A 57,671-nucleotide genomic window follows, 5' to 3' on the forward strand; every position below is an offset into this window, starting at 1 on the left:
TTTTCTATTTCACTAAAATATTTTTCACCTGCATCAGCAACGACACCAAGGGACTTATCCATAAAATTAGTGACTGCAGCTATGGTACTAAAATGTTGATTAAAGAAATTCGCTTCACCAGAGTTAAGATCGGCCAGAGCACCGTTGACTTTCTTTTTAGCGAGCTGTAATTGCATAAGCTGCACAGAATTATTACTTCCCGGCGGATCAAGAATCAACATCTGCCCAGGTTTTGACCACTGCGCATCACTATTAACCTGCATGAAATAACGTGCAGCATCACTATTTGGATCGTTGAATAAAAGCCTTGCCTGGAAATCCAGGGTTCCGGGCTGCTGAACAATACAATATCCCGGATTAACTAATGATTGACTAGCCATATTCATTCCCATTGATTTTTACAAAAACGCTCACAAATAAGCATACACATTTAAATAAAAACGGAGTTGAATTAGTATCCAAAGGTTGACACTTTCTTAAAAACATCAACATTTGAAAACGCTCCTATTCTATTCTGGCTAGCGATAATTCGCCTCTAGAATTTACACTGAGAATAAAGCGAGCCGCATATCGAACAAATGAATTAATCATAATGACCGGGGAAAACTCCCCGGTCACATACGCAGTTACGCTTCTTTGTTTTCTTTGATGTTCCAGCCAGCGCTGCTTTCAGCACCTTTACCACCAGACGTGGTCTGCTCCCAGTACTGCTGTTTCACTTTCGCAGCCTGGAATGCATAGGTCACACCAACGGTATCGCCGTTGTCTGCACCGGTGTACTGAACAGAGGTGACCAGCACATCTTCCAGCGTGATGCGGGAGTATTCCACCTGCTGGCCGCCGGCTTTACAGACGGACAGCTCAACTTTGGTCAGGTGTTTACCGCTGGCGCAGTGTTTCAGGATAGCGGTGGTGGATTTGTCGATCAGCGCGTTAACGTGCAGGTCGTTAAAGTTAACTTTACCGGCACCGCCGCCACCGCCAACGCTCATATTACCTGGCTGGGAAGCACCCCAGGAGAAGGAGGTAATATCAGTCCAGCCGGTGTGGTTAGAATCTTTAGATTCGCCCGTAACACCCTCGACCTTCAGAAACATATCAATAGCCATAATATCTACTCTTCGTGGATGAACAATATTGCTTTCGAAAAAGCACTTATATGGCAAACAGGAAAGCATGGGGCTGAATAAAACCGTCCATATTTTACCTCTGCCTCATATCAAATGACCCGTGTCATTTGACAGTCTTACATTCCCCCTGAATGAACGGAAAGAATGTGAAGCCTTTACTACCGGGCGTTATTCTGGAATCGAATAAGCCCGGCATTACCGGGGATTAATTTTTGAATTCTTACGGACAGTGATGTTTGGGGAAAACTGGATAACCACCGCAGCGGTATTTTCCCCCTCCCCCCACCCTCTCCCTCAGGGGAGAGGGGGCGTCCATGTCTTCATCACGCGTCTTTCGTCTTCAGCGACGGCAGTTTAGATACCAGACGCAGGGAAACGGTCAGACCTTCCAGCTGGTAGTGAGGACGCAGGAAGAACTTCGCGGCGTAGTAGCCCGGGTTGTCTTCAATCTCCTGCACCTGCACTTCCGCAGCGGCCAGCGGTTTACGGGACTTGGTCTCCTGAGAGGAGTTCGCCGGGTCACCGTCGACGTAGTTCATGACCCAGTCGTTCAGCCAGCGCTCCATCTCTTCGCGCTCGCGGAAGGAGCCGATTTTGTCGCGCACGATGCACTTCAGATAGTGTGCAAAGCGGCAGCAGGCGAACAGGTACGGCAGACGAGAGGCCAGACGCGCGTTGGCGGTGGCATCCGGGTCGTGGTACTCGGCCGGTTTTTGCAGCGACTGCGCGCCGATGAAGGCGGCAAAGTCGGAGTTTTTGCGGTGAACCAGCGGCATAAAGCCGTTTTTCGCCAGCTCGGCTTCACGACGATCGCTGATGGCGATCTCGGTCGGACACTTCATGTCCACGCCGCCGTCATCGCTCGGGAAGGTGTGGCACGGCAGGTTTTCCACCGCCCCGCCGGACTCCACGCCGCGAATCGAGGTGCACCAGCCGTACTCTTTGAAGGAGCGGTTGATGTTGGCGGCCATCGCGTACGCGGCGTTCGCCCAGGAGTAGCTGTTGTGGTTCGCGCCGTCGGTCTGCTCCTCAAAGTCAAAGCTGTCGACCGGGTTGGTGCGAATGCCGTACGGCAGGCGTGACAGGAAGCGCGGCATCACCAGGCCCAGATAGCGGGCATCTTCGGATTCACGCAATGAACGCCAGGCGGCGTATTCGGTGTTCTGGAAGATCTTGGTCAGGTCGCGCGGGTTAGCCAGCTCCTGCCAGGACTCCATCTGCATCACGCCCGGTGCGGTACCGGTGATAAACGGACAGTGCGCCGCCGAGCCGATGCGCGCCATTTCGCCCAGCAGCTCAACGTCCTGCGGGCTGTGGTCGAAGTAGTAGTCGCCCACGATGCAGCCAAACGGCTCGCCGCCGAACTGACCGTACTCCTGCTCGTAGATTTTCTTGAAGATCGGGCTCTGGTCCCAGCCCACGCCCTTGAAGCGCTTCAGGGTGCGGCCCAGCTCCTGCTTGGAGATGCTCATAAAGCGGATCTTCAGCATCTCGTCAGTTTCAGTGTTGTTCACCAGATAGCTCAGACCGCGCCAGGCGCTCTCCAGCTTCTGAAACTCGTCGTGGTGAATGATCTGGTTTACCTGCTGCGACAGCTGCTCGTCGATACCGGCGATCAGGTTCTGAATGGTGCGGTAGGTGTCGTTCGAGAAGGTGACGGTATTTTCCAGCGCCTGCTGCGCCAGGGTTTTGACCGCGCTTTCTACGGCTGAACGGGCCTGATCGGTTTTCGGGCGGAACTCTTTGTTCAGCAGCGCGCTGAACTCATCCTGGCTGAACGCCTGACCCGCCTGCTGCTCGTGTTGTTGAGTCTGGTTGCTCATCGATTATTCCTCGCTACCTTTTGCGCTTTCGTCATTTTTCGGCAACTGGCTCAGGGATTTGAGCAGCGTCGGATCCTGCAGAATTTTAGCGATCAGCTCTTCCGCACCGTTTTTGCCGTCCATATAGGTCAGCAGGTTGGAGAGCTGGGTACGCGCTTCGAGCAGCTTGTTCAGCGGCTCAACCTTGCGGGCCACCGCGTCCGGCAGGAAGTCGTCCATGCTGTCAAAGGTCAGATCCACGTTGAGCTTACCTTCGCCGGTCAGGGTGTTATCCACCTGGAACGCCACGCGCGGCTTCAGCGCCTTCATGCGTTCGTCAAAGTTGTCGATGTCGATTTCGAGGAATTTACGCTCGTCGACGGCCGGCAGGTTTTCCACCGGTTTGCCGACCAGATCGGCCATAACGCCCATCACAAACGGCAGCTGAATTTTACGTTCTGCACCGTAGATCTCTACGTCGTACTCGATCTGCACGCGGGGGGCACGGTTACGTGCGATGAATTTCTGCCCACTGTTACTCATTGCCATGATGTTCTCCATCAAAGATGCGCGGTGAAGGTAAAACGACAGGCTCCATGCCTGACGTCATAATGCCTGGACGCGCTATTCGCGGCGCCCAAAGATGTTTTCCAGTTGGTTAACGCCGTCTGGCGCCAGGTCGCGAATAATGTCCATAAAGTTAAGTTCTGACAGCCGCTGCACCCGTTCAATCATCAGCGGTGCGGGGTGGCTCGGTTCGTACTGCGCAAAATACTGCTTCGCTTTTTCCAGCATCAGCTGCGCGTCGGCGCGGCTGGTGACCTGAACGCTGCGCCAGTCGGTGACCGGCTGAGCGGGCTGCGCTGCCGCCGACTGCTGCTCGGCCAGGGGTTCAGCCTGCGCCTCACGGTTCGGCAGCAGCTTGCTGATGTCGGTTACCTGACACGCGCTGGCGACCAGTCCGACGGTTTTCAGCAGCTGCTCCATCTCGGGCACGCCGCTTTCACCGAGATGCCCGGTAAGCAGCTCGCGAATCGCCAGCAGACGTTCGTTAATGACGATAACCGCTTCAGTTCCCGGCTGGTCGCCGCGGGCCAGCTCGTCAATCAGCCGTGGACGGCCGCCGGGATAGTCCGGGCATTCCGTCTTGCTGCCGTCCAGCAGGGCCTGAGCATCCCGGAGCGAAATTTCATCGCCGTTTGAACGCAGAAGCGAGGCGTTTCGCACGGCGACGGTGAGGTCGGATTTATCGCTCAGCCCCGCCAGGGCATTAATGCGATAGAACGGATCGGTTTCGCCATACTCTTCCAGCAGCGGATAGAGCGTCTCCCAGTAACGGGCGATCGCCTCCTGCACCAGCAATAATCCGTCCGCGTAGCCCGCCAGCCCGCGGCGGCGCGTCCAGGCATGGGTTAACGCCAGCAGTACGCGAAGATCTTTGGTGCGGGTCAGCAGGCTGGTGGCGTATTTTTCCACCGTGTTCCAGTCAGCGGGCTCTGCCGGGATAATGGTGTCGCCAAACTGCTGTTCCGCCTTCCCAAGACTTGCCTGATTCATCGCCTGGAAGTCGGCGTCGTACTCCAGGTTTTCGCCGCAGGGTTTTTCGGGACTGATTGGCGCGAGAAATTCTTCGATATTCATGAGATCCCTGCTTATTCAAACATGGGCGGATAGAGACCGTGACGCCCCGGACGGGCGCCCCCTGCCGGGTCGAACAGCAGGGTGAAAAGCTGCCCGGTAAAGTTACCGCTGTGCACGTGGGTGTACAGCGGGTAGCCGTCGCAGCGGTTGGTCCACCAGTAGCTGGTCTGACGCAGCGGATCAAAACACTCGGCCGCCTGAGGCCAGCCCAGCGTGCTCTGGCCGTCCTCGTCATAACCAATCACATCAAGGATGTCGGATCGCTTTTGCGGCTCGACGGGCTGCGGCGCCGGGATGGTCATCAGCATCTCATCAAGCTGCGAGGCGGAAAAACTGTTGCGCACCGCGTGCAGCCCCAGGCGCCCAATCTGCTGGTACCAGCTTTCGGCCTGGCTGAGCAGGCTGGTCGACCACTCTGACGGAGCGAAGCTCAGCTGAAGGCAAACCGGGTACTGGCGGCCAACGCTGTCGCGGCCGGGCAGCAGACAGCCCATCTGGATCATCTGGCTGCCCAGCATGGGCGGTACCACAAAATTCCAGACTGGCGCTTTGTGAAACTGGCGCTCGCCGCTGCGCTGCTCTTCCTGCTGCCAGGCCAGCAGACCGACCTGGAACCAGTGTGACCACTGGCGCTGTAAAGTGTCAGGAAAGCGACGCTGCAAAAAATCTCCGGCGCTGGGTAATTTGCCATACCAGCTGTAGCGGTTCATCGCAGGGGTATTCGTCATACGGCTGTCCTTGCGGTTATGGGCATGAGAAACGGGGAAGCTGGAACGGGTTACGAATGCTGTTTGGCGCAAACTCCAGCGTGACCTGATGTCCGTCGACGCTGAAGGTGGCCTGACGGCTCAGGCTACCCGCGCCCGGGCTGGTGCTCGCTTTATCAAAGAAGCGGTTGAGCGCCCAGGCACCGTTGGTGACCAGCGTCGCCGTGCTGCCGTTCGCCAGCCCCAGCTGCATGCGTACCTGGTTGGTGCCGCCCGGCCCCGGCCAGTTCATGATCTGTACGGCCTGCGGACCGTGGCTGTAGCGCAGCAGCTGGCCGTCAACGTCCAGCGTCAGGTTCAGAATGCTGTTATCCATTCGCACGGTGCGAACCGTCACCTTGAAGGACGGCGTCGTGGCGCCATTAGCAAAGAAGGCGTCGCGAATCGACTGGGCCTGCTGGAACGGTCTCAGCAGCCCTTCGCTTCCCGGCAGCGTTTTCCCGTCGATGCCCGGCATAAAGCGCCAGTTTGCCTGCGTGGTATCCACTTTATTGGTCAGATTGTCGCGGAAGAAAGCGTCCATCAGCCCGGTTCCCGGCGCAAACATGCGCGCGAGATCGTCAGGCGTAACCTCGGTGCTGGCGCTGCGCACCAGCGGGTAACGGCCGGCGATTGCCTGACGGCAGAAACCGCCCACCTCAACGTTAATCCGCTTCCGCACGTTTTCGAGGTCGCGGCGCTGGGTATCGCTGCTGGCGCCCACCGCCATATTGCTGAACATGGTTTGCAGCCCGCCCGGCAGACGACCGGCGCTGGCCTGCAGGCGGCTGATCGCCTCGCCGCCCGGTGCCGGCATGCCGCTGTTGGCCGCGTCCTGGACGGCGGTCAGGTAGCGATAAAGCTCATCCACCTGCTTGAGAAAATCATCAAACACGATGGTCTTCCCGCCCTTCTCCAGCGGCTGCGCCAGCTCAATCATCGGCGCGTAGTGGTCGGTCACCAGCTGCTCTGGCGCCTGGGTGACCACGGCGGCCTGCGTCGGCGCTGCGTCGTTGTTGCTGAACAGGGCTTCCAGCGTGCGGGTGGCGCGGTTGCTCTGATCCTGCGCTTTGCCCGCATCTTCCGGCGCTGGCGCGTTGCGCGACAGCGTCAGGACCTGGCTCAGGTTCTGCACCAGACGGCGCAGAGGCGAGTTTGCGCCGGAGAGCAGGCGCGCGGTGTTTATGCGCTGGGAGAGATCGGCGCTGTTATTGAGCTGAATGTCGGCGAGAAAGCTATCCCAGTTAGCGATAAAGTCGCGCATGTAGAGCTGGCGCACGGCGTTATCGATCTGCTGTTTATCTTCCTGCGCCGTCGCGGCCCCCAGCACCCAGGCGTCGTCCTCGTGCAGGGCGGTGGTTACGCTGTCAATCTGGCCGTTAAAGCTTTTCCAGTAACCGTCCGGCGTATACAGACCCGGTACGCCTTCGCTTACCGGCTTGCCGCTTTTGCGTGAAAACACCAGCTCGCTCTGCGGTCCGCCCAGGTCGGAAAGGGAGACCGGCTTCAGGTTCTCATCATGTTCCAGCAGGCGTTTGAGGCGGCCATAGACGCGCGTGGAGAGCGGCTGCTGGCCGATCATCGCTCTTTCGCGGGCAACCAGAGATTCATCCTGCGCGTACGGCGAGGCCTGAATTTTCGGTTCCAGCAGCTGCGTCAGGTGCCATTCAAGCTGCTGTAGTTGCGCCTTCGTAACGTTCTGCGGCAGATTTCGCTGCAGGTTGAGCATCACCCACGAATGCAGGAATTTGCCGTCGTAGTGCTTCGGCTGATACAGCATCTGATAGGCTTTCAGCGCTTCATAGCTGTATTCCACATCGCTGCCGTTGTCGTTGCGAAGCCAGGTGGTGATGTGCATGGCGACGGCAGGCAAAAGCATCTGATCCAGCGCTTTCTGGTACAGCGACTGCGAGGCGTCGCTGACGTCATCTCCGCGGTAGAGCCCCATACGGCGGGACACGGGCGGATCGTTCACATCAAACGCGTCGCTTTTCGGCAGGTCCACCAGACCGTTCAGCAGCGGCAGCAGATCGAACAGGTCACGCTGGGTCTGGTTCTGCAGCGCCTTGCTCTGCTGGTCCAGCAGCGGCACCTTCGCATCCACCTCTTCCAGATAGGCCTTATTTTTGGCATAGCTGGTCAGCCACAAACCGCCGAGGATGACCAGCAGGGCCAGCAGCGCCGCGTAGCCGGACCAGATCACCGCCCGGTTGCGCAGCTCCCACCAGCGGTTTTCGCCCGCGATCCCGGCTTCCTGGAAGATGACGTTTTGCAGGAGGTTCTTAATGAAGAAACTCTGGCCTTTTGCCCCCGGGATCGGCGCTTCTTTGCTGACCGAATCCCAGTTATCCGCCTCACCCCCTTCCGGCAGCGACAGCGCGCGGTTCAGTTCGCCCATCACGCGGTCGAACGGCATGCCTTCCTGCGTCCCGCTGGCGAAGTAGATCCCGCGCGGAGAGAACTCGGTTTCGAAGTTGGAGCGGGCGAAGACCGTGCTCAGGTAGTCCGCCAGCAGCGGGCGCAGCGCGGCGAACTCCTGCGGGAAGAGATACGCTTCGGCGCGGGTTTTCGCGTCGTGCTCTTTCAGCATGGTTTCCGGCAGCCCGGCATCGAGGCGCTGCTGCAGCAGAGAAAACTCCTGCTGGAAGTTGCCCATCAGGTCGTAATCGGCGTGTTTGGTTTGCTCCCACGGCAGGGTAAAGCCCCAGATCTGGTCGCGCTGCGCTTTGTCGTAGTCGGCAAACCAGGCGCGGAAGCCTTTAAGCAGGTCGGCCTTGGTCACCATCACGTAGACCGGGAAGCGAATACCCAGCTGTTCATGCAGCTCGGACAGACGCTGGCGCAGGTTCACCGCCTGCTGGCGGGACGCCTCGGCGGACTGGGTGAGCAGGTCAGAAATGCTGATGGTGATGATAACGCCGTTAATCGGCTGGCGGCGGCGATACTTACGCAGCAGGTTGATGAACTCCAGCCATTCGCCGGCGTCCTGCACCTGCTCGCTCTCCTGGGTGGTATAGCGGCCCGCCGTGTCCAGCAGGACCGCCTCATTGGTGAACCACCAGTCGCAGTTACGCGTGCCGCCAATGCCCCGCAGCGCGGTCTTACCGAAGCGATCGGCCAGCGGGAACTGTAGCCCGGAGTTGACCAGCGCCGTGGTTTTACCGGATCCCGGCGCGCCGATAATGACGTACCACGGCAGCTGATAGAGATATTGCGTGCTGAAGCGCTGCGTCCACTGGGCGCCCTGGCCCGCCTTGCTGAAGTGCGCTTTTTTCAGCATCTGCGCGGCTTCATCAAAGCGGCTGGCGAGGATCTGCTCCTCGCTGTTCAGTCGCTTCTGCGGATCGGCGGCTTCCGGGCTGGCGGTATTCTCTTTGAGCTTGTCCATCAGCTTGCGGTTCAGCCAGGCGTTGTACAGGCGCGGCAGAATGTGGCCCTGCGCCCAGAGCAGATAGACCACGGCAATGCTGATAATACGGTTCTGTTCAGACTCAAGCGGTCGGGTGTCCACGATGGACAACAGGGGACCAATCATCCAGATCACCGCCGCAAGCGCCGTTACGCCGAGGAAGCTCCACAGAATGCGGTTGGTCAAAATGGAAAGAAGTGTAGTCAGCATCCTTAGTTTCCTTGCGGCAATCCGTTCAGCTCAGCCTGAGTGTTTTCAGGCGACACCAGCAGAGTAATTTCCACACGGCGGTTACGGGCGCGATTTTCAGGCGTCGTGTTCGGCGCCACCGGGTTAATCTCGCCCCGCCCTTCCGCTTTCACGCGGCCAGGCTGAGAGAGGCTTCCCTGCAGCATTTTCTGTACCGAGCGGGCGCGTTCCAGAGAGAGTTCATAGTTAGAAGCAAAGCGCGCGCTACGGATCGGCACGTTGTCGCTGTAGCCCACCACCAGAATTTTGCCGCTGACGTTATTCATCGCCTGCGCAATACGGTTGATGACCGGTTCATAGCGGTCACGCACAACGGTTGAGGCAGAGGCAAACAGCCCGTCGCCCTTCAGGATCACGACGCTGCGATCCGCTTCGTCCTTCACCGCGACCAGGCCAGCCTCGATTTCAGGCTTCAGGAAGCCGCGCAGGTTCAGCACCGCCGGAAGCTGACGGGCCGGCTGCTGGATAGTGGTTTCCGGCAGCTGGGACTGGTAAATCTTCGCCAGCACCGGGTTGGTGTTATCGCCAAGGCGCCAGTTAAGCACGATATAAAACAGACAGGCGATAAACCCGGCTAGCGCCACGCAGGCCCACAGGGGAACCATCGGCCGCCAGAGCTTGCGCAGCACCGGACGATCTTCCGGATGGGGAGAAAGCGGCGGCGGATAGCTGCCGCGCACGCCGCGGATCATCTGCCACAGCCGCTGCTTGATGGTTTCAAGCTGCGTGCGGCCATTATCCAGCACCCGATAGCGTCCTTCGAAGCCCAGCAGCAGGCAGTAGTTGATCATCTCCAGCAGCAGGATATGCTCGCGCGGGTTCTGCGACAGGCGCGCCAGCAGCTGGAAGAACTTCTCGCCGCCCCAGGTTTCGTTGTGGAACGTCACCAGCAGACCATTGCTTGACCAGACGCCGCTGCTGCCCCAGGGGGTAAGCGCGGCAGCCTCATCGAGCGCCGTACACAGGCAGTAGCGTGCCCCGACGATCACTTCGTAGGGCAGCCCCGCCTGCTGGCAGCGGACTTCGAAACGGCGAATTTCATCGATCAGGCGCTGGCGTAGCGCCACCTGATCGTCATGGGAGACCGAATGACGGATCTGCGGAATCGCATTGAGCAGCGGATTGGCGGCCGCCACCAGCTGATTGTTGCTACTGGCCCCGGTAAACGCGGCATCGCTGCCGGTGTCCTGTCGTTCCTGCATATTAAGCGCTCGCTTTATTATTCTGTCGGGCTACGGATGGCCCAAAACTCCATATCCAGCCCCGGGAACTCCCCTGCAAGGTGCAGGGCGAATGCGCCGGACTTATCCATCTCGTGCCACAGCTCGCTGCCCTTCTCCAGTTCAAAGTAGCTGTAGCCGGCATGCCACGGGATCTGCGGCGGCGCGACCGGCATGGCGCGCAGCATAATGCCCGGCAGCTGAAGCTGAACCAGATCGCGGATTTTCGAGACCGGCGCGACCTTCATCTGTGCCGGGAAATGGGTTTGCAGGTGTTCGCCTGGCACATTGGCTTTTACCGCCAGCACGAAGCCGAACTCGCGCACCATGCTGGTTTCAGGCACCGTGGCGATGTTCAGGCCGTGGGAGCGTTCGTTAAGCGGCAGCTGAATCGCGTGGTCTTCCATCACCAGCGACAGTCCCTGACGCAGCATCAGCATCAGCTTGCTGAAGCAGTTAGCCAGATCGTCATGATCGTAAATCGGCAGCACGCTTTCGGCGGTACGCTGGGACGTCCAGGTGGCGAGCTCGGTCGAAAACGGCAGCCAGCTGCGCCAGAGCGTTTCCGGATGCAGCAGCGGGAGGGTTTTTAAATGAGAAACCTCGCCCAGATGACGGTTAACCAGCGACAGCAGCGTGAACTCAATCAGTTCGGAGGTGTTAAAGCGGCCAGGCTGGCGTAAACGACCGCCAATCTGCTGGCTGCGCTGGACCAGCAGGCCGTGCAGATCGTTGATCATGCTGTAGATCTGCGGGCTGTTGTTGGCGTTGAGCATCGGCGGGATGTAGCTGTTATCGAGCCGCACGTGGTTGTCGTTACGTTTCTCCGTCACAAACGCCACGCCGATGGCGGTCCATTCCGCCGTGAGGTCTTTTTCCAGCATCAGGGTCAGACGCAGACGGCCAAACTGGACGGTGGCATCCCCCACCGACATGGCGTTGTCGTCTTCCACCTCTTGCTCGAAAGCGATGAAGCGCGCCAGCGAGGCCGGCTCTTCGCTAAAAATCACCTCTTCTCTCTCGCCACGACGAACCGGCAGCGCGAGCACCACCTTTTCGTTGGTGAGATTGTCCGGAATTTTCAGCGGTACAGGACCGTTGCGCCCGTTACGGACCTGGAAAAAGGTGCCGTCCGGCAGCAGGCCACTGCAGTAGCTCAGGGCAACGCATCCCTGACGCAGCATCGCTTCATCCAGTTCAACGTCAAGAAAGCCCCAGAGATACGACCGCTGCAGCGCGCCCCATTCACGAACATGGTTGAGCAGATAGCTTTCAGTCCGCTGAAAATGGTGTGGACGCAGGAACATGCCTTCGGTCCAGACGACCTTTTCTGCTTTCGTCATGATGATGTGTTTCCTGTGTTGAAGCGCGTTACTGGCTGATGACCCGAATGCCGTTCACGTCGAGAAAAACGTTGGCCTGAAGTTCATCCGCGGACCATTTCCAGAACTGGTAGATATGATTTTCGCCAGGCACGGGCAGAGGGAGTGAAACGCGCCATTTTTTGCCATCCAGCACCTGATACTCCGCCATCACGCCGATGTAGCGGGCCTCCGGAGAGCTTTGTCCGCTGAGGGTTTTGGACAGCTGTCCCGGCATCAGGAAGAACACGTCGCTGTTCAGCAGATTCGCGCCAAGCGTGGCTGACGCGTTGTTCTGCAGGGAGTAGAAGTCGCTGGACATGAAATCCGCATCGGATTTCAGCAACAACACCCGGACCTTAAGCGGCGCAGATTCATTGATTTGTGGATGAGCCTGAAACTGCAGATTGTAGCGGGAGGGGTCGCTGTGTGAAGACGACGTACAGCCACTGACCAGGGCAAAAATCACCGCGTAAAAGAATAACCACAGCTTATGAAAATTTTTATTATTCATAAAAATGCGCTCATGCAAGCCGTTTAGTTCAGGATCCAGGTACCGTTAGCGCTGTCTTTGCAGGCTTTGCTGTTGCCGTCGACGTCGACACAGGTCGCTTTTTTACGCGCCTTCGGACGAATAGCCTGTTTACGCACGGCGGCGTCGTACAGGTCGGCCTTGATCACGGCGCGCATCGGGACGTAACCAATCAGCTGATCGTTACCTTCATCGGCAAGCGCCATCCAGTAGTGTTCAACCTGCCCCAGCACCACGTAGGTTTTTCCGGTCTCGAGATTACGGATAACTTTGCCGCCGAAGTCAGGACGGCTCATCAGGGAGGCCGGATACATGGCGCGATACGGTTCGTTGACCGGGTTGAACTCCGCCGGCGGCGTGACAGCGTGACGGTGGGTTAAGGTTACGCCGTTGACCTGGCTGGTCTCGATCGTATCGTCGTTGATCACAGGTTTCTGCGGCGCTTTACAGCCCGCCACCGCCATTACAAACAGAAGTGAAAACAGTACGCGCATTTTCATATGCTTTTCCGTAGCGATATTTTGATGATGAAGATAAGGGAGTGAAGTTTGACTTAAGTGCTATTGTTAAAATAGCCAGGATATTTTCGGGGCGTTACTATTTTAAGGGCATAGCTACCGCACGAGCCCTTCAGAATAAGGCCCAGTGTCTTCCTGACATATTTTGACAAACGGTAAACAAGTTTACATGAGCTTCGCCTCAATTCAATATTTACCGCTACGTAACTGTTGGTAAATGAAGCAGTCGGAAAATTATAGGATTAATCCTATGAAAAAAAGCCGATACGACCTACACGCTGTTATTTTTCCACCACATTACCACGCAACCTAATGTTTTATAAAGAAAAAGAACAAAAGAGAACCACTTTCATTAACGCAATACTGCTATTATCGCCACTACCATAATTAGTAGAATTCGCGTATTGGTGAGGTCAGCAGAATATATGAACCATGAATTATTTGTTGCACTAACAGGGTATCTTTAATATTGAATGCACCCGACAACGTGAATGTGGCTATTTCACTTATGTTGCACGACGTTAATTTTACGCCTCAAAATAACTTTATATTTCGCGTTGTGATAATTACCCTGTCAGGCATAAATTATATCCATTAATCATTAAGCCTGAGTTAACCATCCTGACATTATCGCAGCCAAAAATGCTCGCAATAGCCCGCCAGCTGCGACCCGTGTTTATTGCTGCCGCCCACAGCCTTCATTCGAAATTTTATTGCTGCTACATCCTCTCCTGCTCGCTCTATCTATCTTGCCTACCGGGCGATAGATAAGATTTATTATTAAAATGATAAAAAATCGTTATAATTTCTTTAAATATTTAAGCATCAGATCCGATAAGACGCTGTAATAAAACGAATTTAAGATAAAGCATTTTTCCGCACCGCATGCGCGTAGCCATCCGGTGGTCATTGCTTTCGCTTATTGGCTTGTACAGCGCTTTTATGGGTTCAGACGTTGTGTGACCGAACAGATCAGGAGTGGGTATGAATAAGAAAAGACGCTCGGTGCCGGGTATCAGACACTATGACGGTCCTGCCGGAGGCTGGGGTGCGTTAAAAGCGACGGCCATCGCGGTACGTACCCAAATGGATACCCTTGATGCTCCCGCCACGCTGCTGCGCACCAACCAGCCTGACGGTTTTGACTGCCCTGGCTGCGCGTGGCCTGATAAGGAACATAAATCGACGTTCCAGTTCTGCGAGAACGGCGCGAAGGCGGTGACCTGGGAAGCCACCAGCAAACGCGTTACCCCCGCGTTTCTGGCCGAAAACAGCGTCTCCTCGCTGCTGGCTAAATCGGACTTTGAGCTGGAAGGCTACGGTCGACTGACGCATCCCCTGCGCTATGACCGGGCGAGCGATACCTTCCGGCCCGTCGACTGGGAAGAGGCGTTTGAACGCATCGGCGAAGTACTGCGCGGGCTCGAACCGGACCAGGTCGAGTTCTATACCTCCGGACGCGCCTCTAACGAAGCGGCGTATCTGTTCCAGCTCTTCGCTCGCGAATACGGCACCAATAACTTCCCCGACTGCTCGAATATGTGCCACGAGGCCACCAGCGTCGGTTTGCCGCGTTCGATTGGCATCGGGAAAGGCACCGTCTCGCTGGACGACTTCGATAAGACCGAGCTGGTGATCTCCATCGGCCACAACCCCGGCACCAACCATCCGCGTATGATGGGGACCCTCCACGAGCTGGCCCGTCGCAACGTGCCGATTATCGTCTTTAACCCGCTGCGCGAGCGCGCCCTCGAACGCTTTGCCGATCCGCAAAGCGTGATTGAAATGGCGACCTACGGCTCCACGGATATCGCTTCGACCTATTTCCAGGTGAAGGCCGGGGGCGATGCCGCCGCGCTGAAAGGCATAGCCAAACATCTACTGGAAATGGAGGCCGAACGCGGTGACGTGCTGGATCACGCATTTATTGCCGAACACACCCAGGGCATTGAGGACTTCGCCGCCGATATCGCGCAAACCCGCTGGGACGAGATCGAGCGCGAGTCGGGCCTGAGCCAGGCGGCGCTCAAAAAGGTGGCCGACGCCTATGCGAAATCAAATGCCACCATCATTACCTACGGGATGGGGATTACCCAGCACAATAAAGGTACGGCAAACGTTCGCCTGATCGCCGACCTGCTGCTGCTGCGCGGGAATATCGGCAAGCCCGGCGCGGGTATCTGCCCCCTGCGCGGCCACTCTAACGTTCAGGGGAACCGCACCGTCGGGATTAGCGAGAAACCTACCCCGGCCTTCCTGAACCGCCTGAAGGACGTTTTCGGCTTTGAGCCACCCTCTCACCACGGACACGATGCGGTGCAGGCCACGCAGGCGATGATCGACGGCCGCGCGAAGGCGCTCATCTGCCTTGGGGGTAATTTTGCAGTGGCGATGCCCGATCACGAGCGGGGTTTTCCGGCGATGGGTAACCTGGATTTGAGCGTGCACGTCGGGACCAAGCTCAACCGTACCCATCTGCTGGTGGGCAAAGAGACCTTTATCTTTCCGTGCCTCGGCCGCACCGAGCTGGATCTCCAGGCCACCGGTCGTCAGTCCATTACCGTCGAAGACTCCATGTCGATGGTGCATGCCTCGTCCGGCAAGCTGAAGCCCGCCTCACCGTTACTCCTCTCGGAACCGGCTATCGTCGCCGGCATGGCGAAAGCCACGCTGCCGGAAACCCGCGTGGACTGGCTGACGCTGGTTGAGGATTACGACCGGATCCGCGATCTGATCGAGCAGACCATTCCGGGCTTTGAGAACTACAACGCGCGGATCCGCGTTCCCGGCGGCTTCCGCATGCCGCTGCCGCCAACGCAGCGTATCTGGCCAACGGCGACGGGAAAAGCGATGTTCTCGGTGTTCGACGGCGTTCACGAGAACGCCAGCGGCGAAGGTGAGCACGTTCTGCGCCTTATCACGCTGCGCAGCCACGACCAGTACAACACCACCATTTACGCGCTGGACGACCGCTACCGCGGCGTGTTTGGCCGCCGCGACGTGCTGTTTATGAACGAAGACGATATGGCGCAGTCAGGCCTGGAGCACGGCGACCGCATCGATATCGAAACCGCCCTCCCCGGCAGCGTTCAGCGTCTGAAGGACATTACCGTGGTGGCGTACAACATCGCGCCGGGCACCGTCGGCGCCTATTACCCGGAGGCCAACGTGCTGGTGCCGCTGGATTATCTGGATAAGGACAGCGGTACGCCGTCGTATAAATCCGTTCCGGTTCGCATCACCCTGCGCTCGAAAGAGATCCGCATGCTGTAAGGCTGTTCGCGCAGAGAGAATGATGGATATTAAACAGTTAAAATATTTAATCGCACTCGACGAGACCCGCCACTTTGGTAAAGCGGCCTCGCAGTGCAACGTCACCCAGCCGACCCTCTCCATGCGCATACGCAGCCTGGAAGAGGAGCTGGGGCTGGTGCTGATTGTGCGCGGGCAGCGCTTTGAAGGGTTTACGCCGGAGGGTGAACGCATCCTCGCGTGGGCCCGCGCCCTGCTGGCGGCGCATGACGGGTTACAGGCGGAAGCCGCGCTGTGTAAAGGCCAGGTGGTGGGCGAACTCCGTCTGGGGATGGTGCCGCTGGCGAGCGTGGATCCGATGATCTTTATTCGCCAGCTAACGCAAAAATACCCGGAGCTGACCTACAGCCTCTATTCCATGTCCTCCGCGCAGATTGCCGATGGCGTCAGCCGCAATCAGCTTGAGCTGGGAATTTGCTACCTCAACAGCATCGACACCAGCCTGTTTGACATTATCCAGCTGCCAAAAACGAAGATGGGCCTGCTGCACGACGTCCGCCATTTTCAGCTCGGCCAGGCAACGCTGACGTGGCACGACCTGACGGATTTTCCGCTGGGGTTCCTGACCAAAGGGATGCATTACCGGGCGCATATGGAGGCCAGCTTTAAGTCTGCAGGCATCGAACCGACGTCCGTTTTCGAGAGTGACTCGACGTTTCAGATCATCCAGGCGGTTCAGAGCGGCGTGTGCTGCGCCGTGATGCCGCTGAACAACGGGCTGGAAACACTCAACAGCAACTTCAGGATTGTCCCCATCGCCGACGCGAACATTGAGGCTCCCGTCGGCCTGATTATGCGCAGACAGAAGCCCGTCTCCTCGCTGGCGCTGCGCTGTTTTACCGACGCGCAGGCGATTTATCACGCCAACAATGAGGCGTAGGCCTGGCGCGTCACCACGCTAAAACCGTCAATCAGCACCGCGCCGCACACGGCCCGGTATTCCGGCGCATCCACCAGCTCGTGAAGCGCATCGCGAATGGCGTTAAGCGTTTCAGGCGAGGTGTTAGGCGAGGTAATCAGCGGCAGTCCCGGCGTCAGCGGGGTGCGGTCAATGACCGCCAGCCCCGCAAGCCGTTCCGGCTCATGGCGCTGCAGCAGTGCCCAGGTCACGCAGTCGATGGCCGCAATATCCCCCGCCCCGCGTTTCACATCAGTCAGCGACTGCCGATGGCTCCCGCTGAAGGACGTTTGCGCGAAAAAGGGACTGCCGCTCGCCAGGGGAGCCACTATTTTTCGCAGCGCATTGTAGCCGGACTGGGAATCCGGGGAATTACAGACCGCCCGGCGTCCGCGAAAATCCGCCAGCGTCAGGTGCCGATCCTCCTCGCGCACCGCCAGAAAGCTGCGGTACTGGATCCCTTCGCAGCCCGGCGCCGCGTAGTGAAAACAGCCGACCACCTGCACGTCCGGGAGCTGCGTGACCAGCGGATAACCGCAGGTCTGGCTGAGGATAAGCGCAGTCTGTTGCCAGTGGATCAGCAGATCGGATTCCGGCCAGCCGGGGTCACGATCGACGGACACACCGCGCGCGGCCAGCAGCCCCTTTACCGCCAGCCAGAGCGCGCGGGTATCGGCGCGATCCACGGCATACATGGGAAACGCCAGCAGGTTACTCATACCCTTCCCCCTGTTGTTTTGCAGGATGAACGGTGACGTCGACGGGTCTCACCCAGAACCGGCGCAGCCATTCACCATAGCCTCTGACGAGAAAACCGTGGTTTCGCTCACGGTACGCCTCCCGGTTTTGCTGGTAGATCGCCTTCAGCCCGTACCAGGGAACGCCCGGCAGATCGTGATGTACTGAATGGTAGTTGAGATTCAAAAACAGTACCCGCCAGAATAACCCGGCCTCGTTAATGACGGAGCGCGCCAGCGGATCGTCCGCCGCGCGATGTTCGAAAAACGATCGGACCTTGGTCAGCGCCAGCGCCGGATAGCTGACGGCCAGAACGAACCAGACGGGTGAAAAACCGACGTGCGCCATCCAGGAGAAGAGTGTCGCAAGCAGCGTGATGTGAACCAGCCACATCGTCATCGCCCGCAGATGAAGGTGACGAAACGCCGCCAGGGCGCTGCCCAGCGTCTGCAGGATATCCAGCAGCGGCGCCAGCAGAAGCCGCCCGGCGAAGGTATTTCGGGCCCGGATCAGGCGCTTCTGCCAGAGGGAAAAGCGCGCCCAGCTCGCCTCGGTAAAATAGTACGACTCCGGGTCATCCACCGGATGGGTCAGGCTATCGTACCGATGGTGGGCCAGATGGGAATCCCGGTAGAGGCCATAGGGATACCAGACCGCCAGCGGGAGCGTGCCGAACAGCTGGTTAAGCCAGGCGAAACGCGTGGGGTGCCCGTGGATCAGCTCATGCTGCAGCGACATGTACCAGGCGGTAAACCCGATGAGCAGCAGCGTGGCGGGCAGCAGGCCGAGCGTTTGCCAGAACGCCAGCGCGCCAAACCAGCCCGCATAAATCGTGAACATTACCAGCCAGGTAGGCAGTTCGCTTCGCCATATAAAACCCGATGCGAGATGGCGGATTTGTTCGCGTTGTTGCGGATGTAAATAGAGGGAGCTTCTTTGACTCATTCCTTCAGACGCCGTTTCGCCAGAGATAATTCTCTGACGATCGGGGATAACGCCTGAAATAACAAAGAACTTAAATCGCTTTGCTTTGCCAGAAACGTGGGGGTCATGCGTTTCTTGACTTATTCTGTAATAAATGTACTTTTCAGGACATGAAAAAGATTCTGATTATTGTTCCCGACGGCGGCATGCTGTTTGAAGCCGCCGGTATCGCCGATATTCTGATGCAGGCCAACCGGCTGCATCCGGAAGGGCTTGCGCAGCCGCGCTACCGGATTATCATCGCCACCACGCAGCCTCACCAGGTGATCCACGGCCAGTCCGGCATGAATTTGCTGGCGGACTATCGTCTGCCGGAGCTGGATCCGCGTGAACCGCTGGACACCATTATCATCACCGGACGCGGCATGAACGAGCAGGAGAGCACGGCGGTGGTGGACTGGCTACACCTCGCTGCGCCGCACGCCCGGCGGGTAGCCTCTATCTGCGGCGGCGCGATGCTGCTGGCCCAGACCGGCCTGCTGGACGGTCGCCGCGCGACCACCCACTGGCGGCTGCTGGAGACGATGCAAGCCCAGTATCCGTCAATCCAGGTCGAAGGCGGCCCGCTGTACATTCAGGATGGCCCCATCTGGACCTCCGGCGGCGTGAGCTCCGGGTTCGATCTGACCCTGGCGCTGGTGGAGGACGACTACGGATTTACCCTCGCCCGCGACGTGGCGCAGGATATGGTGATGTATCTGCGCCGTCCCGGCGGCCAGCTGCAGTTCAGCCGTTACAGCCTGCAGCCGCCCGGTGCATCGGGCCCGATAAGCGAACTGCAAGCCTGGATCCTGCAGAACCTCACCGCCGACCTGTGCGTGGAAAATCTGGCCGAGAAAGCGGCAATGAGCCCGCGTAATTTCACCCGCGTGTTTACCCGCGACGCGGGCGTCTCTCCGGCCCGCTATGTGACCGAAGCGCGTCTGGCCGCGGCCCGCCAGCTGCTTGAGCAGACCCATGACTCCCTTGAGCGCGTTGCCGAGCAGAGCGGGTTTGGCACCAGCATTAATTTGCGCCGCATCTTTGAGAAACAGCTTCACCTCACGCCCGGCGAGTACCGCCAGCGCTTTCACTGCCGCAAGATGGCGTAATCTGATCCTTTTTTGTCGTTTACGCCAACCGGCCCGACGCCTACAGTGACTCCAGACAACAGAGATAAGGAGTGCACCATGGTTAAGGTCGGTATTAACGGTTTCGGCCGTATCGGACGTAATTTCCTGCGCGCGGCGCTGGGCAACCCGGATCTGCAGATTGTGGCCATTAACGATCTGACGGACAGTAAAACCCTCGCCCATCTGCTGAAACATGATTCCCTTCTGGGCAAACTTCCCGCCCCGGTGGAAGCGGCAGACGGCGCGCTGCAGGTCGACGGGCAGCGAATCGCCGTATTTAGCGAACGCGATCCGGCGAATATCCCGTGGCGTGATGCCGGGGTAGACGTGGTGATTGAGGCCACCGGCTTCTTTACCGAGCGGGAAAAAGCGGCGGTGCATATTACCCACGGCGGCGCTAAGCGCGTCATCATTTCCGCTCCCGGGAAGAACGACGACCTGACGATTGTGATGGGGGTCAACCATGACCAGTACGATCCCGCCCGACACGCGGTGGTGAGCAACGGGAGTTGCACCACAAACGGTCTGGCGCCGGCCGCTCAGGTGCTGCATCAGCAGTTCGGGATTGAGCATGGCCTGATGAATACCACGCATGCCTACACCAACAGCCAGGCGCTGCATGACCAGCCGGAGAAAGATCTGCGCGGCGCACGCGCGGCGGCGCTGTCGATTGTGCCTTACTCAAGCGGCGCGGCAAAAGCGCTGGGGAAAGTGATCCCTTCCCTTGACGGCAAGCTGACCGGGTACTCCCTGCGCGTGCCGGTGCCGGTGGTGTCGATTGTGGATTTAACGGTAACGCTGAGCCGTAACGTAACCGCCGAAGAGGTGAATGACGCGTTCCGCAACGCGGCCGCCAGCGGGCCGCTGAAAGGCATTCTCGGATACAGCGATGAACCGCTGGTCTCCAGCGATTACCAGGGCGACCCACGCTCCTCAATTATCGACGGGCTTTCCACGCTGGTGATTGGCGGGAACATGGTGAAGATCCTGGCGTGGTATGACAACGAGTGGGGCTTCTCTAACCGCCTGGTGGATCTGGCGGTGTGGATGGATAAGAAAGGGCTGTAAGCCCGTAGCCGGGTGGCGTTCGCGCTCACCCGGCAATAATTCACTCTGCTTTCACTTTCACGCCCATAAACACAATCACCATCGCCGTTACCAGCAAAAGACCGCTGCCCGCGAATACCCCGCTGGCGCCGTTGAGATCAAATACCGCGCCGCCCCCGGCCGCACCGGCACTGATTGCCAGCTGAATTGAGGCCACCAGCAGCCCGCCTGCACTTTCGGCTTCATCCGGAACGGTGGTAGCAAGCCAGGTTGACCAGCCCACCGGAACCAGGCCAAATGCAAAGCCCCACAGCGCGACCAGGAACCCGTCCAGCATCGCCAGATGACCAAAGGCGACCATCATGAGCGCGAGAACGCCCATCGCGAACGGCACCAGCGCCAGCGTCAGGCGCAGATTACGTGCCAGCAGATGCCCTGCAACGGATGTGCCGACAAAGTTGGCGAGCCCAAAGCCCAGCAGGATCAGCGAAATGGTCTCCACGCTCGCCTGCCCCACCGTTTCCAGGAACGGGCGCAGGTAGGTAAAGAAGGCGAAATGGCCGCTGAAGATCAGGATGGTCGCCAGCATGCCGCCGATCATCCCCGGACGACGCAGCACGCGGAACAGCGTACTCAGGCTGCCGCTGCTCTCCGGCTTCATGGACGGCAGCACCCAGAGCTGCCACAGCAGCGCCAGCATGCTCGGCAGAATGCAGAGCACAAAGACGTTGCGCCAGCCGATCAGGCTGCCCAGATAGCTGCCCAGCGGCGCCGCGACCACCGTGGCAATTGATACGCTGGAGAAGATCACCGCCAGCGCCTTCGGCACTTTATCCGCCGGAACCAGACGCATCGTTGTGGCCGTCGACATCGCCCAGAATCCCCCGATGGCTACCCCCAGCAGCAGGCGCCCCATGAGCAGGACGTGCAGGTTGGGCGCAAAGGCCACCAGCAGGCTGGAGATAATTTGCAGCACCGAGAAAAACATCAGCACCCAGCGGCGGTCGATACTTTTGGTCGCCGGGGTGATCAGCAACCCGGTGAACAGCGCCACCAGCGCGGTGGCGGTGACGGCCTGTCCGGCCATTCCCTCGGTCACGCCCAGGCTCGCGGCCATGGGCGTTAACAAACTCGCCGGCAGAAATTCTGCCGTAATCAAACCAAACACCCCCAGCCCCAGTGAATAGACGGCCCGCCAGGCGGGTTTTGCAGGCGCTACCGCCTCGCTCGCCGCGACACATGAACTCATCTGTTGATCTCCCGTTATAAAAATGTGACTACTGTCGCAAAAGAATAGAAGGTTCACCCTGGACGATCTATGACATATAATCTCCACTTATTGATTATTCGTCCGGAGTTGCGCCATGACCGTCCAGTCACCCGATCTGATCAGCGAACTTTTACGCGGCATGCGCCTGTCAGGCGTGAAATACCGGCGGATTGAAGCCAGCGCGCCGTTTGGCGTCGCGTTTCATCAGGCGCCCGGCCGGGCGCAGTTTCATTTTGTGAGCCACGGTAGCGCTATGCTGCGCATGGAGAGCGGTGCAACGTTCGAACTGAGCGGTGGCGACGCCCTCTTTATTCCCGGCGGGAATTCTCATGCTTTGCTCTCTGACGAGCAGGCCACCATTACGCCCATCAACGCCTTCCCGAGCGAGCCTATCTGCAGCTCGGTGTGTGCTATCACCTGCGAGCCCTGCCCGGAAAGCGAGAACACCCTCATCTTTAGCGGGTGCATGGATTTTGAGCTGGGCGGGATGCAGCCGCTGATCAAGGCGATGCCGGAAGTGATGATGGTCAGCCGGCTAATGTCCACCTGGCCGGAAATTCATCCGCTGCTGGCGGCGATGGAGCGGGAATCCGCGGCGCGTCAGGCAGGGTATGCCGGGATCCTTGCGCGCCTTGCCGACGTGGTGGCGGCATTAATCGTGCGCGGCTGGGTTGAAGGCGGCTGCGGTAAAGCCACCGGCTGGGTGCAGGTTCTGCGCGACCCGCGCCTGAGCCGGGCCATTTACGCCATGCACCAGCAGCCCGGCCTGAACTGGAGCGTGGCGGATCTGGCAAAAGAAGCGGGCACGTCCCGCTCCGTGTTCGCCGAACGGTTTCTGGCCGCGACGGGAACCACTCCGGCAAAATATCTCAGCGAGCTGAGGATGCGGCTGGCGATTCAGTACATTCGGCATGAAAGTCAACCCATTGAAACCGTCGCGCTGCGGCTGGGATACGGCTCTCTGGCGGCCTTCAGCCGGGCATTCAAGCGCATCATCGGACATGCGCCAGGCACGCTGCGGGAAGCCAGCCAGACGCCGGAAGAGGTCTGACGGGCAAGCAATTATTAACGCGAAGCGGGCAATATTCGTCTAAGGTTTTCAGGTGATTGACAACAGCGGTCACGCTGTTTAGTGAAGACAGGAGACGAACTAATGATAAGACCTCGTACACTACGCCCCGCGTTTTTGCCCCTTGCGTTAGGCGGCGCGCTGCTCGGCGTAACGACATTCGGTTATGCCGACGATACCCCCGCAGCCCAGACAACCTCACCCGATATTTTGCTGGGCCCTCTGTTTAACGATGTGCAAAGCGCCAAACTGTTTCCCGATCAGAAAACCTTTGCTGATGCCGTCCCCAAAAGCGACCCGCTGATGATTCTGGCGGATTACCGGATGCAGCACACGCAGTCCAGCTTTGACTTACGCCACTTTGTCGAGATGAACTTTACGCTCCCTGCGGAAGGGGAAAAATATGTTCCGCCTGCTGGACAAAGTTTACGTGAGCACATTGACGATCTCTGGCCCGTACTGACGCGCACCACGGATAAAGCCAGCAACAAATGGGATTCCCTGCTGCCGTTACCCAAACCTTACGTTGTGCCCGGCGGACGTTTCCGCGAGGTCTACTACTGGGACAGCTATTTCACCATGCTGGGCCTGGCAGAGAGCGATCACTGGGACAAAATCAGCGACATGGTGGATAACTTTGCGTATGAGATTGATACCTTCGGCCACATTCCCAACGGCAACCGCAGCTATTACCTGAGCCGCTCCCAGCCACCGTTTTTCTCAATGATGGTTGAACTGCTGGCAACCCACGACAGCGATGCGCTGAAGAAGTACCGTCCGCAGATGGAGAAAGAGTATGCCTACTGGATGGACGGCGTCGACGCCCTTCAGCCAGGGCAGGCTAACAAACGCGTGGTGAAACTGGATGACGGCGCGATCCTCAACCGCTACTGGGACGACCGCGACACCCCGCGCCCGGAGTCCTGGCTTGACGATGTGAATACCGCGAAAAGTAACCCTAACCGGCCTGCGACCGAGATCTACCGCGATTTGCGTTCCGCCGCGGCCTCGGGCTGGGACTTTAGCTCCCGCTGGATGGACGATCCGCAAAAGCTCGGCACCATCCGGACCACCAGCATTGTCCCCGTGGACCTGAACGCCCTGATGTTCAAGATGGAAAAACTGCTGGCCCGGGCAAGCCAGGAGAGTGGCGACGCCGCCAGCGCAAGCAAATACGAGGCGCTGGCAACGGCCCGTCAGAAAGCCATCGAGAGCCACCTGTGGAATGATAAAGAGGGCTGGTACGCGGATTACGATCTGAAGAGCAAGAAGGTACGCAATCAGCTCACGGCGGCCGCCCTCTTCCCGCTTTACGTGAAGGCGGCGGCGCAGGATCGGGCCGATAAAGTCGCCGCGGCAACCTCGTCGCGCCTGCTGAAGCCGGGCGGTATTGCGACCACCACCGTCAATAGCGGCCAGCAGTGGGATGCGCCAAACGGCTGGGCCCCGCTGCAGTGGGTGGCGGCGGAAGGGTTGCAGAATTACGGACAGGAGAAGGTCTCGACGGATGTGACCTGGCGCTTCCTGAAGAACGTTCAGCACACTTATGACCGGGAAAAGAAACTGGTCGAGAAGTATGACGTGTCGACCACCGGTACGGGCGGCGGCGGCGGAGAGTATCCGCTGCAGGACGGCTTCGGCTGGAGCAACGGCGTGACGCTGAAGATGCTGGATCGCGTCTGTCCAAAAGCAAAACCGTGCGACAGCGTGCCGGAAAATCAGCCTGCGGCGAATGAGGAGGCTGCGCCGGTGAAAGCTGCGGCGCAGTAAGGGTATTGCCGGGTGGCGGCTACGCCTTACCCGGCCTACATTTTGAACTCACAGGGAGTGACTTAGAAACTATAGCTCGCCCCTAACTGATACGTCCTGTCACGCCCAATCCAGCAGTTGGTCGCATCGTAGCAGGTGAGCGTCTCTTTATTGGTGATGTTCTGCGCGCTGGCTTTAAGCGTTAGCCCTGCCAGCGAGGGCAGGATTTCGCCCATCCGGTACGAGGCCGCCAGGTCGTACTGCGTGGTGCCGCCCAGTTTACCCGCATCGTTTGCCGGAGAGATTTCCATCGGCCCGGTGTAGCGTGCGCCCGCTCCCAGCATCAGTCCTTTCAGCGGCGTGTTTTCAAAGGTGTAATCCCCCCAGAGGTTGAAGGCATTCTCCGGCACCTGCGTTGGACGTTTGCCTTTGTATTTGTCATCTTCCCGGTTGATCGCGTGGGTGTACGCATAGTTGGCAATCAGCGTCAGGTTGTCCGTCGGACGGCTGATGGCGGAGAGCTCTGCCCCTTTGGATTCCACTTCCCCGGTCTGACGATAGTTCAGGAAGCCCGGATCGGAGGTGACGACATTTTTCTGCCGGATGTTAAACACCGAGGCGGTAAAGGTGGTGGCGTAGTCGGCCAGCAGATATTTCACCCCGCCTTCCACCTGCCTGCTGGTGGTCGGTTTGACGTCTTTCGCCACGAGCGTGCCCTGCGGCGACACCGGCGCAAAACCTTCTGAATAGCTGATAAACGGCGAAATCCCGTTATCGAAGGCGTAAAGCGCGCCCAGGCGTTTGGTGACGCGATCCTGCGATACCCAGGCTTTATCACCGTTTTGCAGGTAGTTGGTGGTAACGGAGCGGTAATCGTCGTAGCGCAGGCTGCCCAGCAGGTTGAGGCCGCCAAATTCCACTTGGTCCTGCAGGTAATAGCCGTTTTGCTGGTAGCTGAGACGGTTTTTCTGGGCGGTATAAAGCCCCAGCGCGCTTTCCTGGATCTGCGAATAGTCTGGGTGACGCATATCGATGCCCGGCGTGGCCGACGCGTAACGATAGTGGAAATGGGAGTTCAGCTTCTGATAGTCGAATCCGGCCAGCAGATGGTGTTTCCACTCGCCCAGCGCAACGGTTTTAGTCACCTGGTTGTCGATGTTAAAGCTCTTAAGGTCTTCATCGGTGGTATAAGCAAAGCGGTTAAGCTGGTACACCTCGCTTCCCGTCCCTGTCGCGTAGACGCTGCGCTGGTGGGTATCGACGTCGAAATAGCGCGCTTTCTGATTAAAGCCCCAGCCGCTGTCAAACTCATGTTCAAAGCTGTAGCCCAGCATCCACTGACGCTGCTTAAATCCGCTCCATTCGTCTCCGGCATAATCGCGCTTGCCCGCATATTTCGAGTGCAGGTAGGCGAGCGGCAGCGGGTTAGACGGCGTCAGGCTCGGGGTGTTTTGCGCCAGCGCGTCCAGGGTGAGGCGGGTTTTGCTGTCGGGCTGCCAGGTGACGGACGGCGCAACCAGGTAGTTTTCATACCGGGTGGTGTGCGGCTGATCGTCGTTTTCCGTGGCTTTGCCCAGCAGACGGTAGTTCCAGTCGCTGTCGGCAATCTGCCCGGTTGAATCAAGATAGCCCTCTTTCAGATTACGGTTTCCGGTGTTAACGCCGATTTCGGTTCTGGCTTCCCGCTGCGGTTTTTTACTTTGAATATTCACCAGCCCGCCCGGCGAACCGCCGCCGTAAAGGACCGATGAAGGGCCTTTCAGGATATCAACGCTGTCAATCAGCAGCGGATCGATGCGCGCTTTGGTATTACCGGTGACGTTATAGGGCAGCTGCAGCCCGTTATAAAACTCCTGGTCGACGGTAAAGCCACGAATTTTATACTCGCTCATGTAGGAGGTATTCCCCCGCACCTCGGTTGAGACGCCCGGGGCATAGCGCAGAATTTCATTCACCGAATTCGCGTGACGCTTTTCAATTTCCGGCGCAGAGAGGGTCGTGATGACCTGCGGCGTTTTACTTTCGGCAACGGCCGATTTCGTGGCGCTGTTCGTCCAGGCCGGCAGCGCGCTGCCCTGCTCTGAGTCCGTGACGACGATGGTGGATTCTTCGGCGTACGCCGGGACCTGCAATGCCAGCGTGACGGCCCCTGCCAGAGCGCAAAGCGTAAAACGTGAGGTATTCATAATGTCGTCTTGTTGTTGGATGCAATACGGAACGACAATTATTATCATTTAGATTAACAAATCAATACTCCGGCAAAAAAAACGGCCCTCCGCAGAGAGCCGTTTACGTCAATTTATGCTCGTCGCAGTAACCTGAATATGCCCAGCACCACAATGGCACCCACGACAGCGACCAGAAAACTGTGCAGGTCGAAACCACTTATGTTGCCTCCAAAGCCAAACATCGTCGCCAGCCAGCCGCCCACAACCGCACCAACGACCCCGAGTACACAGGTCAAAATAAAGCCGCCGCCATCGTTTCCCGGCATGATCAGTTTAGCGATAGCGCCAGCAATAAGACCAAAGATAATCCAGGCGATGATACCCATAGCGATGCCCTCTTGCAGGTTTAACGCGTGCGCAGAAAACCTTCTGCACAGCTTACGTAAGTATAGGTCATCGCCGGAAAACCATTTTCATCTCACCGACTTATCTTTGGTTAAACAGGCAAAAAAACTCACCGGTTTGTATTAAGTTTCATTGCAGATTGCCGATAACGCTAAGACAGTCCGTCATCTATCAAGGAGCCATCCGGCGTGAGTCATTACAGTGAGCAGTTCCTCAAGCAAAATCCGCTGGCTGTATTAGGGGTATTACGCGACCTGCAAAAAGGTGAAGTGCCGCTGCGCATCAGCTGGTCGAATAATCAGTTCATCAGCAAGATCCTTGACGCCTCGCAGGATCGGCTGGTGATTGATTTAGGCAGTCAGGAGTATGAAAACCGCGCAGCGCTAAAAGCGGAGAATATCGCGGTGATGGCCGAAACGCAGGGCGCCAAAGTAGAGTTTGTCCTGTCGCGGCTGGAACTGAGCGAATATCAGGGACTGCCGGCTTTTGTTACCCCGCTTCCGACCAATCTCTGGTTTGTTCAGCGTCGTGAATATTTCCGCATCAGCGCCCCGCTCCACCCCGCCTATTTTTGTAAGGCCAAAATGCCGGACAAAAAAGAGATCCGCTTCCGCCTCTTCGATCTGTCGCTCGGCGGCATGGGCGCGCTGATGGATACGCCGAAACCTGACGGGCTGGTAGAGGGCATGCGGTTTACGCAAATTGAACTGGATATGGGGGGCTGGGGTCGCTTTTATTTCGATGCACAGCTAATTGCGATTAGCGACCGCACCGTCGTGGACAGCAAAAATGAAACCATCACCACCCCGCGTCTGAGCTTCCGTTTCCTCAACGTCGGGCCCGGCGCAGAGCGTGAGCTTCAGCGTATTATCTACTCCCTGGAGCGGGAGGCGCGGGAACGCGCAAATAAGGTCCTGTGAAGAAATCGGGCAGCGTGATCGCCGCCCGTCTGCGGCATTACATGGCATCCATCGCTTTCTGCACTTTCCAGATATAACGAGGCGCCTGTGGTGCCGGGTGATTTTTCGCCACATGTTCAAAGAATTCGTCTTTGTCCATGTCGTTAATCTCTTCTATCGCCTCTTTGCGGTCAGAGGAGAAGGTTCTGAGCAACGCGCCGGCACCGTTAACGTAAGACACCACCAGCGCGTACTGCATCACCTCTGGATCCTTAATCCCCTTCAGCACGCCATGCTCCATAATGCTCAGATAGGCCGTGCCCATTGAAATGTTGCGTTCCGGGTTTTTCAGCTCGCTGGTCGACGGCTGGCCGCTCCAGCCCATGTAGCGGTAAACCTCTCTCCCCGCCGTTGACGCTTTAAGCTGCATCAGCCCCACCGCGTTGGATTTGCTGACAAGCGTCGGATTACCGCCGGACTCCACCGCAATGATCGCCGTGATGAGACGCGGACTGACGCCCCAGGCCTTCCCGGCTTGCTCACTGATCGGCATCCACTGCATGGCCCGTTTCACCGGCACTTCCGGATTCCAGGGCGGATTTTGATAATCATGTTTGGTACTACAGCCAGCGAGCAACACAATCAAAAAAGCAAACCATCTCAATTTCACGTCATCTATCCTTATAGCCGGTCATCGCGGTGCGCCGCCTCTTGAAGCAGGCAGCGTATAAGCGGCATGATATAGACAATTAGTTTCTCATTCAGCAAGGAATTGCCATGTCTCAGTTTCATCTCATCGCGCCGTCGGGCTACTGCATTAACCAGGACGCGGCGCAGCGGGGCGTTCAGCGTTTGCTGGAATCTGGCCATCAGGTAGAAAATCAGACGATTATCCCCCGCCGCCAGCAGCGTTTTGCCGGCACCGAAGCGCAGAGGCTGAATGATATCAATAGTCTGGTGAGCCTGACCGGCGAAAACCGGATTGTGCTTGCGGTGCGCGGTGGATATGGTGCGAGCCGGTTGCTGGAGAGCATTGACTGGCAGGGGCTGGCGCTGCGCCAGCAGCAGGATCCGCTGCTGATTTGCGGCCACAGCGATTTCACCGTCATCCAGCTTGGGCTGCTGGCCCTGCATAACGTCATCACCTTCAGCGGCCCGATGCTGGCGGGTAACTTCGGCGCCCCGGAGCTGGATGCGTTTACCGTGGAACATTTCTGGCGCGCGCTGCGCAATTCCACCTACAGCGTGGAGTGGCAAGGCAACGGACCGCACTGGGAATGTGAAGGCCAGCTCTGGGGCGGCAACCTGGCGATGCTGGTCTCGCTCATCGGCACGCCGTGGATGCCGCACATCGAGGACGGCATTCTGGTGCTGGAAGATATCAACGAACATCCGTTCCGCGTCGAGCGCATGCTATTGCAGCTTTATCATGCCGGTATTCTTGAACGCCAGTCCGCGATTGTGCTTGGCAGCTTCAGCGGCTCTGCCCCGAATGACTATGACGCAGGTTACTCCCTTGAGACCATGATCGACTTCGTTCGTTCGCGGCTGGATATTCCGGTCATAACCGGTCTGGATTTTGGCCATGAGCAGCAAACCGTGACCCTGGCGCTGGGGGCGCACGCCACACTGTTCCATAATGATTCCGGCAGCCGGCTGACCATCAGCGGTCATCCTGTCATAAAGGCATAAAAAAGCCGTTATACCCCCTTAATAAAACGCTGTTGCCGTTGTTAATATGTTAGGGTTTTAGTAACAGCGTTAACATTGAGGTGGGAGTAAGAGAACATTGGATGCCGCAGCGATAATCAGCCTTTTCATTTTGGGTTCCGTCCTTGTAACCAGCAGTATTTTATTAAGTTCATTTTCATCGCGTCTCGGCATACCTATTCTTGTCATTTTCCTCGCCATCGGCATGCTGGCCGGCATTGATGGCATTGGCGGTATCCCATTCGATAACTACCCCTTCGCCTACATGGTGAGTAACCTTGCGCTGGCGGTGATCTTATTGGACGGCGGGATGCGCACCCAGGCGAGCTCCTTCCGCGTGGCCTTAGGGCCAGCGCTGTCGCTCGCTACGGTCGGCGTATTGATTACCTCTGGCCTCACCGGAATGATGGCCGCGTGGCTTTTCCATCTCAATATCATGGAAGGTTTGCTGATTGGCGCGATCGTGGGCTCAACCGATGCGGCAGCGGTGTTTTCCCTGCTCGGCGGAAAAGGGCTTAACGAACGTGTCGGCTCCACGCTTGAGATTGAGTCCGGCAGTAACGATCCGATGGCGGTATTTCTCACCATTACGCTTATCGAGATGATTCAGCAGCATGAAAGCGGGCTGAGCTGGATGTTTGCTTTACATATCCTGCAGCAGTTCGGCCTGGGGATTGTCATCGGACTGGCGGGGGGCTATCTGCTACAGCAGACGATCAACCGTATCTCGCTGCCCGCGGGGCTTTACCCCCTGCTGGCGCTGAGCGGCGGCATTCTCATTTTTGCCGTCACCACCGCAGTGGACGGCAGCGGTATTCTTGCGGTCTATCTCTGCGGGTTCCTGATGGGCAACCGCCCTATTCGCAACCGCCATGCCATTTTGCAGAACTTCGACGGCCTGGCGTGGCTGGCACAAATCGGCATGTTTCTGGTGCTGGGCCTGCTGGTCACGCCATCGGACCTGCTGCCGATCGCCGTTCCGGCGCTGCTGCTGTCCGCGTGGATGATCTTCTTCGCCCGTCCGCTGTCTGTATTTGCAGGCCTGCTGCCGTTTCGCGGCTTCAACCTGCGCGAGCGGGTTTTTATTAGCTGGGTGGGCCTGCGCGGCGCGGTGCCGATTATCCTTGCTGTGTTCCCGATGATGGCCGGTCTGGATAACGCGCGGCTGTTCTTTAACGTGGCGTTCTTCGTGGTGCTGATTTCCCTGCTGTTCCAGGGAACCTCGCTCGGATGGGCGGCGAAAAAAGCCAAAGTGGTGGTCCCGCCCGTGGGCTGGCCGGTCTCCCGCGTGGGGCTCGATATTCACCCGGAGAACCCGTGGGAACAGTTTGTCTATCAGCTGAGCGCGGATAAATGGTGCGTGGGAGCCTCGCTGCGCGATTTGCACATGCCGACCGAAACGCGCATTGCCGCCCTGTTCCGCGATAATGTCCTGCTGCACCCTACCGGCAGCACCCGCCTGCGCGAAGGGGATATTCTCTGCGTGATTGGTCGCGAGCGCGACCTGCCCGCACTGGGCAAGCTGTTCAGCCAGTCGCCTCCGGTAGCGCTGGACCAGCGCTTCTTCGGCGATTTTATTCTGGAAGCCAGCGCCAAATTTGCGGATGTGGCGCTGATTTACGGTCTGGATGAAGGTGCTGAAGACGGTGATAACCCGCAAACGCTGGGTGAAATCATCCAGCAGCGGCTTGGCGCTGCGCCGGTCGTGGGCGATCAGGTGGAGTTTGCCGGGATGATCTGGACCGTTGCCGAAAAAGAAGATAACGCGGTGCGGAAAGTCGGTTTGAGGCCGATGGATGAGGAAGTGGAGTAGTTTTTTTGCCGGGTGGCGCTAACGCTTACCCGGCGAAGATAGGTTACACCGTCACAACCGGCACTCTTGGTGCCAGCGCGCACATCAATTCGTACCCCACCGTGCCCGCCGCGGCAGCCACGTCATCAATTTTGATTTCGTTGCCCCACAGTTCGACAGGGGAACCAATGCCCGCCTGCGGGCATGGCGTCAGGTCAACGGCCAGCATATCCATAGATACGGTGCCCACCGTTCCGGTGCGAACCCCATCGACCCACACCGGCGTGCCGGTCGGCGCGATGCGCGGGTAGCCGTCGGCATAACCGCCCGCCACGATGCCAATCCGCTGCTCGCCCTTTGCCCGGTAGCGGCTGCCGTAGCCCACCGTGTCCCCGGCCTTCAGCGTCTGCACGCCAATGATTTCACTGCGCAGGGTCATGACCGGCTTGAGGCCGCTGTTGGCGATATCCTGCCACTGGCCTGAGGGAGACGCACCGTACAGAACGATCCCCGGACGCACCCAGTCATAGTGCGCCTCGGGATGCCACAGCGTGGCCGCCGAGTTCGACAGCGAGCGCGGGCAGTCCAGCCCTTCTGCCGCCTGCTCAATGCGGACCATGGCATCGGCAATACCGTCGGTTTTTTCCGCGTCGGCAAAATGCGCCATCAGCGTCATTTCGCCCACGTTCTTCATGGCGCGCAGCTGCTGCCAGACCGTATGCACCCGCTCAGGCTGAAAGCCCAGGCGGTTCATGCCGCTGTTCACCTTGAGATAGATATCCAGCGGAGCATGGAGCTTCGCATCCTGGATCGCCTTAATCTGCCAGTTGCTGTGAACGCTGGTGGTCAGCCGGTACTTATCCAGCAGCGGCAGATCGTCCGCATGGAAGAAGCCTTCCAGCAGTAGAATCGGCCCTTTCCAGCCGCGCTCGCGCAGCAGAATAGCCTCTTCCAGATTCAGTAGCGCAAAGCCGTCGGTCGCGCTCAGAGCGCTCCAGATACGATCGATACCGTGGCCGTAGGCATTCGCTTTCACCACCGACCAGACGCGCGCGCCGGGGGCCGCCCGACGAACAATTTGCAGATTATCCTTCAGGGCCTGCAGGTTGAGCTGGGCCAGAACAGGACGGGACATGACAACTCCTTAGCTATGCGCGCCGTGCAGGTGCTGTGGACGCGAAGGCGTAAACCCCGATTGATAGCGCGCGGCGCTTAAATCGTCAAACGGAATTGCCGGCGTGCGCCCGGAAATCAGGTCGCTCAGCAGCTGGCCCGATCCGCAGGCCATCGTCCAGCCGAGCGTGCCGTGTCCGGTATTGGTCCACAGATTTTTATACGGCGTACGGCCCACGATCGGCGTACCGTCCGGGGTCATCGGACGCAGGCCGGTCCAGAACGTCGCCTGCTCAACAAAACCTCCGCGCGGGAAGAGATCGCCTACGACCATCTCCAGCGTTTCACGACGCGGCTGCAGCAGTTCGGTGTTGAAGCCGACAATCTCCGCCATGCCGCCTACGCGAATGCGGTTGTCGAAGCGGGTAATGGCGATTTTGTAGGTTTCGTCCAGAATGGTCGACACCGGCGCACCGCTCTCTTCTTTCACCGGAATGGTCAGCGAGTAGCCCTTCAGCGGATAAACCGGAATGTCGAGAATGCCTTTCAGCATGGCGGTGGAGTACGAACCAAACGCCATCACGTAGGCATCGGCTTTGATCACCTCGTCGCCGCACTTCACGCCGTAAATTTTTTCGCCTTCCGACAGCAGCTTGTCGACAGAGGTGTTGAAGCGGAACTTCACCCCCGCCTGCTCGCACATCTGCGCCAGACGTTGCGTAAAGAGCTGGCAGTCGCCGGTTTCGTCATTCGGCAGGCGCAGGCCGCCGGTCAGCTTATGCGCCACTTCCGCCAGCGCCGGTTCAACCCGGCCAAGCTGGCTGGCTTCCAGCAGCTGGTACGGTACGCCGGCATCTTCCAGCACGGCGATATCGCGGGTGGCATTTTCGTACTGTTGCTCGGTACGGAACAGCTGCAGCGTCCCGCCCTGACGGCCTTCATATTCAATCCCCGTCGACGCGCGCAGCGCTTTCAGACAGTCGCGGCTGTATTCCGCCAGGCGCACCATGCGCCCTTTGTTCTCCATATAGTGCCGGGTGTCGCAGTTGCGCAGCATCTGCCACATCCACTTCAGCTGGAACTGCGTGCCGTCAAGGCTGATGGCCAGCGGCGCGTGGCGCTGGAACATCCATTTAATCGCTTTCAGCGGAACGCCCGGCGCAGCCCACGGTGCCGCATACCCCGGAGAGATTTGCCCGGCGTTTGCCGCGCTGGTTTCAAGCGCCGGACCGGATTCACGATCGATAACGGTTACGTCATGTCCCGCCTGACTTAAATACCAGGCGCTGGTTACCCCAACGACACCACTTCCCAGTATGACAACACGCATAGCCACTCCATTATGTGCAAAAGAACAATCTTCTAATTACAGATTGATAACCTAGTTGAAAATATTATTCAACATACGACTTTTTTATGGTGACTTACCTCACACATCCCCCAGCATCAGGGGATAGTGCTAATTTGGGATCTCCTGCTGCGCGTTATTTTTAACCAGCATAATATGCTGAGGCATACCGTTTTTTTGCCGTATCAAAAACGCGAAATCGCAAAGAAAAAATTTCTGCCCCAGCACGCTTTTTAACACGTTGATCTATGCTTGAAAGGAGGCTCTCCAGACAGAGAGAGCACCCACAACGAGGGCGCGCTAATGGCTACTATTGATTCCCTGAACAAGGACAACACACGTCTGAGCGATGGACCCGACTGGACCTTCGAGCTGCTGGATGTTTACCTCGCCGAAATCGACCGGGTCGCAAAGCTGTATCGTCTGGATACCTATCCCCATCAGATTGAAGTCATTACGTCCGAACAGATGATGGACGCCTACTCCAGCGTCGGGATGCCGATTAACTATCCGCACTGGTCGTTTGGTAAAAAATTTATTGAAACGGAACGGCTGTATAAGCACGGCCAGCAGGGGCTGGCGTATGAGATTGTGATTAACTCCAATCCGTGTATTGCCTATTTAATGGAAGAGAACACCATTACCATGCAGGCGCTGGTGATGGCGCATGCCTGCTACGGGCATAACTCCTTTTTCAAGAATAACTACCTGTTCCGCAGCTGGACGGATGCCAGCTCCATCGTCGATTACCTGATCTTCGCCCGTAAATACATTACCGACTGCGAAGAGCGCTACGGCGTGGACGAAGTGGAAAAACTGCTCGACTCCTGCCACGCGCTGATGAACTACGGCGTGGATCGCTACAAACGCCCGCAGAAAATCTCCCTGCAGGAGGAGAAAGCCCGGCAGAAAAGCCGCGAAGAGTACCTGCAAAGCCAGGTGAACATGCTGTGGCGCACCCTGCCGAAGCGTGAGGAGGAAAAAACGATCGCCGAGGCGCGTCGCTATCCGTCCGAGCCGCAGGAAAACCTGCTCTATTTTATGGAGAAGAACGCCCCGCTGCTGGAGCCGTGGCAGCGTGAGATCCTGCGCATCGTGCGCAAGGTGAGCCAGTATTTTTACCCGCAAAAGCAGACGCAGGTGATGAACGAAGGCTGGGCGACCTTCTGGCACTACACCATTCTCAACCATCTGTACGACGAGGGAAAAGTGACCGAGCGGTTCATGATGGAATTCCTCCACAGCCATACCAACGTGGTGTTCCAGCCGCCCTACAACAGCCCGTGGTACAGCGGGATTAACCCGTATGCGCTTGGCTTCGCCATGTTCCAGGACATTAAGCGCATCTGCCAGTCGCCGACGGAAGAAGACAAGTACTGGTTCCCGGATATCGCCGGTTCTGACTGGCTGGAGACGCTGCATTTTGCGATGCGCGACTTTAAGGACGAGAGCTTCATCAGCCAGTTTATGTCGCCGAAGATCATGCGTGATTTCCGCTTCTTCACCGTGCTGGACGACGACCGCAACAACTATCTGGAGATCTCCGCAATCCATAACGAAGAGGGGTACCGTGAGATCCGCTCTCGCCTCTCTTCCCAGTACAACCTAAGCAACCTTGAGCCCAATATTCAGGTGTGGAACGTCGATTTGCGCGGCGACCGCTCCCTGACGCTGCGCTATATCCCGCACAACCGCGCGCCGCTGGATAAAGGACGTAAAGAGGTGCTGAAGCACGTGCATCGCCTGTGGGGGTTTGACGTGCAGCTGGAGCAGCAGAATGAAGACGGGAGCGTCGAGCTGCTGGACCGCTGCCCGGCGCGGTTGAATACGCTGTAGAGTCTGCTGTGCCGGGCAAGGCGTAGCCGCCACCCGACGAAAAAAAACCTCTCGTATGAGAGGTTTTTTCTTTTAGCGGGTCTGAATCGCTAAATCACCCGGCAGCGTTTTCTGCATACGGTGCCAGATTTCACCGGAATCGTGACCGTAGCGGCGCACCGTCTCATAAACCTGATCGTGCAGGCCTTCGGTACAGAGCTTGCTCAGCTTATGGTAGAAGCCCAGCGCCAGGCTACGCGCTTCCGGATTGGCAAAGTAGTGGCGGCCAATGCGGGTGTAAAGCCCTTTCATACCGTTGAGGATCAGGCCGTACACCGGATTGCCGGAGGCAAACGCCAGGCCGCGAAACACGTTGTAATCGAGGGTGGCAAATGCATCGGCATGATCTTCCACCTCGTTCGCTGTGGCCAGCACCGCAAGGGCGTCTTCCGGATGCTGACGGAAAGCGGTACGAATAAAGATCGTCGCGATGTTGGTGCGAACGGAGAGCAGATTATCAATGAGCTGCGGCACGCTTTCATGGTCAAGACGCGCCAGCGTTTCGAGAATATTCAGCCCGGACGTTTCCCAGAAGTTGTTCACTTTCGTAGGCTTACCGTGCTGGATCGTCAACCAGCCATCGCGCGCCAGCCGCTGAAGCACTTCACGCAGCGTGGTGCGAGTGACGCCAATCAGTTCAGAGAGTTCGCGTTCAGCCGGAAGAATGGACCCCGCAGGGAAACGATTATTCCAGATGCTTTCAATGATGTACTCTTCCGCGAAACCCGCCGGGCTCTGCGCCTTAATGACCATAGTGAGATTTCCATTACACAGCTTTAGCAAATTGGACTCATCATACCAGAGGCATGCAGTGGCAGGTAGCGCGGCAAAGAGAGAAAAGAGGGATCGCCGTTTCATTTTTGTGAAATTTACAATGCCGCCTTATCCGCCTCCGGGCCGCGATTTTTGCGTATACTGATGTTTTGTCTTACTTGACGGGAAGGACGTCTGTTGTGGAAATTTCTTTTGGGCGCGCGCTATGGCGCAATTTTTTAGGTCAGTCTCCTGACTGGTATAAGCTGATACTGCTGGTTTTCCTGGTCATTAATCCCATCGTTTTTATTGTGAATCCCTTTATCGCCGGCTGGCTGCTGGTGGCGGAGTTTATCTTCACCCTGGCCATGGCGCTAAAATGTTATCCCCTGCTGCCGGGCGGATTGCTGGCGTTTGAAGCCGTCGTCATCGGTATGACCAGCGCCGGGCATGTCAAAGCAGAGCTGGCGTCAAATCTCGAAGTGCTTTTGCTGCTTATGTTTATGGTGGCGGGCATCTACTTTATGAAACAGCTGCTGCTGTTCATCTTCACGCGCCTGCTGCTCAGCATTCCGTCAAAAATGTTCCTCTCGCTGGCGTTTTGCCTTGCCGCCGCCTTCCTGTCGGCCTTCCTGGATGCGCTGACGGTCGTTGCGGTAGTGATCAGCGTCGCGGTTGGGTTTTACGGTATTTATCACCGCGTGGCTTCCTCTCGCCCTAATGAGGACCTGCAGGATGACAGCCACGTCGAGGCGCATAATCGTGACGTGCTGGAACAATTCCGCGCGTTTCTGCGCAGCCTGATGATGCATGCCGGCGTGGGTACCGCCCTGGGCGGCGTGATGACCATGGTGGGCGAGCCGCAAAACCTGATCATTGCCAAAGCGGCGGGCTGGCACTTCGGTGAGTTCTTCCTGAGAATGGCGCCGGTGAGCGTACCGGTGCTGATCTGCGGGCTGGCGACCTGTCTGCTGGTGGAGAAGTTTCGCCTCTTCGGCTACGGGGCGCAGCTCCCGGAGCCGGTACGTCAGGAACTGCATAAATTCGATCTGCAGAGCCGAAGCCAGCGGACGCGCCAGGAGACGCTACGACTGATTGCTCAGGGGATCATCGGCGTCTGGCTTATCGCGGCGCTGGCGTTCCATCTTGCAGAAGTGGGGCTGATTGGGCTGTCAGTCATCATTCTCGCCACCACCTTTACCGGCGTGACGGACGAACATGCCATCGGCAAGGCGTTTACCGAAGCCCTGCCGTTTACCGCCCTGCTGGCGGTGTTCTTTGCCGTCGTGGCGGTGATTATCGACCAGCACCTGTTCGCGCCGATTATTGCCTTTGTATTACAGGCATCACCGGATGCTCAGCTCTCGCTGTTTTACCTGTTTAACGGCCTGCTCTCGTCGATCTCAGATAACGTCTTTGTCGGGACGGTCTACATCAACGAGGCCAAAGCGGCCATGGAGCAAGGCGTTATCAGCGCCGGACAGTTTGAGCTGCTGGCCGTGGCGATCAATACCGGCACCAACCTGCCGTCGGTAGCGACGCCAAATGGCCAGGCCGCCTTCCTGTTCCTGCTGACCTCCGCCCTCGCGCCGCTCATACGTCTTTCTTATGGCAGGATGGTGTGGATGGCGCTGCCCTATACGCTGGTGCTCACGATCGTCGGATTGCTTTGCGTCAAAATTACCCTCATTCCCTGTACGCAATGGCTGGTACAAGCGGGTATACTTGCGGCGCAGTAAACTATGCATCTCGGGCAGTTCGCTGCCCGTTTGCCTTTTCGCACGATAAACATCCAATTACGTTTTATTTCGCCAGGTACAGGTGGCGCGAAAAACGAATTCGTTTACACTGCGCTTTCTAAGCATGTTCCAGGGAAATGATTATGTTGAGATTTTTAAACCAGTGCTCCCGCGGTCGCGGAGCGTGGTTGTTAATGGCCCTGACCGCCTTTGCGCTGGAAATGGTCGCGCTGTGGTTCCAGCACGTAATGGGTCTTAAACCTTGCGTGCTGTGTATTTACGAACGCTGCGCGCTGTTCGGCATTATGGGGGCAGGCCTGGTGGGTGCAATTGCCCCTAAATCGCCGCTTCGCTATGCCGCTATTGCCATCTGGATTTACAGCGCCTGGAAAGGAATTGAACTCTCCTGGCAGCACACCATGATGCAATTGCATCCTTCACCGTTTATGACCTGCGATTTTGCCGCCCGCTTCCCGAGCTGGCTGCCGCTGGACAAATGGCTGCCGCAGGTGTTTGTCGCATCCGGTGACTGCTCCGTTCGTCAGTGGGAATTCCTGACGCTGGAGATGCCGCAGTGGCTGGTGGGTATTTTTGCCGCCTACTTCGTCGTGGCGCTGCTGGTGCTGATTGCCCAGCCTTTCAAACCGAAGAAACGCGATTTGTTCGGAAGGTAAACGCAAAACGGCAACCAAGGTTGCCGTTTTTAGCGTTTGCGCCCTCTTCCGTTGGAGAGGGTTGGCATGAGGGCATCAGGCCGCACAAGCACAATAAAAAACCCGCCCTGGCGGGTTTTTTAATCTCAACGGGTCGGGTGGTTCATGATGTGATCTTCCCAGTCACGCACCTCGGACTCTTTCACCGCAATGTGGCGCACAGAGATACGCTCGCCGTGCATCGCCGCTTTTGACCCGGTCAGCAGAGGGTGCCAGTTCGGTAAATCTTTGCCTTCCGCCAGCAGGCGATACGCGCAGGTATGCGGCAGCCATTCAAACGTCGGCAGATTATCCCGGGTTAACTTGATGCAGTCAGGCTCAAATTCAAACCGACGCTCATAGTTGCGGCACTGGCAGGTTTTAATGTTTAACTGCTTGCAAGCAACGTTGGTGAAGTAGATTTCATCCGTATCTTCATCCATCAGCTTGTGCAGGCAGCACTGCCCGCAGCCGTCGCACAATGATTCCCATTCCGCGTCAGTCATGTCGTCGAGAGTTTTGCTTTGCCAGAAAGGGATGTCGTTCATCAGGATGTCCACACGTCAAAAGAAAGCGCACCTTATAACGAGTCTGGCACGTTGTTGCAAGTTTTGCCGCCCTCTTCAGGCGGCAAGATGGGGTTACAGCACGCGGGTTTTCAGCGACAGGCCGTTAAAACCGACCTCTAACTCGTCACCGCTGAGTAGCGGGCCAACGCCTTCTGGGGTTCCGGTCAGGATCACATCACCCGGTTTCAGGGTAAAGAAGCGGCTCATGTAGGCGATCAGGGGCACAATCTTGTGGATCATGTCTGCGGTGGTGCCCTGCTGGCGGATCTCGCCGTTAACCTTCAGGCTAAGCGGCGTGTCCTGCGGATCGCCGGTAAATTCGCTTACCGGCACAAACGCCGAGATCGGGCAGGAATTATCAAACCCTTTGGCCTTTTCCCACGGCTGCCCGGCTTTCTTCATTTTGCTCTGAACGTCACGCAGGGTCAGATCCAGCGCCACGCCGTATCCGGCAATCGCTTTCTGAACATGTTCTTCTGAGGCCTGGCGCAGCGTCGCGCCGATCAGCACGGCAAGTTCCACTTCGTGATGCACTGAACCCAGCCCCTGCGGCAGCGCCAGCGGCTGGCGGATATCGCAAAGCGCCGTTTCAGGCTTAATAAACAGGACCGGCTCTTCTGGCGTCGCGCTGCCCATCTCCTGAATATGTTTTGCATAGTTGCTGCCTACGCAAACCACTTTGCTGACGGGATAATCCAGTAATGCACCTTGCCAGTTATGATGTTGATACATGGTCGACCCCTAAACGGTTGATGTGTTGTGCCCAAAAGCAGTTGAGACTATTTTTTGCCGTTCGCCTCAAGATGCTGTTTTAATAAATTCTCGGGTGGCGGTGGAAGCTGTAAATAATAGCCCTGCTCGGCTAAGGCCGTTTTCACTTTATCCAGATCGGCATTAATCAGTTTCTTACGACCATCAAGCGGCAGCAGCATCGCCAGCTGTGGTCGGCCAAAGTTCTTCATTAATTCTTCAGGCACGCGTGAAAAATCGTCTTTCTTTTCGACATAAAGATAGGTCTGGTCACGGCTTGTACTTCTGTAGATCACACAAAACATGTTTTTACTCTGAATTAATGGGTGGTTGCTTGCCTCAATATACTCCTGACTATAACATGCCTGATACTCTTCGGAATATCGCAGCGAGTGGTTGCGGTTAATAGCAAATTGAGTAAGGCCAGGATGTCAAACACGCCCATCGAGCTTAAAGGCAGTAGCTTCACCTTATCAGTGGTACATTTGCATGATGCAAAACCCGAGGTTATTCGTCAGGCGTTAGAAGACAAAATCGCCCAGGCTCCCGCCTTTCTAAAGCACGCCCCTGTTGTTATCAACGTCAGCGGTCTTGAGGCTCCGGTTAACTGGAAGCTTCTCCAGCAGGCCGTCTCCTCGACCGGACTGCGTATCGTGGGCATCAGCGGCTGCAAAGATACTGAGCTGAAAGCGGAAATTGAGCGTGCGGGGCTGCCCCTTCTGAATGAGGGCAAAGAAAAAGCCTCGCGTGCGGCACCCGTTGCCGTGCAAACGCCCCCTCCTGCGGTTCAAAACGTTACTACCGTCACAAAAACGCGAATGATTGATGTGCCGGTTCGTTCCGGTCAGCGCATTTATGCACCAAACTGTGATCTGATTGTTACAAGCCACGTCAGCGCTGGCGCTGAGCTGATTGCAGATGGCAATATTCACGTATACGGTATGATGCGTGGACGTGCGCTCGCCGGTGCAAGTGGCGATCGAGATGCGCAAATATTTTGTACTCACCTGACGGCGGAACTGGTGTCCATCGCAGGTGAATATTGGCTGAGCGACAAGATCCCAGCCGAATTTTATGGCAAAGCGGCTCGCCTGCTTCTGGCAGACGACGCGTTGACCGTTCAACCGTTGAATTGATCCCTTTTTAACAAGGAATTTCTATGGCACGCATTATTGTTGTTACTTCGGGTAAAGGAGGCGTTGGCAAGACCACCTCCAGCGCGGCCATCGCTACTGGTTTGGCCCAGAAGGGAAAGAAAACCATCGTTATCGATTTCGATATCGGTCTGCGTAACCTCGACCTCATCATGGGATGTGAGCGTCGCGTCGTGTATGACTTCGTGAACGTCATTCAGGGCGATGCCACGCTGAACCAGGCGATGATCAAAGACAAGCGCACCGAGAACCTCTACATTCTCCCGGCTTCTCAGACGCGTGACAAAGACGCCCTGACCCGTGAGGGCGTGGAAAAGGTGCTCGACGATCTGAAAAAAATGGATTTCGACTTCATTGTCTGCGACTCCCCTGCGGGCATCGAAACCGGTGCCCTGATGGCGCTCTACTTCGCTGATGAAGCGATCATCACCACCAACCCTGAAGTTTCATCCGTGCGTGACTCAGACCGCATTCTGGGGATCCTCGCCTCTAAATCCCGTCGTGCGGAAAATGGCGAAGACCCGATTAAAGAACACCTGCTGCTCACTCGCTACAACCCGGGCCGCGTGAACAAAGGTGACATGCTGAGCATGGAAGACGTGCTGGAGATCCTGCGCATTAAGCTGGTGGGCGTTATCCCGGAAGATCAGTCCGTGTTACGCGCCTCTAACCAGGGCGAGCCAGTGATCCTTGATACATTGGCAGATGCAGGTAAAGCTTACGCCGATACCGTTGACCGTCTGCTGGGAGAAGAACGTCCTTTCCGCTTCATTGAAGAAGAGAAGAAAGGTTTCCTCAAACGCCTGTTCGGAGGATAAGTTATGGCATTACTGGACTTTTTTCTCTCGCGGAAAAAGAACACCGCCAACATCGCAAAAGAACGTCTGCAAATTATCGTTGCGGAGCGTCGTCGTAGCGACGCCGAGCCTCACTACCTGCCGCAGCTGCGCAAGGACATCCTGGAAGTGATCTGTAAGTACGTGCAGATTGACCCGGAGATGGTCACGGTGCAGCTGGAACAAAAAGACGGGGATATTTCGATTCTGGAGCTGAACGTTACGCTCCCGGAAGCGGAAGAGTCGCGTCCGTAGGTTTGTGTTTTCATCGCCCCGGTAAGCGCAGCGCCAACGGGGAAATATGCCGGGTATATCGCCCGGCATATTTTTTTATCGCGGATAACCGTCCAGCAGCGTATTCAGACGATCGGCCATCAATTCCCCGCGCCAGCCCGCCATCATCTCCGGCACGCCATTCTGCGGCTTCAGCTTCCAGTGCCAGTTCAGCAACTGGTTAATCTGACGACGTGAGGCGAGCAGTTCCGCGCCCAGCTTGCTTTCGGTTGCAACTGCCTGCACCAGCGCTTTGATATCCTTAAAAGCCTTGCGATAGCCCGGCATGTCCATCAGGTTCAGCAGCGGTTCCGGCAGCGCGTCTTCCGGCAGCTCCTGCGCTTTTGCGACCAGTGCCAGCAGGGTTTTACCGTGGAAGCGGATCTCGCTGCCCGAAAGGCCAATGCTGTCCAGCTCGCCCAGGCTGCCCGGCATATAGCGCGCCACCGCCCAGAGATGCTCTTCTCGGACGACGAAGTTAACGGCCAGATCGCGCTCGCGCGCTTTACGCAAGCGCCAGTCTGCCAGCAGCTGCAGGCATGCCAGCTGACGCGTGCGCAGCTGCCAGGCGTTGGTGATATCGCGCCAGGCCTCTTTCGGATCAACCACTTCCTGGCGACGCTGCTGGGTCATACGGCACTCGTCCAGCGCAGCAGCGAGCCAGCCGGAGGCTTCTGCCTCTTTCATCAGCTGTCCGGCAATCGGCAGCAGGTAAAACACGTCTGCCGCCGCATACTCCAGCTGACGCTCGGTAAGCGGACGCGCCAGCCAGTCTGTACGGGATTCGCTTTTATCCAGCGTCAGGCCCGTATACTCCTCCACCATGGCAGCAAAGCCCCATGAGAGCGGACGATTGCTGAATGCCGCGAGGATCTGCGTGTCAATCAGCGGCTGGGGCATGATGCCAAAGGTGTTCAGAAAGACTTCCAGATCTTCACTGCCTGCGTGCAGGTATTTCGTCACGGCGGTATCAAGCAGCAGGTCACGCATCGGCGTCCAGTCGGTAATGCCGAGAGGGTCAATCAGCGAGACGTGTTTACCGTCGTACATCTGAATCAAACCCAGCTGCGGATAATAGGTCCGGGTACGGACAAACTCGGTATCCAGGGCAATGGCAGGAAAGTCGCGCGTTACTTCGCACAGCGAAGCCAGCTCGTCGTTGGTCGTGATCATCTGGTAATTCAAAACGGGTTCTCTTTTGTTTGCGCCCATAAAAAACGCCGGCTTAACCGGCGTCTGGGCGATTAGCGTGAAGCTCAGGCCTTATTGTCTACTTTGCCACGGGCTTCGTCACGTAATTCTCGTCGTAATATCTTTCCGACGTTGGATTTCGGCAGCTCATCGCGGAATTCCACCAGCTTCGGCACTTTATAGCCCGTCAGCTGACGACGGCAGAACGTTACCAGCGCCTCCTCCGTCAGGGAAGGATCTTTCTTGACCACAAATATCTTCACCGCTTCACCGCTGCTGCCGGAAGGGACGCCGACCGCCGCCACTTCGAGCACGCCGCTGTGCTGCATAACCACGTCTTCGATCTCATTCGGATAGACGTTGAAGCCGGAGACCAGAATCATATCTTTCTTGCGATCGACGATGCGAAGGAAGCCTTCTTCATCCATTACCGCAATATCACCGGTGTGCAGCCAGCCGTCTTTGATGATTTCGTCGGTCGCGTCGGGACGCTGCCAGTAGCCCAGCATCACCTGCGGACCTCTGACGCACAGCTCACCCGGCTCACCCGGCGCGACTTCGTTATCGTTATCATCGACGAGTTTCGCCTCCGTGGAAGGAACCGGCAGGCCAATGCTTCCACTGTGATAGTCGATATCGTGTGGGTTGACGCTGACCAGCGGCGCGCATTCCGTCAGCCCATAGCCCTCCAGCAGATACTGGCCGGTGAGCTTCACCCAGCGCTCGGCCACCGCCTGCTGAACCGGCATGCCGCCGCCCGCAGAGAGATGCAGCGTGGAGAAATCCAGCTGCTGGAACTCTTTGTTGTTAAGCAGCGCGTTAAACAGGGTATTAACCCCGGTCATGGCGGTGAAGGGATACTTCGCCAGCTCTTTCACCAGGCCCGGGATATCGCGCGGGTTGGTGATGAGGATGTTCTGACCACCCAGTTCAATAAACAGCAGGCAGTTCATGGTCAGCGCAAAGATGTGATACAGCGGAAGCGCGGTGATCACCACCTCTTTGCCCGGATGCAGCAGCGGCCCGTAGGTGGCGTTCACCTGTTCAAGGTTTGCCAGCATATTGCGGTGGGTAAGCATGGCCCCTTTGGCGACGCCGGTAGTCCCGCCGGTGTATTGCAGAAACGCAAGATCTTCCGCGACCACTTCGGGTTTCACATACTGCATACGGTAGCCCGCATGCAGCGCGCGGCGGAAGGAGATGGCGTCCGGCAGATGATATTTTGGCACCAGACGCTTGACGTATTTGACGACAAAGTTAACCAGCGTGCCTTTGGCGGTAGAGAGTTGATCCCCCATGCGCGTCAGGATGACGTGTTTAACCTGGGTTTTGTCGACCACTTTTTCCAGCGTATGGGCGAAGTTGGACACAATGACAATCGCGGCCGCGCCGCTGTCGTTCAGCTGATGCTCCAGCTCGCGCGGGGTGTACAGCGGGTTAACGTTGACGACAATCATCCCGGCTCGCAGGATACCGAACAACGCCACCGGGTATTGCAGCAGGTTTGGCATCATCAGCGCGACGCGGTCCCCTTTTTGCAGCCCTAGCCCTTCCTGCAGATACGCCGCAAACGCGCGGCTACGCTCCTCAAGCTTACGGAACGTCATCACCTCGCCCATATTCACGAATGCGGGCTGGTCCGCGTAGCGCCTTACCGAGTGCTCAAATAATTCCACCAGGGATTGATAACGGTCAGGATTGATCTCAGCAGGAACATCTGCGGGATAACGGTTAAGCCAAACCTTCTTCAATGCATCACCTCTGAAATGATTGTTCGTCGTCATCACAACCCCGATAATAAACAGTTTGTTAACATTATATTAACTCAGCGTACCAGTTTATTAATTGTTCAGATTTAAGGTTGCGAAGCGCGTCACTCTTTTTTTTCGTTTTATCCATAAAAAAACAGAGACAGCGGCTGAGCCGCTGTCTCTTTTCTAACAATAACAGTAAGTTACTCAGTAACGATCGTCTGAACCTGTGCTGGTCCCGGGTTATACCAGCCCCAGCCCGGGTAGCCGTAACGATAAGGATGTGGACCCCACATCCACGGATCCATCGGCTGAGGCGGCATGACTACCTGCTGTGCCAGCCGCCAGCGTTTATACCCGTTGACCTGCATGGTCATAAATTTATACGGCGTGCTGCCGATTTTGCCCTGTACGGCGCCGGTAATCGGCCCGACAACGGTCACCAGCTGTCCGCGAAAATCGACCGGATCGAGGAACCCGCTGACGTCCGCATAGATACGTCCGCGAGAGGCCTCACCCAGTACCGGCCGCGCGCCGCTGTCCAGCGGAACGGTGGCGATCTCGAGACGGGTTTTCCCCTGCTGGTTTTGTACGTCGATGACCTTACCGCCAAAGCGCGCTTCCTGACCGACGTACAGCTCAGGGGCATTCATCACCCGAACCAGATCCTGCTGTGGCGTCGGGCTGCTGCCCTTAATCGCATCAGGAACGGAAACGCATCCGCTCAGTGCTATGGCTACTGCGCCTGCCATAATAAGGCGTACTACTTTAGTCTGAACCGCCATGATGCGACTCCTTTTTCTCAGTTCCTGATACTGAGATTCACTCGCGGCCCGGAAGTTTCTTCCACGCGACGGTGTTTCGCAAATAAACCGGCTCCGCCTGTTCAACGGCCACGGTTTTTCCTGCTGCGAGCAGCTGGCAGGCAATCGGAAGCATATCTTCCGCAGCCGGCAGCAGCATGTTGCCGTCCACCAGCGTCACCCCGGTGTCGTTCGCCATGTCAGGCCACGCCGGCCAGCCGGTGCCGACGGTTGCCCACTTACCGGAGAGCTGTTGCAGCCGCTCAGTGACCGCTTCCGGCTTGAGCACGGCTTCCGTCTCTTCACCGTGCCACACGCCCTGCTCGTCGCGGGTGTATTCGGCCCAGTAAACTTCCCCCATGCGGGCATCAATCGCGGCCAGAACGCGCGTTGCCCCGGTCATGCGCCATGCGCCCTGCGCCATGGTGGCGAGGGTTGAGACGCCGATCATCGGCAGTTCGGCGCCCAGCGCCAGCCCCTGCGCAATGCCAATCCCGATGCGTACGCCCGTAAAGCTGCCGGGGCCACGGCCAAAGGCCAGCGCGTCGAGGTCGGTTAAGGAGGTGTTGCCCTGGGTTAAAATGGCTTTTACCAGGGGCAGAATGCGTTGGGTGTGTTCCCGGGGGCACTCTTCGAAATGGGCAGAAACAGCACCGTCGTTCAACAGAGCGACAGAGCAAGCCTCTGTCGCGGTATCAATAGCCAGAATTCGCATCAGTCGTCGCGCTCTCGCAAGGGTCAGTCACAAAATGGCGCGCATCTTAGCACACTCCGGGGTAAATTACTCCGCCGTTGGATTTGCCAGGAAACGCACCGCGCGTTTTATGTCCCGCGTCCGCGGCGCGGGCGGCAGGCTTGCAAGGAAGGTCGCCCCGTAAGGGCGCATCACCAGCCGGTTATCGCAAATGACCAGCACCCCGCGATCGGTAACGTCGCGGATCAATCGCCCTACCCCCTGCTTGAGGGTAATCACCGCGTCCGGGAGCTGTACCTCATCGAAAGGATCGCCCCCGCGCAGACGGCAGTCTTCCATGCGCGCCTTCAGCAGCGGATCGTCCGGGGAGGTAAACGGCAGCTTATCAATGATCACCAGCGAGAGCGTATCGCCGCGCACGTCCACCCCTTCCCAGAAGCTGCTGGTAGCCACCAGCAGGGCATTCCCGGCGCTGACAAACTGCTGTAACAGCTGGCCTTTACTGGTTTCACCCTGCAGCAGCACCGGCAGCGTCATGGTGGCGCGGAACTGCTCGGCGAGGTCACGCATCATGGCGTGAGAGGTGCAGAGCATAAAGCAACGGCCGTTGTTGGCCTCGATCATCGGTTTTAACATCGCGGCCAGGTGGCGCGCCGCACCCGGCTGGTTCGGCAGCGGCAGATTACGAGGCACGCAGAGCAGCGCCTGTTTTTCGTAATCGAACGGGCTCGGCAGGAGCAGAGATTCCGCCTCCTCAATGCCAAGACGTTCCGTGAAGTGATGCAGATCGTCATTCACCGACAGGGTTGCCGAGGTGAAGATCCAGCTTCCCGGTTTTTGCGCCATCACCTCTTTAAATTTATCCGCCACCGTCAGCGGCGTGAGCGCCAGCGTGAAGTGCCGGGAGGTGCACTCATACCAGTAGCTGAACCCCGGCTGGTTAATCTCTTTCAGCCGTTTGAGCCGCCCGCGATACAGCGTGGCGCGTTCGAAGGCCGCGTCCAGCAGCGCGGAACGGCCAAGCGACAGCTTTGCCACGTCATAGCAGAGCTCCAGCGCGTCATCGAGCAGCAGCAGCGCGCGCTGGATGTTTTTGTCCGCCAGCAGCTCGCGCAGGTTACCGCGATAGCCCGGCTCGCCGAGCTGCAAGCGGAAATCCTGCACGCTCTGCGCCAGACGGTCGGCGCACTTCTGCAGCTGCTGGGTATCTTTGAGTTCGGTCCGGTAGGCAATGGTGAAATCTTTCGCCAGATCCTGAAGCTGGCGGCTGGAAAGCGACTGGCCGAAATACTGGCTGGCGATGTCCGGAAGCTGGTGGGCTTCATCGAAGATCATCACGTCCGCCTCCGGGATCAGCTCGCCAAAACCGCTGTCCTTAACCACCATATCCGCGAGGAACAGATGGTGGTTCACCACCACCACATCCGCGTCCATCGCCGTTTTGCGCGCTTTTACCACAAAGCAGTCTTTATACAGCGGGCAGTCGCTACCGAGGCAGTTGTCGTTGGTGCTGGTCACCAGCGGCCAGGCAGGCGAGTCTTCCGGCACGCTCGCGCAGGTGCTGATATCACCCTCTTCGGTCTGGTTCGCCCAGGCGCGAAGGATAATAACGTCGCTGAGGGTTTGCACCGGCAGGTCGCCGCCCGCCAGCGCCTGCTGCTCAAGACGTTCCAGGCAGAGATAGTTGGAGCGCCCCTTCAGCAGGGCCAGACGCCCCTTGTATTTCAGCGCTTTCGCCACCGTGGGCAAATCGCGGCTGTAGAGCTGATCCTGCAGCGCCTTCGATCCGGTGGAAATAATCACCTTCTTCTTCGCGCGCAGCGCCGGTGCAAGGTAAGCATACGTTTTACCCGTGCCGGTTCCGGCTTCGACCACCAGCGGCTGAGCCTTATCGATGGCGCGTGCAACGGCGTGCGCCATCTCGCGCTGAGGCTCACGGGGCTTGAAGCCGGGAATAGCCTGCGCTAATTGACCTTCAGGGGAAAAATCGTCTGCCACGGTGCTCTCTCACTGTATTTTTGCACAGGGGATTATGTCAGCCCATCCTCTCCTGTGCCACCCCAAATAGTGACGACACGAGAACAATATGGCAGTCTTGCCGCCTGACGACGAAAAATAACGAGGAAACGTTTATGACAATTGTGCGCATTGATGCCGAAGCCCGCTGGTCTGATGTGGTGATCCATAACCAGACGCTCTATTACACCGGCGTACCGGCTAACCTGGACGCGGATGCGTTCGAGCAGACGGCTAACACTCTGGCGCAGATTGACGCGGTGCTGGAAAAACAGGGCAGCGACAAATCCCGCATTCTGGATGCGACGATTTTCCTGGCAAACAAAGACGACTTCGCGGCGATGAACAAAGCCTGGGATGCATGGGTAGTGGCGGGTCACGCGCCTGTACGCTGTACCGTACAGGCCACGCTGATGAAACCGGAGTATAAGGTAGAGATCAAGATTATCGCGGCGGTTTAAGCCCGATTACTCTTCATCTTCATCTTCATCCTCGAAACGCGCCACGATCCGCTCGCCGGAATGACTGGCGCGAATCTCCTCTGCGACAACGGTAATCGCCTGTCCGCTGCTCATCCCCTGGGACATCAGTTCCTGAATTCGCTCAACCGCTTTCTGCTGCTGTTCATGGCTCAGAGAAGGTAAACCTGCAAACATCGTCAACTCCTGCTAAATTATTCGCGCTAATTATTTCACGCTGCCCGGTAGTATGCCACACATGAACATGCGCTTCCCCACTGTTATGACCTTGCCCTGGCGTGCAGACGCCGCTGAATTCTGGTTTGCCCGCCTGAGCCATCTGCCGTTTGCGATGCTGCTGCACTCCGGTCATGCGGACCACCCCTACAGCCGCTTCGACATTCTGGTGGCCGATCCGCTGAAGACGCTGACAACCGATGATCTGTCACTGACGGACGATCCGCTGCTGCAGCTGCAGCAGGCCATTAACGCGCTGGGCTTATCTGCCGCGCCGAACCCGGATCTCCCTTTTCAGGGGGGCGCGCTGGGCCTGTTTGGGTACGATCTGGGTCGCCGTTTCGAAACGCTGCCGGAGCATGCGCAGGCTGATATTTCCCTGCCAGACATGGCCGTGGGGCTGTATGACTGGGCGTTAATTGTCGATCACCTGAAAAAAACGGTTTCCCTGCTGAGCCATCATGACGTACAGGCGCGTCGGGCCTGGCTCAAGGCGCAACAGCCTGCACCGGCACAGACGTTTACGTTGACCTCAGGCTGGCGCTCAAATATGAGCGCAGCGGAGTATGCCGAAAAATTCGCCCGCGTTCAGGCGTATCTGCAAAGCGGTGACTGCTACCAGGTTAACCTCGCCCAGCGTTTCCAGGCAACGTATCAGGGAGACGAGTGGCAGGCATTTACCCGCCTTAACGCCAGCAATAAGGCACCGTTCAGCGCGTTTGTCCGTCTGGAACAGGGGGCCATACTCAGCCTGTCACCCGAGCGCTTTATTCATCTTGCCGAGGGCACGATTCAAACCCGGCCGATTAAAGGCACTCTGCCGCGTCTTGCGGATCCCGACGCCGATCGCCAGCAGGCGGAAAAGCTTGCCGCCTCGCCGAAAGACCGCGCCGAGAACCTGATGATTGTCGACCTGATGCGTAACGATATTGGCCGCGTCGCTGAACCGGGCAGCGTGCGCGTGCCGGAGCTGTTTGTCGTTGAACCGTTCCCGGCGGTGCATCATCTGGTCAGTACCATTACCGCGCGTCTACCCGCCTCTCGCACCGCCTGCGATCTGCTCCGCGCCGCGTTCCCGGGCGGCTCCATCACCGGCGCGCCGAAGGTGCGAGCGATGGAGATCATTGATGAGCTGGAGCCGCACCGCCGCAACGCCTGGTGCGGCAGCATCGGCTATATCAGCCTGTGCGGCACCATGGATACCAGCATTACCATTCGCACGCTGACGGCCTGCGACGGAAACCTTTACTGTTCAGCCGGGGGCGGCATTGTTGCCGACAGCCAGGTAGATGCGGAATATCAGGAAACCTTTGATAAAGTTAACCGTATCCTGAAACAACTGGAGTAATCACGGGTGGAAAAAGAGAACCTGACGCTGGAAGACTTTTTATCTCGTTTTCAGCTATTACGACCGCAGGTTAACCGCGAGGCGCTCAATCAGAGACAGGCGGCCGTGCTGATCCCGGTCGTGCGTCGCGCGCAGCCGGGCCTGCTGCTCACCCAGCGCTCCCCCCATTTACGTAAGCACGCGGGTCAGGTCGCCTTTCCGGGTGGGGCAGTTGACAGCTCCGACGCCTCGCTGATTGCCGCCGCGCTGCGGGAAGCGCAGGAAGAAGTTGCCATTCCACCGGAGGCGGTTGAGGTCATCGGCGTGCTGCCGCCCGTCGACAGCGTTACCGGTTTTCAGGTCACGCCAGTGGTGGGCATTATCCCGCCGGGCCTGCAGTATCACGCCAGCGTCGATGAAGTCTCTGCGGTGTTTGAAATGCCGCTTGATGAAGCCCTTCGACTGAGTCGTTACCACCCGCTGGATATTCAGCGTCGTGGGCATGACCATCGGGTCTGGTTATCCTGGTATCAGCATTATTTTGTCTGGGGCATGACGGCGGGCATCATTCGTGAACTGGCGCTGCAAATCGGCCTGAAACCTTGACTATACTTTACATTCCATCCTTTTTCGCAGGTTTGCGATCCGCGTCGCGCTATTAGCAAAACCCATCGTTAACCATTAGTTTAATTCATGTGAATAGTTAAGCCGAGGTCGGTGTTCCCTCTTACACTATGCGCAGTTATAACATCGTTACTGGAACCCCGGTAACCCTGTCAGGAGTGTGAAAGTGATTAGTATATTCGACATGTTCAAAGTGGGAATTGGCCCTTCGTCTTCCCATACTGTTGGCCCAATGAAGGCCGGTAAACAGTTCGTCGATGATCTGGTCGAAAAAGGATTACTGGAAAGCGTTACCCGTGTCGCCGTGGATGTTTACGGCTCGCTGTCATTAACGGGTAAAGGCCACCACACCGATATCGCCATTATTATGGGTCTGGCAGGCAATATGCCGGATACCGTTGATATTGATGCCATCCCGGCATTCATCCGCGACGTGGAAGCACGCGGCCGCCTGCTGCTGGCAAACGGCCAGCAGGAAGTCGATTTCCCGCAGGATGACGGCATGCGTTTCCGTAGCGACAACCTGCCGCTGCATGAAAACGGCATGACCATTCACGCCTGGAGCGGTGAAAAAGAGATCTACAGCAAAACGTACTACTCCATCGGCGGTGGCTTCATCGTGGATGAAGAGCATTTTGGCAAAGATAGCGTCGGCGACGTCAGCGTACCGTACCCGTTCAAATCGGCTACCGAGATGCTGGGCTACTGCAAAGAGACCGGTCTTTCACTGTCCGGCATGGTGATGCAGAACGAACTTGCCCTGCACAGCAAAAAAGAGATTGAAGACTATTTTGCGAACGTCTGGCAAACCATGCGCGCCTGTATCGACCGCGGGATGAACACCGAAGGCGTTCTGCCGGGTCCACTGCGCGTACCGCGTCGTGCCTCTGCCCTGCGCCGTATGCTGGTGACTACCGATAAATTCTCCAACGACCCGATGAACGTGGTCGACTGGGTAAACATGTTTGCCCTGGCGGTTAACGAAGAGAACGCCGCCGGTGGACGCGTCGTGACGGCGCCAACTAACGGCGCCTGCGGTATCGTTCCGGCAGTGCTGGCGTATTACGATCACTTTATTGAGCCCGTGACGCCGGACATCTACATCCGCTATTTCCTGGCGGCAGGTGCCATCGGTGCGCTGTACAAAATGAACGCCTCCATCTCCGGTGCGGAAGTGGGCTGTCAGGGTGAAGTGGGCGTTGCCTGCTCCATGGCGGCGGCCGGTCTGGCAGAGCTGCTGGGCGCAAGCCCTGAGCAGGTCTGCGTGGCGGCGGAAATTGGTATGGAACATAACCTCGGTCTGACCTGTGATCCGGTCGCGGGCCAGGTGCAGGTGCCGTGCATCGAGCGTAATGCGATTGCCTCCGTGAAAGCGATCAACGCCTCACGTATGGCGATGCGCCGCACCAGCGAACCTCGCGTATCGCTGGATAAGGTGATTGAAACCATGTACGAAACCGGCAAAGACATGAACGCGAAATACCGCGAGACGTCCCGCGGTGGCCTGGCCATTAAGGTGCAGTGCGACTAATACTGCCTTTCGCCCATCTGCAACGGATGGGCGAATTTCCCTTTTCTTTCTCGTCTCCTTCAGCTTTCCCCACTACACTTTTACTGTTGCGTCCGGCTTTTGTGGCTGGTGGCTTATCAGGCGGCCGTTCATGCAAACTGCACAAACGATCATTAAAAACTATCGCCGAAAACGCGTTATCGTCTGTGTCACGGTTGCGTTCCTCACGCTCATCCTGACGTTAGGCATTCGCTTTATTTCACAGCGCAATGTTAACCAACAGCGGATCCTCGATTTTACCAGCCACACCGTTCGCGCCCTTGATAACGTCCTGCTTTCTTTAGAGAACCGCCGCAGCGTGCTGCAGCCCCTGGTGGGGCAGCCCTGTCCGCAGGCGCACCTGGCGCTGCGAAAGCAGGCCGCCATTTTGCAGACGGTACGCTCCATCGCCCTGATTAACGAGGGTATCCTGTACTGCTCGAGTATTTTCGGGAGCCGCAACGTGCCCGTTCGCGACTTCCTGAAGGAATTACCCGCCAACACGGCAAAGCTGATTTTATCGAGCGATCAGTGGCTGCTTAAGGGTAGCCCGATATTGATCCAGTGGTATCCCGTCTCTCAGGACGGTGAAGCAGGCATTATCGAGATCATCAATATCGATCTGATCGCCAAAATGATCCTCGAGCCCCAGCGCCCGCTCATCAATGACGTGGCGCTGACCGTAGGCGATCGCTTTCTGCGCTATGGACAACGCGTCAGCGACAGCCTGACGTTTGATGAGGAAGGCTCGCTTTTCCGGCAGTCATCAACCCGAAATCCTTTTACCATTACGGTCAGCGGGCCAGGCCCTGGAGAATTAGCCTTAAAAAGCCTGCCAGCCCAGCTGCCTCTCGGGCTGATGCTCAGCCTGCTGCTTGGCTATCTCGCGTGGCTGGCAACGGCAAACCGGATGAGCTTTACGCGGGAGATCGATATGGGCATTGCGGCGCGGGAATTCGAGCTTTTCTGCCAGCCGCTGGTGAATGCCCGTACCCAGGCGTGCACCGGCGTAGAGATCCTGCTGCGCTGGAATAACCCCCGTCAGGGTTGGATCACCCCGGAGGTGTTTATCCCTCTGGCAGAAGAACATAACCAGATTGTCCCCCTGACCCGCTATGTCATCGCCGAAACGGTGCGCCAGATAGGCTACTTCCCTTCCAGCACCGGTTTTCACATCGGTATTAACGTCGCCGCCAGCCATTTCCGTCGCGCGGCATTGATACAGGACCTGAACCGCCTCTGGTTCAGCGCCGGTCCGCGCCAGCAGCTGGTGATTGAACTCACGGAACGGGATGCGCTGCTGGATGCGGATTATCGCATCGTGCGCGAACTGCATCGCAAAGGGGTGAAGCTCGCCATCGACGATTTTGGTACCGGGAACAGCTCCCTCTCCTGGCTTGAAAAGCTGCACCCGGACGTGCTGAAAATCGACCAGTCGTTTACCACCGCCATCGGTACCGACGCCGTGAACTCGACGGTGACGGATATGATTATTGCGCTGGGACAGCGGCTGAATATTGAACTGGTGGCTGAAGGGGTCGAGACGGAGGAGCAGGCGCGCTATTTGCGCCGCCATGGAGTACCTGTTCTGCAGGGGTTTTTCTATGCGCGGCCCATGCCGCTACGGGATTTTCCGAAGTGGCTGGCGGGAAGCGCGTCCCCGCCAGCGCATCATAACGGGCACATCGTGCCCTTAATGCCGCTGCGCTAAGCCGACTTACTCATCTTCGTCGTGGGTTGATTGTTCTTTAACAATGCGAACCATATCAACGCGATAGTCGTTGGCTTCAACGATCGTAATGTGCAGCGGCGAAAGCTCGATCACATCGCCGACGCGCGGGATTTGCCCGTTAACGGCGATAACCAGACCGGCAACGGTCGCGATGTCTTCTTCATCGTTGATCACGTTTTCCAGCCCCAGCGTGTGCGAGAGCGCGTGCAGGTCGGTGGTACCTTTAACCAGCCAGCCTTCACCGTCGGCAACGATCTCTGGCGTTTCGTCGGCATCCGGGAATTCACCGGCAATCGCTTCAAGCACGTCCAGCGGCGTCACCAGCCCCTGCACCACGCCAAACTCGTTGGTGACGATAACAAAGCTACCGCGCGCGCGGCGCAGCACCCCGAGCAGGTTGATCGGATCCAGCGTTTCCGGCACGACAATCGCAGGCGACGCCGCAGCAACGGCTTCCACGTTGACGCCCTCTTCCAGGGCCACCAGCATCTCTTTCGCCCGCACGACGCCTATGATCTCATCCAGCTCTCCGCGACACACCGGGAACAGGCTGTGCGGAGAAGAAAGCAGCTGCTGGCGAATTTCATCGACGCTCAGGTTTGCATCAACCCAGCTGATCTCCCCGCGCGGCGTCATGATACCGCGCAGCGAACGGGAGGCCAGGGAGAGCACGCCGTTGATCATGTAGCGCTCTTGTTCCACAAACGCCCCTTCCGGGACCGGAACCGGGTTATGGTTTTCGGAATCAGACTGAACGTTCACCTGACGACGACCGCCCATCAGGCGCAGAATCGCATCTGCAGTACGGGCACGCAGCGGCTGATTCGACTGCTGCTTAATAAAGTTACGACGCGCAATCTGGTTGAACAGCTCGATCAGGATCGAGAAGCCAATCGCAGCGTACAGGTAGCCTTTCGGAATATGGAAGCCAAAACCTTCCGCCACCAGGCTCAGACCAATCATCAGCAGGAAGCTCAGACACAGCACGACCACCGTTGGATGCTGGTTGACGAAGCGCGTCAGCGGCTTCGAGGCCAGCAGCATGACCGCCATCGCAATGACGACAGCCGCCATCATTACCGGCAGATGATTCACCATGCCGACCGCCGTGATCACCGCATCCAGCGAAAAGACCGCATCAAGCACCACAATCTGCAGCACCACCACCCAGAAGCTGGCATAGCCTTTACCATGCCCATCATCGTGCTGACGGTTTTCCAGCCGCTCGTGTAGCTCTGTCGTCGCTTTGAAAAGCAGGAATATCCCCCCGATCAGCATGATTAAATCACGCCCGGAGAAGGTGTAATCCATGACGGAGAACAGCGGTTTGGTCAGCGTGACCATCCAGGAGATGACGGAGAGCAGCCCCAGTCGCATAACCAGCGCCAGCGAGAGACCAATCAGACGCGCTTTATCACGCTGTTTTGGCGGCAGTTTGTCCGCAAGAATGGCGATAAACACCAGGTTATCAATGCCGAGAACAATCTCCAGCACCACCAGCGTGAGCAATCCCACCCAGATTGACGGGTCCATTAAGAATTCCATGACAAGCTCCTGCTAAAGGAATGACGAAACGGTGCCCCACTCAACGTGGGCAAAACAGAGGTAGATAAAGTCGATACGTGGCGAGGATCGCCGGTGAATAAGGCGCGAAATGGCCTGGCAGATGACTGACGTCGGTGACGGTCCATATAGTGGGCTGTAGCCCTATACTCCTGAACAATTAAACGGAGGCTAAACATATCAGAGACAATGTGTTTTTAGCAAAGATTTACGTTCCTTTGCAAAGTTCTGTAACACAGCGGCTTTACGCTACGGATAAATCTGTAACGCGTGGCTAAATTACGGATCTTCATCACATAAATTATTTTTTCACTATCTAAAATAATTCGCGGAAGTCTTAGTTTTTTTGAACTCTAACCCTTATCTGAATCGATTCGGTTCGCCAATACGATTCTCAGTACGACTGCCTGGCAGACGTATTAATGATAATAAAAGGAGGTAGCAAGTGACCATTGCTATTGTCATAGGCACACATGGTTGGGCTGCTGAGCAGCTACTCAAAACGGCAGAGATGCTGTTGGGCGAGCAGGAAAACGTCGGCTGGATCGATTTCGTTCCCGGTGAAAACGCCGAGACGCTGATAGAGAAGTACAACGCTCAACTCGCGAAGCTGGATACCAGCAAAGGCGTGCTGTTTCTCGTTGATACATGGGGCGGCAGCCCGTTCAATGCCGCCAGCCGCATTGTCGTCGATAAAGAGCATTATGAAGTTGTCGCCGGGGTTAATATTCCCATGCTGGTGGAAACCTTCATGGCGCGCGACGACAATCCGGCGTTCGATGAGCTGGTGGCGCTGGCCGTTGAAACCGGTCGCGAAGGGGTAAAAGCCCTGAAGGCGCAGCCGGTTGAAAAACCTGCCCCTG

51 protein-coding genes and 2 pseudogenes (2 of these 53 running past the window's edge) are annotated in these 57,671 nt (G+C 57.5%); 21 read left to right on the forward strand and 32 right to left on the reverse strand.

Annotation, left to right across the window (positions count from 1 at the left end):
- The 11 genes from F0320_RS12665 to F0320_RS12715 all read right to left on the reverse strand — a co-directional run.
- Nucleotides 1-380 carry the beginning of a hypothetical protein gene (locus F0320_RS12665; RefSeq protein WP_047652270.1) on the reverse strand. The gene continues 610 nt to the left of window position 1, outside the view, so only the first 380 of its 990 coding nucleotides appear in the window; its start codon is at nucleotides 378-380; the stop codon falls past the left edge of the window.
- 246 nt (nucleotides 381-626) lie between these two features.
- On the reverse strand, nucleotides 627-1,109 hold the full coding sequence (locus F0320_RS12670) for an Hcp family type VI secretion system effector (protein WP_008502640.1): 483 nt from the start codon (nucleotides 1,107-1,109) through the stop codon (nucleotides 627-629).
- Between the two features lie 344 nt (nucleotides 1,110-1,453).
- Nucleotides 1,454-2,953, reverse strand: coding sequence for a type VI secretion system contractile sheath large subunit (tssC, locus tag F0320_RS12675; protein ID WP_023336028.1), 1,500 nt, complete (start codon nucleotides 2,951-2,953; stop codon nucleotides 1,454-1,456).
- A 3-nt stretch (nucleotides 2,954-2,956) separates the two neighbouring features.
- Nucleotides 2,957-3,481: a type VI secretion system contractile sheath small subunit gene (tssB, locus tag F0320_RS12680; RefSeq protein WP_008502644.1), complete on the reverse strand. Its 525-nt coding sequence runs from the start codon at nucleotides 3,479-3,481 to the stop codon at nucleotides 2,957-2,959.
- A 75-nt stretch (nucleotides 3,482-3,556) separates the two neighbouring features.
- Nucleotides 3,557-4,573, reverse strand: coding sequence for a type VI secretion system protein TssA (gene tssA, locus F0320_RS12685; RefSeq protein WP_126330068.1), 1,017 nt, complete (start codon nucleotides 4,571-4,573; stop codon nucleotides 3,557-3,559).
- A gap of 11 nt (nucleotides 4,574-4,584) precedes the next feature.
- Nucleotides 4,585-5,301 carry a type VI secretion system-associated protein TagF gene (gene tagF / locus F0320_RS12690; RefSeq protein WP_023312158.1) on the reverse strand — a complete coding sequence of 239 codons (717 nt, stop codon included), beginning with the start codon at nucleotides 5,299-5,301 and terminating at the stop codon, nucleotides 4,585-4,587.
- Nucleotides 5,302-5,317: 16 nt separating this feature from the next.
- Nucleotides 5,318-8,938, reverse strand: coding sequence for a type VI secretion system membrane subunit TssM (gene tssM / locus F0320_RS12695; protein ID WP_126330070.1), 3,621 nt, complete (start codon nucleotides 8,936-8,938; stop codon nucleotides 5,318-5,320).
- Nucleotides 8,939-8,940: 2 nt separating this feature from the next.
- The gene (locus F0320_RS12700) at nucleotides 8,941-10,179 is read right to left on the reverse strand and encodes a DotU family type VI secretion system protein (protein WP_033145801.1); all 1,239 of its coding nucleotides are present in this window, start codon (nucleotides 10,177-10,179) and stop codon (nucleotides 8,941-8,943) included.
- Between the two features lie 17 nt (nucleotides 10,180-10,196).
- Entirely contained in the window at nucleotides 10,197-11,540 is a 1,344-nt protein-coding gene (gene tssK / locus F0320_RS12705; RefSeq protein WP_126330072.1) for a type VI secretion system baseplate subunit TssK, read from the reverse strand.
- A 28-nt stretch (nucleotides 11,541-11,568) separates the two neighbouring features.
- A complete protein-coding gene (gene tssJ / locus F0320_RS12710) occupies nucleotides 11,569-12,072 on the reverse strand; it encodes a type VI secretion system lipoprotein TssJ (RefSeq protein ID WP_047652274.1) in 504 nt (167 codons plus the stop codon).
- 23 nt (nucleotides 12,073-12,095) lie between these two features.
- Nucleotides 12,096-12,590, reverse strand: coding sequence for a hypothetical protein (locus F0320_RS12715; protein WP_032658425.1), 495 nt, complete (start codon nucleotides 12,588-12,590; stop codon nucleotides 12,096-12,098).
- Nucleotides 12,591-13,592: 1,002 nt separating this feature from the next.
- Between F0320_RS12715 and F0320_RS12720 the strand changes: the two genes are divergently transcribed.
- Together F0320_RS12720 and F0320_RS12725 are read left to right on the forward strand one after the other, a co-directional pair.
- A complete protein-coding gene (locus F0320_RS12720) occupies nucleotides 13,593-15,881 on the forward strand; it encodes an FdhF/YdeP family oxidoreductase (protein ID WP_126330074.1) in 2,289 nt (762 codons plus the stop codon).
- A 22-nt stretch (nucleotides 15,882-15,903) separates the two neighbouring features.
- Nucleotides 15,904-16,800 (forward strand): LysR family transcriptional regulator, encoded by an 897-nt coding sequence (locus F0320_RS12725; RefSeq protein WP_126330297.1) that lies wholly within the window; start codon nucleotides 15,904-15,906, stop codon nucleotides 16,798-16,800.
- Here the strand turns inward: F0320_RS12725 and F0320_RS12730 are convergent.
- The gene (locus F0320_RS12730) at nucleotides 16,779-17,537 is read right to left on the reverse strand and encodes a phosphate/phosphite/phosphonate ABC transporter substrate-binding protein (protein WP_126330077.1); all 759 of its coding nucleotides are present in this window, start codon (nucleotides 17,535-17,537) and stop codon (nucleotides 16,779-16,781) included. The two genes, F0320_RS12725 and F0320_RS12730, sit on opposite strands and share 22 nt — an antisense overlap.
- Nucleotides 17,530-18,501: a fatty acid desaturase gene (locus F0320_RS12735; protein WP_126330079.1), complete on the reverse strand. Its 972-nt coding sequence runs from the start codon at nucleotides 18,499-18,501 to the stop codon at nucleotides 17,530-17,532. The genes F0320_RS12730 and F0320_RS12735 overlap by 8 nt, the downstream gene beginning before the upstream one ends.
- Before the next feature lie 149 nt (nucleotides 18,502-18,650).
- Between F0320_RS12735 and F0320_RS12740 the strand changes: the two genes are divergently transcribed.
- Complete coding sequence (locus F0320_RS12740) at nucleotides 18,651-19,631, forward strand: GlxA family transcriptional regulator (RefSeq protein WP_126330081.1); 981 nt, start codon at nucleotides 18,651-18,653, stop codon at nucleotides 19,629-19,631.
- Between the two features lie 78 nt (nucleotides 19,632-19,709).
- The gene (gene gap, locus F0320_RS12745) at nucleotides 19,710-20,720 is read left to right on the forward strand and encodes a type I glyceraldehyde-3-phosphate dehydrogenase (RefSeq protein WP_126330083.1); all 1,011 of its coding nucleotides are present in this window, start codon (nucleotides 19,710-19,712) and stop codon (nucleotides 20,718-20,720) included.
- Nucleotides 20,721-20,760: 40 nt separating this feature from the next.
- On the opposite strand, the gene F0320_RS12750 is transcribed toward gap, so the two are convergent.
- Nucleotides 20,761-21,948, reverse strand: a complete 1,188-nt coding sequence (locus F0320_RS12750; RefSeq protein WP_126330085.1) for an MFS transporter — start codon at nucleotides 21,946-21,948, stop codon at nucleotides 20,761-20,763.
- Nucleotides 21,949-22,063: 115 nt separating this feature from the next.
- Here F0320_RS12750 and F0320_RS12755 point away from each other — a divergent pair, with 115 nt between their 5' ends.
- Nucleotides 22,064-23,020 (forward strand): AraC family transcriptional regulator, encoded by a 957-nt coding sequence (locus F0320_RS12755; protein WP_126330087.1) that lies wholly within the window; start codon nucleotides 22,064-22,066, stop codon nucleotides 23,018-23,020.
- A 102-nt stretch (nucleotides 23,021-23,122) separates the two neighbouring features.
- Entirely contained in the window at nucleotides 23,123-24,808 is a 1,686-nt protein-coding gene (locus F0320_RS12760; RefSeq protein WP_126330089.1) for an alpha,alpha-trehalase, read from the forward strand.
- A gap of 62 nt (nucleotides 24,809-24,870) precedes the next feature.
- Here F0320_RS12760 and F0320_RS12765 read toward each other — a convergent pair whose 3' ends face one another.
- Together F0320_RS12765 and F0320_RS12770 are read right to left on the reverse strand one after the other, a co-directional pair.
- The gene (locus F0320_RS12765) at nucleotides 24,871-26,973 is read right to left on the reverse strand and encodes a TonB-dependent siderophore receptor (protein WP_126330091.1); all 2,103 of its coding nucleotides are present in this window, start codon (nucleotides 26,971-26,973) and stop codon (nucleotides 24,871-24,873) included.
- 113 nt (nucleotides 26,974-27,086) lie between these two features.
- Complete coding sequence (locus F0320_RS12770) at nucleotides 27,087-27,341, reverse strand: GlsB/YeaQ/YmgE family stress response membrane protein (protein WP_008502662.1); 255 nt, start codon at nucleotides 27,339-27,341, stop codon at nucleotides 27,087-27,089.
- Nucleotides 27,342-27,548: 207 nt separating this feature from the next.
- On the opposite strand from F0320_RS12770, the gene ycgR reads away from it, so the two are divergent.
- Nucleotides 27,549-28,280 (forward strand): flagellar brake protein YcgR, encoded by a 732-nt coding sequence (gene ycgR / locus F0320_RS12775; RefSeq protein ID WP_023312174.1) that lies wholly within the window; start codon nucleotides 27,549-27,551, stop codon nucleotides 28,278-28,280.
- A gap of 37 nt (nucleotides 28,281-28,317) precedes the next feature.
- On the opposite strand, the gene emtA is transcribed toward ycgR, so the two are convergent.
- Nucleotides 28,318-28,929: a membrane-bound lytic murein transglycosylase EmtA gene (gene emtA, locus F0320_RS12780; protein WP_047652285.1), complete on the reverse strand. Its 612-nt coding sequence runs from the start codon at nucleotides 28,927-28,929 to the stop codon at nucleotides 28,318-28,320.
- A 107-nt stretch (nucleotides 28,930-29,036) separates the two neighbouring features.
- On the opposite strand from emtA, the gene ldcA reads away from it, so the two are divergent.
- The gene (ldcA, locus tag F0320_RS12785; protein WP_126330093.1) at nucleotides 29,037-29,951 is read left to right on the forward strand and encodes a muramoyltetrapeptide carboxypeptidase; all 915 of its coding nucleotides are present in this window, start codon (nucleotides 29,037-29,039) and stop codon (nucleotides 29,949-29,951) included.
- Between the two features lie 130 nt (nucleotides 29,952-30,081).
- Nucleotides 30,082-31,713, forward strand: a pseudogene (locus F0320_RS12790) (potassium/proton antiporter); the annotation flags it as partial.
- A gap of 3 nt (nucleotides 31,714-31,716) precedes the next feature.
- Here the strand turns inward: F0320_RS12790 and F0320_RS21805 are convergent.
- From F0320_RS21805 to F0320_RS12800, 3 genes and pseudogenes are all read right to left on the reverse strand, one after another.
- Nucleotides 31,717-31,767, reverse strand: a pseudogene (locus F0320_RS21805) (hypothetical protein); the annotation flags it as partial.
- A gap of 58 nt (nucleotides 31,768-31,825) precedes the next feature.
- Entirely contained in the window at nucleotides 31,826-32,896 is a 1,071-nt protein-coding gene (dadX, locus tag F0320_RS12795; RefSeq protein WP_126330097.1) for a catabolic alanine racemase DadX, read from the reverse strand.
- A 9-nt stretch (nucleotides 32,897-32,905) separates the two neighbouring features.
- Entirely contained in the window at nucleotides 32,906-34,204 is a 1,299-nt protein-coding gene (locus tag F0320_RS12800) for a D-amino acid dehydrogenase (RefSeq protein WP_126330099.1), read from the reverse strand.
- 321 nt (nucleotides 34,205-34,525) lie between these two features.
- Between F0320_RS12800 and F0320_RS12805 the strand changes: the two genes are divergently transcribed.
- Nucleotides 34,526-36,058: a SpoVR family protein gene (locus F0320_RS12805; protein ID WP_100170101.1), complete on the forward strand. Its 1,533-nt coding sequence runs from the start codon at nucleotides 34,526-34,528 to the stop codon at nucleotides 36,056-36,058.
- Between the two features lie 72 nt (nucleotides 36,059-36,130).
- Here the strand turns inward: F0320_RS12805 and fadR are convergent, their stop codons facing one another.
- Complete coding sequence (gene fadR, locus F0320_RS12810; protein WP_023312180.1) at nucleotides 36,131-36,850, reverse strand: fatty acid metabolism transcriptional regulator FadR; 720 nt, start codon at nucleotides 36,848-36,850, stop codon at nucleotides 36,131-36,133.
- 200 nt (nucleotides 36,851-37,050) lie between these two features.
- Between fadR and nhaB the strand changes: the two genes are divergently transcribed.
- Nucleotides 37,051-38,589 (forward strand): Na(+)/H(+) antiporter NhaB, encoded by a 1,539-nt coding sequence (nhaB, locus tag F0320_RS12815; protein WP_126330101.1) that lies wholly within the window; start codon nucleotides 37,051-37,053, stop codon nucleotides 38,587-38,589.
- A 143-nt stretch (nucleotides 38,590-38,732) separates the two neighbouring features.
- Nucleotides 38,733-39,263, forward strand: a complete 531-nt coding sequence (dsbB, locus tag F0320_RS12820; RefSeq protein ID WP_047652291.1) for a disulfide bond formation protein DsbB — start codon at nucleotides 38,733-38,735, stop codon at nucleotides 39,261-39,263.
- 125 nt (nucleotides 39,264-39,388) lie between these two features.
- Here the strand turns inward: dsbB and F0320_RS12825 are convergent, their stop codons facing one another.
- The 3 genes from F0320_RS12825 to F0320_RS12835 form a co-directional block, all read right to left on the reverse strand.
- Nucleotides 39,389-39,829 carry a YcgN family cysteine cluster protein gene (locus F0320_RS12825; RefSeq protein ID WP_047652292.1) on the reverse strand — a complete coding sequence of 147 codons (441 nt, stop codon included), beginning with the start codon at nucleotides 39,827-39,829 and terminating at the stop codon, nucleotides 39,389-39,391.
- 93 nt (nucleotides 39,830-39,922) lie between these two features.
- Entirely contained in the window at nucleotides 39,923-40,582 is a 660-nt protein-coding gene (locus tag F0320_RS12830; RefSeq protein ID WP_126330103.1) for a fumarylacetoacetate hydrolase family protein, read from the reverse strand.
- A gap of 47 nt (nucleotides 40,583-40,629) precedes the next feature.
- Complete coding sequence (locus tag F0320_RS12835) at nucleotides 40,630-40,905, reverse strand: YcgL domain-containing protein (RefSeq protein WP_029742143.1); 276 nt, start codon at nucleotides 40,903-40,905, stop codon at nucleotides 40,630-40,632.
- 123 nt (nucleotides 40,906-41,028) lie between these two features.
- On the opposite strand from F0320_RS12835, the gene minC reads away from it, so the two are divergent.
- Genes minC through minE form a run of 3 tightly spaced genes read left to right on the forward strand, consistent with a single transcriptional unit; the run spans nucleotide 41,029 to nucleotide 42,845 of the window.
- Nucleotides 41,029-41,736: a septum site-determining protein MinC gene (gene minC / locus F0320_RS12840; protein WP_023312186.1), complete on the forward strand. Its 708-nt coding sequence runs from the start codon at nucleotides 41,029-41,031 to the stop codon at nucleotides 41,734-41,736.
- A gap of 23 nt (nucleotides 41,737-41,759) precedes the next feature.
- A complete protein-coding gene (gene minD / locus F0320_RS12845) occupies nucleotides 41,760-42,572 on the forward strand; it encodes a septum site-determining protein MinD (protein ID WP_029742160.1) in 813 nt (270 codons plus the stop codon).
- A gap of 3 nt (nucleotides 42,573-42,575) precedes the next feature.
- Entirely contained in the window at nucleotides 42,576-42,845 is a 270-nt protein-coding gene (minE, locus tag F0320_RS12850; protein ID WP_008500504.1) for a cell division topological specificity factor MinE, read from the forward strand.
- Between the two features lie 75 nt (nucleotides 42,846-42,920).
- Here minE and rnd read toward each other — a convergent pair whose 3' ends face one another.
- From rnd to F0320_RS12875, 5 genes are all read right to left on the reverse strand, one after another.
- A complete protein-coding gene (gene rnd, locus F0320_RS12855; protein WP_126330105.1) occupies nucleotides 42,921-44,048 on the reverse strand; it encodes a ribonuclease D in 1,128 nt (375 codons plus the stop codon).
- A 71-nt stretch (nucleotides 44,049-44,119) separates the two neighbouring features.
- Nucleotides 44,120-45,805: a long-chain-fatty-acid--CoA ligase FadD gene (gene fadD, locus F0320_RS12860; RefSeq protein WP_075204798.1), complete on the reverse strand. Its 1,686-nt coding sequence runs from the start codon at nucleotides 45,803-45,805 to the stop codon at nucleotides 44,120-44,122.
- 203 nt (nucleotides 45,806-46,008) lie between these two features.
- Nucleotides 46,009-46,590: a Slp family lipoprotein gene (locus F0320_RS12865; RefSeq protein ID WP_047173205.1), complete on the reverse strand. Its 582-nt coding sequence runs from the start codon at nucleotides 46,588-46,590 to the stop codon at nucleotides 46,009-46,011.
- 37 nt (nucleotides 46,591-46,627) lie between these two features.
- On the reverse strand, nucleotides 46,628-47,323 hold the full coding sequence (tsaB, locus tag F0320_RS12870; protein ID WP_047652294.1) for a tRNA (adenosine(37)-N6)-threonylcarbamoyltransferase complex dimerization subunit type 1 TsaB: 696 nt from the start codon (nucleotides 47,321-47,323) through the stop codon (nucleotides 46,628-46,630).
- 66 nt (nucleotides 47,324-47,389) lie between these two features.
- Nucleotides 47,390-49,300 carry an ATP-dependent DNA helicase gene (locus tag F0320_RS12875; RefSeq protein WP_126330107.1) on the reverse strand — a complete coding sequence of 637 codons (1,911 nt, stop codon included), beginning with the start codon at nucleotides 49,298-49,300 and terminating at the stop codon, nucleotides 47,390-47,392.
- Between the two features lie 134 nt (nucleotides 49,301-49,434).
- On the opposite strand from F0320_RS12875, the gene F0320_RS12880 reads away from it, so the two are divergent.
- Nucleotides 49,435-49,779, forward strand: coding sequence for a RidA family protein (locus F0320_RS12880; RefSeq protein ID WP_008500498.1), 345 nt, complete (start codon nucleotides 49,435-49,437; stop codon nucleotides 49,777-49,779).
- A 6-nt stretch (nucleotides 49,780-49,785) separates the two neighbouring features.
- Here F0320_RS12880 and F0320_RS12885 read toward each other — a convergent pair whose 3' ends face one another.
- Nucleotides 49,786-49,974, reverse strand: coding sequence for a YoaH family protein (locus F0320_RS12885; protein ID WP_126330109.1), 189 nt, complete (start codon nucleotides 49,972-49,974; stop codon nucleotides 49,786-49,788).
- Between the two features lie 61 nt (nucleotides 49,975-50,035).
- Between F0320_RS12885 and pabB the strand changes: the two genes are divergently transcribed.
- From pabB to F0320_RS12905, 4 genes are all read left to right on the forward strand, one after another.
- Complete coding sequence (gene pabB, locus F0320_RS12890) at nucleotides 50,036-51,361, forward strand: aminodeoxychorismate synthase component 1 (RefSeq protein ID WP_126330299.1); 1,326 nt, start codon at nucleotides 50,036-50,038, stop codon at nucleotides 51,359-51,361.
- Nucleotides 51,362-51,367: 6 nt separating this feature from the next.
- Nucleotides 51,368-51,946, forward strand: a complete 579-nt coding sequence (locus F0320_RS12895) for a CoA pyrophosphatase (protein WP_126330111.1) — start codon at nucleotides 51,368-51,370, stop codon at nucleotides 51,944-51,946.
- 184 nt (nucleotides 51,947-52,130) lie between these two features.
- Nucleotides 52,131-53,495, forward strand: a complete 1,365-nt coding sequence (sdaA, locus tag F0320_RS12900) for an L-serine ammonia-lyase (RefSeq protein WP_126330113.1) — start codon at nucleotides 52,131-52,133, stop codon at nucleotides 53,493-53,495.
- Nucleotides 53,496-53,625: 130 nt separating this feature from the next.
- The gene (locus tag F0320_RS12905) at nucleotides 53,626-55,224 is read left to right on the forward strand and encodes an EAL domain-containing protein (RefSeq protein WP_126330115.1); all 1,599 of its coding nucleotides are present in this window, start codon (nucleotides 53,626-53,628) and stop codon (nucleotides 55,222-55,224) included.
- 6 nt (nucleotides 55,225-55,230) lie between these two features.
- Here the strand turns inward: F0320_RS12905 and yoaE are convergent, their stop codons facing one another.
- Entirely contained in the window at nucleotides 55,231-56,790 is a 1,560-nt protein-coding gene (gene yoaE, locus F0320_RS12910) for a CNNM family cation transport protein YoaE (protein WP_126330117.1), read from the reverse strand.
- A complete protein-coding gene (locus F0320_RS21810) occupies nucleotides 56,778-56,987 on the reverse strand; it encodes a protein YoaL (RefSeq protein ID WP_072015543.1) in 210 nt (69 codons plus the stop codon). The genes yoaE and F0320_RS21810 overlap by 13 nt, the downstream gene beginning before the upstream one ends.
- 266 nt (nucleotides 56,988-57,253) lie before the next feature.
- On the opposite strand from F0320_RS21810, the gene manX reads away from it, so the two are divergent.
- Nucleotides 57,254-57,671 carry the beginning of a PTS mannose transporter subunit IIAB gene (manX, locus tag F0320_RS12915; RefSeq protein ID WP_032658500.1) on the forward strand. The gene runs 548 nt beyond the window's last position, so 418 of the gene's 966 nt are visible here — the first part of the coding sequence; it begins with the start codon at nucleotides 57,254-57,256; its stop codon lies beyond the right edge, outside the window.

The sequence above is a fragment of the Enterobacter dykesii genome, assembly GCF_008364625.2.
Lineage (GTDB): Bacteria > Pseudomonadota > Gammaproteobacteria > Enterobacterales > Enterobacteriaceae > Enterobacter > Enterobacter dykesii.

Excerpts from the sequence above, each read along its gene's own strand:
- F0320_RS12670 (WP_008502640.1), bottom strand. The coding sequence starts at position 1,109 with ATGGCTATTGATATGTTTCTGAAGGTCGAGGGTGTTACGGGCGAATCT.
- tssC (WP_023336028.1), bottom strand. The coding sequence starts at position 2,953 with ATGAGCAACCAGACTCAACAACACGAGCAGCAGGCGGGTCAGGCGTTC.
- tssB (WP_008502644.1), bottom strand. The coding sequence starts at position 3,481 with ATGGCAATGAGTAACAGTGGGCAGAAATTCATCGCACGTAACCGTGCC.
- tssA (WP_126330068.1), bottom strand. The coding sequence starts at position 4,573 with ATGAATATCGAAGAATTTCTCGCGCCAATCAGTCCCGAAAAACCCTGC.
- tagF (WP_023312158.1), bottom strand. The coding sequence starts at position 5,301 with ATGACGAATACCCCTGCGATGAACCGCTACAGCTGGTATGGCAAATTA.
- tssM (WP_126330070.1), bottom strand. The coding sequence starts at position 8,938 with ATGCTGACTACACTTCTTTCCATTTTGACCAACCGCATTCTGTGGAGC.
- F0320_RS12700 (WP_033145801.1), bottom strand. The coding sequence starts at position 10,179 with ATGCAGGAACGACAGGACACCGGCAGCGATGCCGCGTTTACCGGGGCC.
- tssK (WP_126330072.1), bottom strand. The coding sequence starts at position 11,540 with ATGACGAAAGCAGAAAAGGTCGTCTGGACCGAAGGCATGTTCCTGCGT.
- tssJ (WP_047652274.1), bottom strand. The coding sequence starts at position 12,072 with ATGAATAATAAAAATTTTCATAAGCTGTGGTTATTCTTTTACGCGGTG.
- F0320_RS12715 (WP_032658425.1), bottom strand. The coding sequence starts at position 12,590 with ATGAAAATGCGCGTACTGTTTTCACTTCTGTTTGTAATGGCGGTGGCG.
- F0320_RS12720 (WP_126330074.1), top strand. The coding sequence starts at position 13,593 with ATGAATAAGAAAAGACGCTCGGTGCCGGGTATCAGACACTATGACGGT.
- F0320_RS12725 (WP_126330297.1), top strand. The coding sequence starts at position 15,904 with ATGGATATTAAACAGTTAAAATATTTAATCGCACTCGACGAGACCCGC.
- F0320_RS12730 (WP_126330077.1), bottom strand. The coding sequence starts at position 17,537 with ATGAGTAACCTGCTGGCGTTTCCCATGTATGCCGTGGATCGCGCCGAT.
- F0320_RS12735 (WP_126330079.1), bottom strand. The coding sequence starts at position 18,501 with ATGAGTCAAAGAAGCTCCCTCTATTTACATCCGCAACAACGCGAACAA.
- F0320_RS12740 (WP_126330081.1), top strand. The coding sequence starts at position 18,651 with ATGAAAAAGATTCTGATTATTGTTCCCGACGGCGGCATGCTGTTTGAA.
- gap (WP_126330083.1), top strand. The coding sequence starts at position 19,710 with ATGGTTAAGGTCGGTATTAACGGTTTCGGCCGTATCGGACGTAATTTC.
- F0320_RS12750 (WP_126330085.1), bottom strand. The coding sequence starts at position 21,948 with ATGAGTTCATGTGTCGCGGCGAGCGAGGCGGTAGCGCCTGCAAAACCC.
- F0320_RS12755 (WP_126330087.1), top strand. The coding sequence starts at position 22,064 with ATGACCGTCCAGTCACCCGATCTGATCAGCGAACTTTTACGCGGCATG.
- F0320_RS12760 (WP_126330089.1), top strand. The coding sequence starts at position 23,123 with ATGATAAGACCTCGTACACTACGCCCCGCGTTTTTGCCCCTTGCGTTA.
- F0320_RS12765 (WP_126330091.1), bottom strand. The coding sequence starts at position 26,973 with ATGAATACCTCACGTTTTACGCTTTGCGCTCTGGCAGGGGCCGTCACG.
- F0320_RS12770 (WP_008502662.1), bottom strand. The coding sequence starts at position 27,341 with ATGGGTATCATCGCCTGGATTATCTTTGGTCTTATTGCTGGCGCTATC.
- ldcA (WP_126330093.1), top strand. The coding sequence starts at position 29,037 with ATGTCTCAGTTTCATCTCATCGCGCCGTCGGGCTACTGCATTAACCAG.
- dadX (WP_126330097.1), bottom strand. The coding sequence starts at position 32,896 with ATGTCCCGTCCTGTTCTGGCCCAGCTCAACCTGCAGGCCCTGAAGGAT.
- F0320_RS12800 (WP_126330099.1), bottom strand. The coding sequence starts at position 34,204 with ATGCGTGTTGTCATACTGGGAAGTGGTGTCGTTGGGGTAACCAGCGCC.
- F0320_RS12805 (WP_100170101.1), top strand. The coding sequence starts at position 34,526 with ATGGCTACTATTGATTCCCTGAACAAGGACAACACACGTCTGAGCGAT.
- fadR (WP_023312180.1), bottom strand. The coding sequence starts at position 36,850 with ATGGTCATTAAGGCGCAGAGCCCGGCGGGTTTCGCGGAAGAGTACATC.
- dsbB (WP_047652291.1), top strand. The coding sequence starts at position 38,733 with ATGTTGAGATTTTTAAACCAGTGCTCCCGCGGTCGCGGAGCGTGGTTG.
- F0320_RS12825 (WP_047652292.1), bottom strand. The coding sequence starts at position 39,829 with ATGAACGACATCCCTTTCTGGCAAAGCAAAACTCTCGACGACATGACT.
- F0320_RS12830 (WP_126330103.1), bottom strand. The coding sequence starts at position 40,582 with ATGTATCAACATCATAACTGGCAAGGTGCATTACTGGATTATCCCGTC.
- F0320_RS12835 (WP_029742143.1), bottom strand. The coding sequence starts at position 40,905 with ATGTTTTGTGTGATCTACAGAAGTACAAGCCGTGACCAGACCTATCTT.
- minC (WP_023312186.1), top strand. The coding sequence starts at position 41,029 with ATGTCAAACACGCCCATCGAGCTTAAAGGCAGTAGCTTCACCTTATCA.
- minD (WP_029742160.1), top strand. The coding sequence starts at position 41,760 with ATGGCACGCATTATTGTTGTTACTTCGGGTAAAGGAGGCGTTGGCAAG.
- minE (WP_008500504.1), top strand. The coding sequence starts at position 42,576 with ATGGCATTACTGGACTTTTTTCTCTCGCGGAAAAAGAACACCGCCAAC.
- F0320_RS12865 (WP_047173205.1), bottom strand. The coding sequence starts at position 46,590 with ATGGCGGTTCAGACTAAAGTAGTACGCCTTATTATGGCAGGCGCAGTA.
- tsaB (WP_047652294.1), bottom strand. The coding sequence starts at position 47,323 with ATGCGAATTCTGGCTATTGATACCGCGACAGAGGCTTGCTCTGTCGCT.
- F0320_RS12880 (WP_008500498.1), top strand. The coding sequence starts at position 49,435 with ATGACAATTGTGCGCATTGATGCCGAAGCCCGCTGGTCTGATGTGGTG.
- F0320_RS12885 (WP_126330109.1), bottom strand. The coding sequence starts at position 49,974 with ATGTTTGCAGGTTTACCTTCTCTGAGCCATGAACAGCAGCAGAAAGCG.
- pabB (WP_126330299.1), top strand. The coding sequence starts at position 50,036 with ATGAACATGCGCTTCCCCACTGTTATGACCTTGCCCTGGCGTGCAGAC.
- F0320_RS12905 (WP_126330115.1), top strand. The coding sequence starts at position 53,626 with ATGCAAACTGCACAAACGATCATTAAAAACTATCGCCGAAAACGCGTT.
- yoaE (WP_126330117.1), bottom strand. The coding sequence starts at position 56,790 with ATGGAATTCTTAATGGACCCGTCAATCTGGGTGGGATTGCTCACGCTG.
- F0320_RS21810 (WP_072015543.1), bottom strand. The coding sequence starts at position 56,987 with ATGTTTAGCCTCCGTTTAATTGTTCAGGAGTATAGGGCTACAGCCCAC.